The organism is Saccharopolyspora sp. NPDC002376 (genome assembly GCF_053593195.1).
The window spans coordinates 1-57032 of record NZ_JBSFBZ010000008.1 but is presented as its reverse complement, the minus strand read 5'-3'; the positions used below and the strand labels follow the sequence as shown (position 1 = coordinate 57032).

The 57032-nt window shown below is 68.4% G+C and carries 53 protein-coding genes, 1 pseudogene and 2 riboswitches (1 of these 56 running past the window's edge); of the genes and pseudogenes, 26 read left to right on the top strand and 28 right to left on the bottom strand.

Annotated elements, in window-relative coordinates; translation table 11 throughout:
- From ACWCO2_RS08470 to ACWCO2_RS08455, 4 genes are all read right to left on the bottom strand, one after another.
- Positions 1–1439: the 5' portion of a helicase-associated domain-containing protein gene (locus ACWCO2_RS08470; RefSeq protein ID WP_450127057.1), read on the bottom strand. It extends 832 nt beyond the left edge of the window; the window shows 1439 of its 2271 coding nt (coding positions 1–1439); it begins with the start codon at positions 1437–1439; its stop codon lies off the left edge, out of view.
- Between the two features lie 321 nt (positions 1440–1760).
- Positions 1761–2576: an SGNH/GDSL hydrolase family protein gene (locus ACWCO2_RS08465; protein WP_450127056.1), complete on the bottom strand. Its 816-nt coding sequence runs from the start codon at positions 2574–2576 to the stop codon at positions 1761–1763.
- Positions 2577–2744: 168 nt separating this feature from the next.
- Complete coding sequence (locus ACWCO2_RS08460; protein ID WP_450127055.1) at positions 2745–5027, bottom strand: HelD family protein; 2283 nt, start codon at positions 5025–5027, stop codon at positions 2745–2747.
- A gap of 127 nt (positions 5028–5154) precedes the next feature.
- A complete protein-coding gene (locus ACWCO2_RS08455; RefSeq protein WP_450127150.1) occupies positions 5155–5400 on the bottom strand; it encodes a GntT/GntP/DsdX family permease in 246 nt (81 codons plus the stop codon).
- Positions 5401–5411: 11 nt separating this feature from the next.
- Between ACWCO2_RS08455 and ACWCO2_RS08450 the strand changes: the two genes are divergently transcribed.
- A complete protein-coding gene (locus tag ACWCO2_RS08450; RefSeq protein ID WP_450127054.1) occupies positions 5412–6086 on the top strand; it encodes a FadR/GntR family transcriptional regulator in 675 nt (224 codons plus the stop codon).
- Between the two features lie 191 nt (positions 6087–6277).
- Here ACWCO2_RS08450 and ACWCO2_RS08445 read toward each other — a convergent pair whose 3' ends face one another.
- Both ACWCO2_RS08445 and ACWCO2_RS08440 read right to left on the bottom strand, forming a co-directional pair.
- Complete coding sequence (locus ACWCO2_RS08445) at positions 6278–7081, bottom strand: transglycosylase SLT domain-containing protein (protein WP_450127053.1); 804 nt, start codon at positions 7079–7081, stop codon at positions 6278–6280.
- 219 nt (positions 7082–7300) lie between these two features.
- Entirely contained in the window at positions 7301–9658 is a 2358-nt protein-coding gene (locus ACWCO2_RS08440; protein ID WP_450127052.1) for an ATP-binding protein, read from the bottom strand.
- A 133-nt stretch (positions 9659–9791) separates the two neighbouring features.
- Between ACWCO2_RS08440 and ACWCO2_RS08435 the strand changes: the two genes are divergently transcribed.
- Both ACWCO2_RS08435 and ACWCO2_RS08430 read left to right on the top strand, forming a co-directional pair.
- A complete protein-coding gene (locus tag ACWCO2_RS08435) occupies positions 9792–10274 on the top strand; it encodes a hypothetical protein (protein WP_450127051.1) in 483 nt (160 codons plus the stop codon).
- 44 nt (positions 10275–10318) lie between these two features.
- Positions 10319–10984, top strand: a complete 666-nt coding sequence (locus tag ACWCO2_RS08430; protein WP_450127050.1) for a DUF2461 domain-containing protein — start codon at positions 10319–10321, stop codon at positions 10982–10984.
- Here the strand turns inward: ACWCO2_RS08430 and ACWCO2_RS08425 are convergent.
- Positions 10962–11267, bottom strand: coding sequence for a VanZ family protein (locus tag ACWCO2_RS08425; protein WP_450127049.1), 306 nt, complete (start codon positions 11265–11267; stop codon positions 10962–10964). The genes ACWCO2_RS08430 and ACWCO2_RS08425 overlap by 23 nt on opposite strands.
- Positions 11268–11398: 131 nt before the next feature.
- On the opposite strand from ACWCO2_RS08425, the gene pyk reads away from it, so the two are divergent.
- Together pyk and tesB are read left to right on the top strand one after the other, a co-directional pair.
- A complete protein-coding gene (pyk, locus tag ACWCO2_RS08420; protein WP_450127149.1) occupies positions 11399–12820 on the top strand; it encodes a pyruvate kinase in 1422 nt (473 codons plus the stop codon).
- Between the two features lie 76 nt (positions 12821–12896).
- Positions 12897–13835 carry an acyl-CoA thioesterase II gene (tesB, locus tag ACWCO2_RS08415; RefSeq protein WP_450127048.1) on the top strand — a complete coding sequence of 313 codons (939 nt, stop codon included), beginning with the start codon at positions 12897–12899 and terminating at the stop codon, positions 13833–13835.
- Between the two features lie 87 nt (positions 13836–13922).
- Here tesB and ACWCO2_RS08410 read toward each other — a convergent pair whose 3' ends face one another.
- Positions 13923–14426, bottom strand: a complete 504-nt coding sequence (locus ACWCO2_RS08410) for an Lrp/AsnC family transcriptional regulator (RefSeq protein WP_450127047.1) — start codon at positions 14424–14426, stop codon at positions 13923–13925.
- Positions 14427–14517: 91 nt separating this feature from the next.
- Between ACWCO2_RS08410 and ACWCO2_RS08405 the strand changes: the two genes are divergently transcribed.
- The 3 genes from ACWCO2_RS08405 to ACWCO2_RS08395 all read left to right on the top strand — a co-directional run bounded on the left by ACWCO2_RS08405 (position 14518) and on the right by ACWCO2_RS08395 (position 17813).
- Positions 14518–15129: a LysE family translocator gene (locus ACWCO2_RS08405; protein WP_450127046.1), complete on the top strand. Its 612-nt coding sequence runs from the start codon at positions 14518–14520 to the stop codon at positions 15127–15129.
- Between the two features lie 173 nt (positions 15130–15302).
- Entirely contained in the window at positions 15303–16883 is a 1581-nt protein-coding gene (dacB, locus tag ACWCO2_RS08400; protein WP_450127045.1) for a D-alanyl-D-alanine carboxypeptidase/D-alanyl-D-alanine endopeptidase, read from the top strand.
- A 264-nt stretch (positions 16884–17147) separates the two neighbouring features.
- Positions 17148–17813: a DedA family protein gene (locus tag ACWCO2_RS08395; protein WP_450127044.1), complete on the top strand. Its 666-nt coding sequence runs from the start codon at positions 17148–17150 to the stop codon at positions 17811–17813.
- Between the two features lie 10 nt (positions 17814–17823).
- Here ACWCO2_RS08395 and ACWCO2_RS08390 read toward each other — a convergent pair whose 3' ends face one another.
- Together ACWCO2_RS08390 and ACWCO2_RS08385 are read right to left on the bottom strand one after the other, a co-directional pair.
- Entirely contained in the window at positions 17824–18945 is a 1122-nt protein-coding gene (locus tag ACWCO2_RS08390; RefSeq protein ID WP_450127043.1) for an NAD(P)/FAD-dependent oxidoreductase, read from the bottom strand.
- Positions 18942–19256: a bifunctional 3-phenylpropionate/cinnamic acid dioxygenase ferredoxin subunit gene (locus ACWCO2_RS08385; RefSeq protein ID WP_450127042.1), complete on the bottom strand. Its 315-nt coding sequence runs from the start codon at positions 19254–19256 to the stop codon at positions 18942–18944. The genes ACWCO2_RS08390 and ACWCO2_RS08385 overlap by 4 nt, the downstream gene beginning before the upstream one ends.
- 247 nt (positions 19257–19503) lie before the next feature.
- Between ACWCO2_RS08385 and ACWCO2_RS08380 the strand changes: the two genes are divergently transcribed.
- Positions 19504–21927 carry a GcvT family protein gene (locus ACWCO2_RS08380; RefSeq protein WP_450127041.1) on the top strand — a complete coding sequence of 808 codons (2424 nt, stop codon included), beginning with the start codon at positions 19504–19506 and terminating at the stop codon, positions 21925–21927.
- 202 nt (positions 21928–22129) lie between these two features.
- Positions 22130–23251 (top strand): aromatic ring-hydroxylating oxygenase subunit alpha, encoded by a 1122-nt coding sequence (locus ACWCO2_RS08375; RefSeq protein ID WP_450127040.1) that lies wholly within the window; start codon positions 22130–22132, stop codon positions 23249–23251.
- A 64-nt stretch (positions 23252–23315) separates the two neighbouring features.
- Here the strand turns inward: ACWCO2_RS08375 and ACWCO2_RS08370 are convergent, their stop codons facing one another.
- The gene (locus ACWCO2_RS08370) at positions 23316–23996 is read right to left on the bottom strand and encodes a DedA family protein (protein WP_450127039.1); all 681 of its coding nucleotides are present in this window, start codon (positions 23994–23996) and stop codon (positions 23316–23318) included.
- Here ACWCO2_RS08370 and ACWCO2_RS08365 point away from each other — a divergent pair.
- Positions 23970–24584 (top strand): LuxR C-terminal-related transcriptional regulator, encoded by a 615-nt coding sequence (locus ACWCO2_RS08365; protein WP_450127038.1) that lies wholly within the window; start codon positions 23970–23972, stop codon positions 24582–24584. The two genes, ACWCO2_RS08370 and ACWCO2_RS08365, sit on opposite strands and share 27 nt — an antisense overlap.
- A gap of 77 nt (positions 24585–24661) precedes the next feature.
- Positions 24662–25015, top strand: a complete 354-nt coding sequence (locus tag ACWCO2_RS08360) for a hypothetical protein (protein ID WP_450127155.1) — start codon at positions 24662–24664, stop codon at positions 25013–25015.
- Here ACWCO2_RS08360 and ACWCO2_RS08355 read toward each other — a convergent pair.
- The 5 genes and pseudogenes from ACWCO2_RS08355 to ACWCO2_RS08335 form a co-directional block, all read right to left on the bottom strand.
- Positions 24945–25142, bottom strand: a pseudogene (locus ACWCO2_RS08355) (hypothetical protein); the annotation flags it as partial. The gene ACWCO2_RS08360 and the pseudogene ACWCO2_RS08355 sit on opposite strands and share 71 nt — an antisense overlap.
- A 167-nt stretch (positions 25143–25309) precedes the next feature.
- Positions 25310–26692: an amino acid permease gene (locus ACWCO2_RS08350; protein WP_450127037.1), complete on the bottom strand. Its 1383-nt coding sequence runs from the start codon at positions 26690–26692 to the stop codon at positions 25310–25312.
- Between the two features lie 281 nt (positions 26693–26973).
- Positions 26974–28254 (bottom strand): serine hydroxymethyltransferase, encoded by a 1281-nt coding sequence (gene glyA / locus ACWCO2_RS08345; RefSeq protein WP_450127036.1) that lies wholly within the window; start codon positions 28252–28254, stop codon positions 26974–26976.
- 22 nt (positions 28255–28276) lie between these two features.
- Positions 28277–29380, bottom strand: coding sequence for a glycine cleavage system aminomethyltransferase GcvT (gene gcvT, locus ACWCO2_RS08340; protein ID WP_450127035.1), 1104 nt, complete (start codon positions 29378–29380; stop codon positions 28277–28279).
- A gap of 117 nt (positions 29381–29497) precedes the next feature.
- Positions 29498–29596: riboswitch (glycine riboswitch) on the bottom strand.
- Positions 29597–29696: riboswitch (glycine riboswitch) on the bottom strand.
- Positions 29697–30001: 305 nt separating this feature from the next.
- Complete coding sequence (locus tag ACWCO2_RS08335) at positions 30002–30628, bottom strand: TetR/AcrR family transcriptional regulator (protein ID WP_450127034.1); 627 nt, start codon at positions 30626–30628, stop codon at positions 30002–30004.
- Between the two features lie 101 nt (positions 30629–30729).
- Between ACWCO2_RS08335 and ACWCO2_RS08330 the strand changes: the two genes are divergently transcribed.
- The 3 genes from ACWCO2_RS08330 (at position 30730) to ACWCO2_RS08320 (ending at position 32882) form a co-directional block, all read left to right on the top strand.
- Complete coding sequence (locus ACWCO2_RS08330) at positions 30730–31908, top strand: acyl-CoA dehydrogenase family protein (protein WP_450127148.1); 1179 nt, start codon at positions 30730–30732, stop codon at positions 31906–31908.
- 60 nt (positions 31909–31968) lie between these two features.
- On the top strand, positions 31969–32124 hold the full coding sequence (locus tag ACWCO2_RS08325) for a hypothetical protein (RefSeq protein WP_450127033.1): 156 nt from the start codon (positions 31969–31971) through the stop codon (positions 32122–32124).
- A 320-nt stretch (positions 32125–32444) separates the two neighbouring features.
- Entirely contained in the window at positions 32445–32882 is a 438-nt protein-coding gene (locus ACWCO2_RS08320) for a hypothetical protein (RefSeq protein ID WP_450127032.1), read from the top strand.
- 111 nt (positions 32883–32993) lie between these two features.
- On the opposite strand, the gene ACWCO2_RS08315 is transcribed toward ACWCO2_RS08320, so the two are convergent.
- Both ACWCO2_RS08315 and ACWCO2_RS08310 read right to left on the bottom strand, forming a co-directional pair.
- Positions 32994–33446 carry a GtrA family protein gene (locus ACWCO2_RS08315; protein ID WP_450127031.1) on the bottom strand — a complete coding sequence of 151 codons (453 nt, stop codon included), beginning with the start codon at positions 33444–33446 and terminating at the stop codon, positions 32994–32996.
- Positions 33447–33898: 452 nt separating this feature from the next.
- Positions 33899–34807, bottom strand: a complete 909-nt coding sequence (locus ACWCO2_RS08310) for a sulfite exporter TauE/SafE family protein (protein WP_450127030.1) — start codon at positions 34805–34807, stop codon at positions 33899–33901.
- A gap of 735 nt (positions 34808–35542) precedes the next feature.
- Here ACWCO2_RS08310 and ACWCO2_RS08305 point away from each other — a divergent pair.
- Entirely contained in the window at positions 35543–36331 is a 789-nt protein-coding gene (locus tag ACWCO2_RS08305; RefSeq protein WP_450127029.1) for a M23 family metallopeptidase, read from the top strand.
- Positions 36332–36420: 89 nt separating this feature from the next.
- On the opposite strand, the gene ACWCO2_RS08300 is transcribed toward ACWCO2_RS08305, so the two are convergent.
- The 4 genes from ACWCO2_RS08300 to ACWCO2_RS08285 form a co-directional block, all read right to left on the bottom strand.
- Complete coding sequence (locus ACWCO2_RS08300) at positions 36421–37236, bottom strand: RNA polymerase sigma factor SigF (RefSeq protein ID WP_450127028.1); 816 nt, start codon at positions 37234–37236, stop codon at positions 36421–36423.
- Positions 37233–37676: an ATP-binding protein gene (locus tag ACWCO2_RS08295; RefSeq protein ID WP_450127027.1), complete on the bottom strand. Its 444-nt coding sequence runs from the start codon at positions 37674–37676 to the stop codon at positions 37233–37235. The genes ACWCO2_RS08300 and ACWCO2_RS08295 overlap by 4 nt, the downstream gene beginning before the upstream one ends.
- Before the next feature lie 94 nt (positions 37677–37770).
- The gene (locus ACWCO2_RS08290; RefSeq protein WP_450127026.1) at positions 37771–38400 is read right to left on the bottom strand and encodes a vitamin K epoxide reductase family protein; all 630 of its coding nucleotides are present in this window, start codon (positions 38398–38400) and stop codon (positions 37771–37773) included.
- Positions 38397–39152, bottom strand: coding sequence for a DsbA family protein (locus ACWCO2_RS08285; RefSeq protein ID WP_450127025.1), 756 nt, complete (start codon positions 39150–39152; stop codon positions 38397–38399). Before ACWCO2_RS08285 ends, ACWCO2_RS08290 begins: the two co-directional genes overlap by 4 nt.
- Before the next feature lie 161 nt (positions 39153–39313).
- Between ACWCO2_RS08285 and ligD the strand changes: the two genes are divergently transcribed.
- Positions 39314–40309 carry a non-homologous end-joining DNA ligase gene (gene ligD, locus ACWCO2_RS08280; protein WP_450127024.1) on the top strand — a complete coding sequence of 332 codons (996 nt, stop codon included), beginning with the start codon at positions 39314–39316 and terminating at the stop codon, positions 40307–40309.
- A 284-nt stretch (positions 40310–40593) separates the two neighbouring features.
- Here the strand turns inward: ligD and ACWCO2_RS08275 are convergent, their stop codons facing one another.
- Positions 40594–41313, bottom strand: a complete 720-nt coding sequence (locus tag ACWCO2_RS08275; protein ID WP_450127023.1) for a GntR family transcriptional regulator — start codon at positions 41311–41313, stop codon at positions 40594–40596.
- Between the two features lie 134 nt (positions 41314–41447).
- On the opposite strand from ACWCO2_RS08275, the gene ACWCO2_RS08270 reads away from it, so the two are divergent.
- The gene (locus ACWCO2_RS08270) at positions 41448–42344 is read left to right on the top strand and encodes an acyl-CoA thioesterase (protein WP_450127022.1); all 897 of its coding nucleotides are present in this window, start codon (positions 41448–41450) and stop codon (positions 42342–42344) included.
- A gap of 111 nt (positions 42345–42455) precedes the next feature.
- Positions 42456–43664 (top strand): PucR family transcriptional regulator, encoded by a 1209-nt coding sequence (locus ACWCO2_RS08265; RefSeq protein ID WP_450127021.1) that lies wholly within the window; start codon positions 42456–42458, stop codon positions 43662–43664.
- Positions 43665–43765: 101 nt separating this feature from the next.
- Here the strand turns inward: ACWCO2_RS08265 and ACWCO2_RS08260 are convergent, their stop codons facing one another.
- Positions 43766–44167, bottom strand: a complete 402-nt coding sequence (locus ACWCO2_RS08260) for a hypothetical protein (RefSeq protein ID WP_450127020.1) — start codon at positions 44165–44167, stop codon at positions 43766–43768.
- A 612-nt stretch (positions 44168–44779) separates the two neighbouring features.
- Between ACWCO2_RS08260 and lpdA the strand changes: the two genes are divergently transcribed.
- From lpdA to ACWCO2_RS08240, 4 genes are all read left to right on the top strand, one after another.
- Positions 44780–46240 carry a dihydrolipoyl dehydrogenase gene (lpdA, locus tag ACWCO2_RS08255; RefSeq protein WP_450127019.1) on the top strand — a complete coding sequence of 487 codons (1461 nt, stop codon included), beginning with the start codon at positions 44780–44782 and terminating at the stop codon, positions 46238–46240.
- 224 nt (positions 46241–46464) lie between these two features.
- Positions 46465–47571: a pyruvate dehydrogenase (acetyl-transferring) E1 component subunit alpha gene (gene pdhA / locus ACWCO2_RS08250; protein WP_450127018.1), complete on the top strand. Its 1107-nt coding sequence runs from the start codon at positions 46465–46467 to the stop codon at positions 47569–47571.
- 137 nt (positions 47572–47708) lie between these two features.
- Entirely contained in the window at positions 47709–48704 is a 996-nt protein-coding gene (locus ACWCO2_RS08245; RefSeq protein WP_450127017.1) for an alpha-ketoacid dehydrogenase subunit beta, read from the top strand.
- A 25-nt stretch (positions 48705–48729) separates the two neighbouring features.
- A complete protein-coding gene (locus ACWCO2_RS08240; protein ID WP_450127016.1) occupies positions 48730–49968 on the top strand; it encodes a dihydrolipoamide acetyltransferase family protein in 1239 nt (412 codons plus the stop codon).
- Between the two features lie 108 nt (positions 49969–50076).
- On the opposite strand, the gene ACWCO2_RS08235 is transcribed toward ACWCO2_RS08240, so the two are convergent.
- The 4 genes from ACWCO2_RS08235 to ACWCO2_RS08220 form a co-directional block, all read right to left on the bottom strand.
- Positions 50077–50916 (bottom strand): hypothetical protein, encoded by an 840-nt coding sequence (locus tag ACWCO2_RS08235; RefSeq protein WP_450127015.1) that lies wholly within the window; start codon positions 50914–50916, stop codon positions 50077–50079.
- A 316-nt stretch (positions 50917–51232) separates the two neighbouring features.
- Complete coding sequence (locus ACWCO2_RS08230) at positions 51233–52618, bottom strand: aspartate aminotransferase family protein (RefSeq protein ID WP_450127014.1); 1386 nt, start codon at positions 52616–52618, stop codon at positions 51233–51235.
- A 102-nt stretch (positions 52619–52720) separates the two neighbouring features.
- A complete protein-coding gene (locus ACWCO2_RS08225; RefSeq protein WP_450127013.1) occupies positions 52721–53209 on the bottom strand; it encodes an Lrp/AsnC family transcriptional regulator in 489 nt (162 codons plus the stop codon).
- An 88-nt stretch (positions 53210–53297) separates the two neighbouring features.
- Complete coding sequence (locus ACWCO2_RS08220; RefSeq protein ID WP_450127012.1) at positions 53298–54317, bottom strand: iron-siderophore ABC transporter substrate-binding protein; 1020 nt, start codon at positions 54315–54317, stop codon at positions 53298–53300.
- A 166-nt stretch (positions 54318–54483) separates the two neighbouring features.
- On the opposite strand from ACWCO2_RS08220, the gene ACWCO2_RS08215 reads away from it, so the two are divergent.
- The 3 genes from ACWCO2_RS08215 (at position 54484) to ACWCO2_RS08205 (ending at position 56946) form a co-directional block, all read left to right on the top strand.
- A complete protein-coding gene (locus tag ACWCO2_RS08215) occupies positions 54484–54693 on the top strand; it encodes a hypothetical protein (RefSeq protein ID WP_450127011.1) in 210 nt (69 codons plus the stop codon).
- A gap of 78 nt (positions 54694–54771) precedes the next feature.
- Positions 54772–55530: an EI24 domain-containing protein gene (locus ACWCO2_RS08210; protein WP_450127010.1), complete on the top strand. Its 759-nt coding sequence runs from the start codon at positions 54772–54774 to the stop codon at positions 55528–55530.
- A gap of 120 nt (positions 55531–55650) precedes the next feature.
- Positions 55651–56946, top strand: a complete 1296-nt coding sequence (locus ACWCO2_RS08205; RefSeq protein WP_450127147.1) for a M20 family metallopeptidase — start codon at positions 55651–55653, stop codon at positions 56944–56946.
- Positions 56947–57032 lie beyond the last annotated feature (86 nt).

Below are 57032 nucleotides of genomic sequence, written 5' to 3'. Positions count from 1 at the left end.
GACTCGGCCATCAGGTTCAGCGTTGATGCGAGGTCCCCACTCGGGGTGCCTGCCACGACCGCGCTCAGATCCGCTTGCAGCAGCACCGTTTCCTCTGCCTGGGGAAGCAACCGAACAGCTGCGTCCAGCAACGTCTGGTCGTCGCTCGCGCAACGGCCCAACGTCGACAGCGCGCCGCGGGCTATCACGCCGACTGCCTCGGCTTCAGCCCAGTTGACCTGCATCGGATCGACCAGGTCGGCGGCGCTGCGATAGCGCACCGGTCGCTTCCAGACCAGCTTCTCGCTCAAGAGGCCGGGTTCGTCCAGCGCCGCGCCGGGTTCCAGGGCGGCGAGCTCGGCCACCAGATCGATGCGGAACGTTCGGTCGAACGCGCTGTCACCGGGCAGCATCGCTGGACCGGGCTTGTCCACGACCTTGCTGAACATCGCAGCGGCGGGCTGCTCCCACCACGTGCGGACCAACCAGAGGTAGCGCTGCGCCGGCGTTAACCGCTGCCAGTCGTCGGCGAGGTTCGACGGGATGAGGTCGCCCGCATCGTCGAGGCTGAGCAGCTCGGCCGCGACGGCGGTCTCCAGCCAGAGCCGGATCTCGTGCTGGTCGGTCTTCAGGACCTTGGCGAGCTGCTTGAGGACCCGCAGACCGACTCCGCCGTTCTGGAGCATCGCCAGCGGATTGGTCGCGCAGTATTCGAGCAACCGGGCCACGCCGTCGACGAATCCGGTCGCGGCCAGCGCTGCCGCCTTGTCGACCTCGGCGGGGTCGAGCAGGTTCGTGGGCGGTTCCGGAGGCGGCGGCCGCAGCACCGCGCGGTCACCGGACTCGCGCAGCGCCAGTCCGATCTCGCGCGGCATCTCGAACGGTCCCCGGTCGGGCCGGTACTGGTCCGCGCCGACCAGGAAGCCCCGCCTGATCATCCAGCGCATCGCTGCAGGCTCCCCGGAGAAGGCGAAGGCTCCCGAGGTATCGCGGGCCAACTCCATCGCGACTTCTGCGGTCGAACCGGGAGCCATGGCTAGCGTTGCGGTCACCTGCGCGGGGTCCTGCACGAGCTCCTTGATGCGCAGGATCGTGTCAGCCTTCGTCCTGGCCCGTTCCAGCCCGAGTGCTTCGGCGATGTCGCGGACGGTGGTGCTGGCATGGACGTTCAGGAGCTTCGCGACCGGGCGGCCGAGCCCTGCGGTGCGGAGGGCGCGCAGGGGCGCGGCGAGCTGGATCGAACCGTGCTCGTCCAGCCGGATGAGGAAGCGTTCCGCCAGCTCCCGGAGGGCGCGGTCGAGTTCGGCGCCACCGCCGAGAACCTGCTCGACCTGCTCGCGGGTGCAGCCGTCGCCGAGCGTGCACAGCGCGCGGAGCACCTCGTGGCAGCCGGCGTCGAGCCGTTCCAGCGCGGATTCCACCGCGCCGGGGGAGTCGAGCACGGCCGCAAGCCGCTGCAAGGAAGGGGCTCCTGCGAGCACGCTTTCCGGACGGTTCTTCAGCAGCGTCAGAAGACCGTCGTGACCGAGTGCCCGGAGACGCTGAGCGAGTTCGGAAATCACCCGGCCAACTGTTCCAGTCGCGCAGGCGGTGCCGGACAACGGGTCCGATTTCCGCGCAGGATCACCTGGTCAATGCCCGTGAGTGGTGTGGGGCGCTATGGCACCCCACACCACTCACGGTTCCTGACCAGGCCACACCGGCTGCCCGCACGTGAAGTCCCAGGCATTGCAAGATCGGGAATCACTTGTGCGCGAGGAAGTTCGCGCTTGCGGGATTCGCTACGCCTTGGGAGTTGTGGACAGCCAGTTCGCAGCGAGTTCGGTGATCACCGCCGCGCCGCGGTCGCTGAGGTGGATGTGGTCGACGAGCAGTTCACGGCCGCCGCTGGCGGCGATGTCGTCCCAGCTGCGACCGAGTGCGTAGTGCTGGGTCGCAGCCGACAGCGCCAGCAGGAAGCTGAAGTCGTAGGACGTCCGGATCGCCCGCTGGGCCACGATTTCCGCCATCCGCTCGTGCACCGGGAGGTAGTCCGCTCCGGCGCTCGCCGCCGTCTCCTTGATCGCGCGGTTGTACTCGGACAGCCTGCGGTTGATCTCCGCGTTCAGGTCCTCGCCCATCGGCGGTAAGGACATCAGGGCGATCCGGGCGTCGGTCCGGTCCTGGATCCGGGCGATGATCGCGGCGAGGTTGTCCCGGTACTGCTCCAGCGGCACGCCGTCGCGGACGTCGTTGGTGCCGACGAGGATCGTCACCGCGACCGGGCGGCACGCCACGACGTCGGTGTCGATCCGGGTGAGCAGATCGGCGCTGGTGTTGCCGTTGACCCCGGCATTGATGAACTCGTACCGCGCCTGCTCGGGCCTGCTGCGCAGCGAGCCGATCCAGTCACCGCCGAGCGTGCCCCGGGCAATGCTGGCACCAGCGGCGACCACTGCGGGGCGCGGGTTCGGGCTGCCGCAGGCCTCGGCCGGCGTGTTGTGCGGTGAGTGGAGGAACGCGAAGTATCCGCCGACACCTGTCACGCCCAGTGCTGCGGTGAGCACCACGCACACCGATGCGATGACCTGTTTCTTGGACACGATGCGCTTTCGCACGACGGTTGTTCCTTCCCATGACCGACCCGGCTGCGAGTCGGTGAGTGAGCACTTACCCACTATAGTTAGTGAGTACTCACTAACTAGTCAAGAGGAGGATCTTCGATCACGGGGCCGAAGAGCATTCGAGGGGCACCTCCCGCTGGGAGATGCCCCTCGTGCCGGACGTCAGATTCCGCGCAGTACTTCGGGTAGATCGTCGGTGTGCAGGACGCCGAGGCGTTGGGTTGCTCGGGTCAAGGCCACGTAGAGGTCGTTGAGGCCTCGCTCGGACTCCTCGGCGATCGCCGCCGGTTCCACCAGTAGCACGGCGTCGAACTCCAGGCCCTTCGCCTGCTCCACGGTCAGCAGGGCCACCGGGGCGTCGAGGTCGTCTGCCCGGGTGCCGATCGTCGCTTCGGGGAGCGAATCCGCCAGCTGCGGGCCGATTTCGGCCAGCACCTGCGGCGGCATCAGCACCGCGAGACGGCCGTCGGCAACCTCGCGCAGCTCCGCCGACACGGCTTCCGGCAGCGCCGCCGCCAGGTCGTCGACGCGGTGGGCCCACGGCTGGTGGCCGCTGGTGCGCACCGAGGTCGGCGCCTCCAGGTCGGTGTCCATTTCGGACAGAACGTCGGCGGCGATGTCCATGATCTCGGCCGGGGTCCGGTAGTTGACGGTCAGCTCGACCATCTTCCAGCGGTCCTGGACGTACGGGTGCAGGACGTCGTGCCAGGCGTCCGCGCCGGCCAGCGCCCCGGTCTGGGCGACGTCGCCGACCAGCGTCATCGACCGGCTCGGGCAGCGGCGCATCAGCACCCGCCAGGCCATCGGCGACAGCTCCTGCGCCTCGTCCACGATCACGTGCCCGAACGTCCAGGTGCGGTCGTCGGCGGCGCGTTCGGCCGCGGTCAGGTCGCTGCGGGAGCGGAACCGCTCCGCGAGCAGCTCGGCGTCGAGCACGTCGGACACCCGCAGCCGCTCCTCGTCGGCGATCTCCTCGTCCTGCTCCATGATGTGCAGAACGCCTTGCGCGTAGGCGAGTTCCTCGCGCTCCTGGCGTTCGCGCTCGGCGCGGGCCTGCGCGTCGTCCTCGCCGAGCAGTTCGGCGAGCTCGTCCAGCAGCGACACGTCGGCCGGGGTCCACGGCGTGCCCGCGGCCCGCAGCAGTTCCTCGCGCTCCTCGTCCTCGAGGTGCTTGCGGGTGGCGGTGGCCAGGCGTTCCGGCGAGCTGAGCAGTTCGTCGAGCAGCTGCTGCGGGGTGATCTCCGGCCAGAGCTCGTCGAGCGCCCGGTCGACCGCCGGGTCTGCGCGCAGCTCGACGTTGATCTCGTCCAGGTCGCGCCGGTCGAGCAGGTCGCGGCCGAGCCGGTCGGCGACCTGGAGGGTCAGCGCGGAGAACATCTCGTTGCGGAAGATTCGGCGCGCCAGGTTGTGCGGCTTGCGGGAGCGCCGGGCGCGGGTGCGGGCCTGCGTCGCGGTCTTCCGGTCGATGCGCAGCGGTTCGCGGTCGAAGGTGACTTCGACGTGGTCGGCGGGCACCTGCTGGCGGTCGCGGACCGCCGCGACGAGCACGTCGACCATGGGTTCGCGGCCCTTGATCTCCGCCGCCCGCGCGGATTCCACGCCGGTAGCGGTGATCCCGGGATACAGACCACCCACAGTGGACAGCAGCACGCCGGTCTCGCCGAGGGACGGCAGCACCTGCCCGATGTAGCGCAGGAACGTCTCGTTCGGGCCGACGACCAGCACACCGCGCTTGGACAGCTGCTCGCGGAACGTGTAGAGCAGGTAGGCCGCGCGGTGCAGCGCCACGGCGGTCTTGCCGGTGCCCGGTCCGCCCTGCACGACCAGCACGCCGTTCATGCCCGCGCGGATGATCTGGTCCTGCTCGCCCTGGATGGTGGCGACGATGTCCTGCATCTGCCCGGTGCGGCGGGCGTCGAGCCGGGCCAGCAGCGTGGCCTCACCGGCCAATCCGAGGTCGTTGCCCTGCTCGGCGGCGTCGAGGTCGAGCACCTCGTCCTCGTAGTCGAGGACCTTGCGCCAGCTGGTGCGCAGGTGCCGCCGGCGGCGCACGCCGTCCCGCGCGGCGGCGGTGGCCAGGTAGAACGGACGGGAGGCCGGGGCCCGCCAGTCCAGCAGCAGTGGCTCGTACTCGTTGTCCTCGTCGAACAACCCGAGCCGGCCGACGCGGAAGGTCTCACCGGTGTCCAGGTCCAGCCGTCCGAAGCACATCCCGTGCTCCACCGCGCTGAGCTGGGTGAGCTTGTCGGTGTACATCCGGGTCGAGATGTCGCGCTCGGTGCGCGCCTGCGGCGGACCACCGCTGTCGCGCAGCGTGTCCTTCAACCGCTGCGTGGTCTCCTGGCGCAGGGCGTCCAGCTTGTCGTACAGCACGGTGAGGTACTGCTGCTCGACTGCGATCTCCTGCGCGCGAACGGCATCCCGATCGGATCGGGCGTTGGACAACTGCGCCACCTCAGTACTTGGGGGGATGGGGAAAGCCCGACTCCGGTCGGCCCGACCCACCAATATACCGCGCGACGAAGAAGGGGCCGTGAGCGCGAATACCGGTCTTCGCGCTCACGACCCGAGGTCACACGACGGTCGACAGACCCAGGATCACGACGAAGGAGACCACCGAGAGCAGGGTTTCCATCGCCGACCAGGTCTTCAAGGTCTGCCCGACGGTCATCCCGAAGTACTCCTTGACCAGCCAGAACCCCGCGTCGTTGACGTGCGAGAGGAACAGCGAGCCGGAGCCGATGGCCAGCGCGACCAGCGCGCCCTGCGCGGGCGGCAGGCCCGTCACCATCGGCGCGACCATCCCGGCCGCGGAGATGGTGGCCAGAGATGGAGCAGCGCTTCGGGATCTCCCGCAGCGTCGCCCGCGAGGTGGTGCGCAGTCTGGCCTCGATCCGGCTGGTGATCGGCCGTCAGCGGGTCGGCATCGTGGTCCGCCCCCGAGAGGACTGGAACGCCTTCGACCCGCAGCTCATCCGCTGGCTGCTGGCCGCGGACCGCACCGCGCAGCTGAAAACCCTTGCGGAATTGCGGACCGCGGTCGAACCGATGGCCGCGGCCGCAGCCGCCCAGCGCGCCACCGACGAGGACGCGGCCCGGCTGGTCGCGCTGTCCGAGCGGATGGTCGCCGCCGCGCGCGCCGGCGACCTGGACACCTTCATGGCGGCCGACGTCGAGTTCCACCGCCAGGTGCTGACGGCATCGGGCAATGAGATGTTCGCCCAGCTGCACGAGGTCGTCGAGGAACTCCTGCGCTGGCGGACCGGGACCGGCCTGATGCCCGAGCGCCCGCGTCCGGTCGCCCTCCGCCTGCACTGCGAGATCGCCGAATGCATCCGCAGCGGCGACCGAACCCGAGCAGAGGAGGCCATGCGCGAGCTGGTCGCCGAAGCCCTGGAGGGAACCCTGGCTCTCCTCGACGACACCCGAACCGCCGGCCACCGGTATGTCCCGACTCCCGGTCCCGTCCCGTGGACTGGACCACAGTTTCAATTGAAACTGTAAATCCCGCCCACGGCGGATCACAGTTTCAATTGAAACTGTGGTTCCTCGAGGGCCGAGCACGGACCGACCGGCGCCGTCCCGGGAGAGGGGACCGGGACGGCGCCGGTGTGTCGGGGTCCGGTGTGTCGGGGGACGCGAGTTCAATGGAAATCAGACGTCTGATTTCCATTGAACTCGCGGAGGGTCGGGGGTCAGTAGCCCATGTAGTCGCCGCCGGAACGCACGTTGCTGACGCCGGGGACGTCGGCGACCGAACCGTAGGTCGAGATCGCGTAGCGGGTGGCCGCGATGATGTTGTCGACCGGGTTGTAGATGTCGTGGTGGCCGGGCAGCGCGTAGCTCTGGAAGGTCGGCTCGATGGTCTGCATCAGACCGATCGACGGGGTGCCGGCGCTGGCGTTGGAGTCCCAGTTGTTCGTCGCGCTCGGGTCGCCGTTGGACTCGTGCATGATGATCATGCGGATTGCTTCGGCGTCGATCTGCTCGCGCGGGATGCCGTTCTGCTCCAGGACGTGCACGGCGTCGTTGATCCAGGCGCCGATCTGGTCGACCGGCTTCCTCTCGACCGGCTGCTCCGGAGCGGGGGCGGCCTCCGGAACGGGGGCGGCCTCGAGGGCGGGCTGCGCGGCGGGGGCCGGTTCGGCCGCCGGACGGGGGGCGGCGGCCGGTTGCGGAGCGGGGTTCGCGTGGAGCGGGGCGGCTTCGGTGATCGGGCGGACCATCGCCGCGTTCTCGACGTGGGGCTGCTCGGTCTTGAGGCCGCCGACGCCGGCGAACGCGCCCAGCACGCCGAAAGCCGCTGTGGCGGCACCGATCTGCAGCGCGCGCATCTTCGGGGGGACGCGGTGCTGGCGGTCGGGGTTCTCGCCGAGGAATGCCGCGCGCAGCCAGCTCGCCGTGTTCGGCACCGCCCTCTCCCAGCGGTGCCGCGCGGTCGGCTGCGGATCTCGGTGGTCGAGGATTTCGTTCTCGGGGGGCTTCGGTTCGGGGGTCACGGGGATCCAGGTTCCGCGACGGAGAGTGAAACCGCACCGAGGTTTGCACGTGCTCAGGTACCTAGATTACGTCGAACGGCGGACTTTGTGTGGGGATTCGACTACAGAAAGTGAAAATTTCCGGGCTGGAAAGTGATCCACCGAACGTCGGCCCGCCACGCGCGCTGACCAGGACAGCCCGCTGCTCGGGGGTCAAGAGGATGCGGAATGCGACGTGCTTCACCGTGAGACGGCGTCGCTCGCTTCGCTCGCAGTGCGCTGCGTGGCCACCCATCCGGCGATCTGCGCGCGCGAGGAGAAGTCCAGCTTGGTCAGGATGTTCTGGACGTGGCCTTCCACGGTGCGCTGGGCGATCACCAGGTTCTCGGCGATCTCCTTGTTGGTGTTGCCCTGCGCGACCAGCTCGGCGATCTGCCGCTCCCGCCTGGTCAGCGGCATCGGGTGCACGTTCTCATCGGTGCGCGTCCGAGCGTGCCGCTTGGCCTCCAGCGCGTAGTCGATGATGTGCGGCACGGACAGCTGGCGGCCCTGGTCGAAGGCCTCCTGGAACGCTTCCTCGCCCAACGCCGTGCGGGTCTGCGCCTGGTGCTCGTCGTGGTCGGTGGCGAACCGGGCCCAGAAACCGGGAGCCGCGCACACGGCGTCCCAGACCGACGAAGCCGCGCCGAACAACCGGGCAGCGCGGTCGTACTTGCCCTGCTGCTGGGCGATCCAGGAGAGGCTGTCGATGCTGAACGCGATGCCCAACCGGTTGTCCAGCTGCCGCTGCAACCTGATCGCCTTCTTCGCCGCAGCCTCGGCCCGCTCCAGATCGCCGCGCAGCGCCTCGGTCTGCGCCGATGCCCACAGCGCGTAGGAGCGCCAGTACAGCTCACCATGCTCGGTGGACAGCCGGACGCACTCGGCCAGCAGCTCGAGGCCGGCCTCGGCGGCCCCGTTGAGACCCTTGATCATGCCGAGGCCGAACAGGGCGAACAGCTCGCCGGCCACCGATTCGTGCTTGCGGAACTGGCCCAGCGCGTCTTCCACCAGATTGATGGCCCGTGACGGATCGTTGTCGGCGAACGCCGCGAGCCCGCGCACCAGCGCCAGGTACGGCTTCTCGGAGTCCTCGCTGCGCTGCGTGGCCAGCACCGTCGCCTGCTCCAAGGTCGACTGCACGGTGTCCAGATCGCCGTGCAGCAGCGCGAACCAGGCGCTGACGCGCAGTGCGCGCACCCGCTCGGGCACTTCGCGCGGCGTGTTGGCCAGCACCTGGTCCAGCCAGTGCCGGGCTTCGCTGTTGAGCCCGCGGATGACCCAGTACTGCCAGAGGTCGGTGGCCATGCCCAGCGCCGTGCCCGCGGTCTCCGGGTTCGCGCCGGCGGTCTGCAACGCGGTCCGCAGGTTGCCCTGTTCGTTGCGCAGCCGCTGCACCCAGGTGACCTGGTCGGGGCCGATCCAGTCGGTGGAGAAGCGGCCGGCGAGGTCGCTGAACCACGCGAGGTGTCGCTGTCGCATGGCATCCAGCTCGCCGAACTCCACGAGCTTGTCCTGGCCGTACTCGCGCAGCGCGTGCGGCAGCCGGAAGCGCGCCTCGCCGCCGTCCTCCTCGCGCAGCAGCACGGACTTGTCCACCAGCGAGTGGACCGCGCTCAGCACGTCGGAGTCGGACAGGCCGTCGCTCGCGACGTGCTCGGCGGCGGCCAGGTCGAAGCTGCCGGAGAACACCGACATCCGAGCCCACGCCAGCCGGTCCTGATCGGAGGCCAGCTCGTAGCTCCAGTCGATCAGCGCGCGAAGCGTCTGCTGCCGGGCCGGGGCGCCGCGGCGGCCCTCGGTGAGCAGGTCGTACCGCTCGGCGAGGCGTTCCTCCAGCTGCTGCAGGGACAGCGAGCGCAACCGGACCGCGGCCAGTTCGATCGCCAGCGGGTTGCCGTCGAGGTGGTAGCACAGGCGCATCAGCGCGTCGGCGTTGTCACTGGTCACCTCGAACTCGGGCACGGCGGCCCGGGCGCGGTCGACGAACAGCCGGACCGAGGAGAACTGCTCGTAGGCCTCTGGCGGCGGCAGGTGGTCGATGTCGGGCACCTGCAGGGGAGGCACGACCATGGTGGCCTCGCCGGCGACGCCGAGGGACTGGCGGCTGGTGGTCAGCACCCGCACGCCCGGGCACCACCGCACCACCGCGTCCACCAGGTGCGCGACGTCCTCGATCACGTGCTCGCAGTTGTCCAGCACGAGCAGCATCTCGCGGTTCTTGAGCTGCTCGATGACGGTGTCCAGGTCCTCGTCGGCGGTCGGCCCGCCGATGCCCAGCTGCTCGATGACGGCGTCGACCACCAGCGAGCCGTCCCGCACGTCCTCCAGCCCGACGCACCAGGCCTTGTCCCGGAATGAGCGGCGCATGTTGTTCGCGACCCGCATGGCCAGCCGCGTTTTGCCGACACCGCCGGGGCCGGTCAGGGTGACGACCCGGGATTCGGCGAGCAGTCGCTTGGTCAGGGTGATCTCACGACGACGGCCGACGAAGCTCGTGACGTCGGCCGGGAGGTTGCCCGCTGGCTCCCGCAAACGGGCTCGCGCAGTAGAGACCACGCCACGAGCTTAACCGCGGAAATGCCCTCTGACCTGCGATCTTGTCCCCGCTTACGCCCCGTCACCCAGAAGTGTGGCCAAGGGAACAGATTCCCGCGGTCAATCACGCAGAAGAGCGGATCACGTCCCCCGGGTGCGTGAAGATCGCGTGGTCGAGGAACCGGGATTCCACCGCGCCGTGCGCGGGCACATCTGCCGGTCCGGAGAGCTCGTCGCCGTCACCTCGGAGGTCGTCGGCGGGGTGCTGTTCGCCGACGAGCCCCCGGCTCACCACATCCACTGGCTCGTCGTCTCCGACCAGGAGCGCCACCTGAACCCGGTGGTGCCGTCCGTCCCGGGGTCGGACAATGTCCCCGTCCGTTCGCGGGGAGGGCGAGATGCACGGGTCGGCGTCGTCATGACCGCCCAGCACTACCTGGGCGTATCGGGTCTCGCGCGGCAGCTCGGCGTGACCCGGCAAGACGTGTCGAAGTGGCTCAGCCGGTACCCCGCGGCCTCCGAGCACCCGTTCCCGGAACCCGATGTCGAGGTCGACGGCGCCCCGGGTTGGACGCTGGAGCGAGTACCCGAAGTCGAGCTGTGGCGGAGCAGCATCCCCGGGCAGTACGGCGGCTGACTCGTGCGTCTCGGTGCTGATCGCGCCCTGGATAGGGTGGGGGTGTGCGGTTCGAGGGTTTTGGGGATGGGGCTGTCGAGTTCTTCGACGGGCTCGAGGCGGACAACTCGAAGGCTTTCTGGAGCGACAACCTGGCCCTCTACAAGGAGCACGTGCGGGGGCCGATGGAGGCGCTGATCGCCGAGTTGGAGCCCGAGTTCGGGCCCGGATTCGGTTCGGGGAAGGTCTTCCGGCCGCACCGGGACGTGCGGTTCAGCCGGGACAAGTCGCCGTACAAGACGCACTGCGGGGCCGTGATCGAGCAGGGGCGCGGCGGCGGGGCTTACTACGTCGAGGTCGGCGCTGCCGGGATGATGGTCGCCGGCGGGTGCTTCCACGCCGAGTCCGACCAGCTCGCGCGCTTCCGGACCGCGGTGGACACCGAGATCCACGGCGAACACCTGCGGCGGCTGCTCGACGAACTGGAGGCCGCTGGCTGGGAGATCGCCGGGGAGGCGCTCAAGAGCCGTCCCCGCGGGTTCGACGCCGACCACCCACGACTCGATCTGCTCAAGCGCCGGACGCTTTACGTCTTCCAGCGCTGGGAACCTGACGACGCGCTCCACGAGCGCAGCTGCCTGGACCGGGTTTGGCAGGCGTGGACGCAGGTCCGCGAGCTCAACCAGTGGTGCGCCGATCACGTCGGGGTCACCGGGAAGAAGCGCCGCTGACCTTCCGCACCAGCGCCACGACCGCACAGCCGACGATCGCACCCGCGGTGTCCACCAAGCCGTCGGCCAGCTCGCAGCTGCGGCCGAGCGGCAGCAAGCCCTGCAGCACCTCCGACGCCGCCGCGTAGCCCACCAGCGCGGGAAGCAGCTTGACCAGCGGGAATCCGGCGATCCGGCCGGTGGTGGCAAGGGCAGCGAACAGCACGAAGTGCACGACTTTGTCCGTGCCGGGCGGCGCGCTCGGCACGCCTGACGCGGGCATGAACAGGATGAGCAGACTCACCAGCGCGACGATGCCGAACGGTAGCCGGGTGAGCTGCTTTCTGTAATGATCCAGCAACGATCTCCCCGATGGGCCTTCTGCGGGCATGGCGCGTGCTGCGCACGCCGGTCAACAGACTAGGCTGGCATGATGTGAGTCGACGAGCCAAGATCGTTTGTACCATGGGCCCTGCCACTGCCACACCGGAGAAGATGGCAGAGCTCGTCAGCAGCGGAATGGACGTCGCCCGGCTGAACTTCAGCCACGGCAGCCACGCCGATCACCAGCAGGTCTACGACATGGTCCGGGCGGCGGCCAAGGAATCCGGCCGCGCCGTGGGCATTCTCGGCGACCTGCAGGGACCGAAGATCCGACTCGGCAAGTTCGCCGCCGGGCCGGTCGAGTGGCGTACCGGCGACATCGTGCGCATCACGGTCGACGACGTCCAGGGCACCCACGACCGGGTGTCCACCACCTACAAGGGCCTCGCCAACGACGCCAAGGTCGGCGACCGACTTCTGGTCGACGACGGCAAGGTGGGGCTGACCGTCACCGGCGTCGAGGACAACGACGTCGTGTGCGAGGTGACCGAAGGTGGTCCGGTTTCGGACCACAAGGGAATCTCGTTGCCGGGCATGGATGTTTCGGTGCCCGCGCTGTCCGAGAAGGACATCCAGGACCTGGAGTTCGCGCTGGTGCTCGGCGTGGACTTCATCGCACTGTCCTTCGTTCGCAGCCCGGCCGACATCGACCTGGTGCACCAGGTCATGGATCGGGTCGGCCGCCGCGTCCCGGTGATCGCCAAGCTGGAGAAGCCGGAAGCGGTGGACAACCTGGAGGCCATCGTCCTGGCCTTCGACGGCGTCATGGTCGCCCGCGGTGACCTCGGCGTCGAACTCCCGTTGGAGCACGTGCCGCTGGTGCAGAAGAAGGCGATCCGGATCGCGCGTGAGAACGCCAAGCCGGTCATCGTCGCCACCCAGATGCTCGACTCCATGATCAACAATTCGCGTCCGACGCGCGCGGAGACCTCCGACGTCGCCAACGCGGTGCTCGACGGCACCGACGCCGTGATGCTCTCCGGGGAGACCAGCGTCGGCCGCTACCCGGTGGAGACCGTGCAGACGATGGCGCGCATCGTCGAAGCGGTCGAGGCCGGGTCGACGGAGCCGCCGCCGCTGAGCCACGTCCCGCGCACCAAGCGCGGCGTGATCTCCTACGCGGCGCGCGACATCGGCGAACGCCTCAACGCCAAGGCCCTGGTGGCCTTCTCGCAGTCCGGCGACACCGTGCGCCGGTTGGCCAGGTTGCACACCCGGCTGCCGCTGCTGGCGTTCACCCCCGAGGAGTCGGTGCGGAGTCAGCTCGCTCTCACTTGGGGGACTGAGACGTTCCTGGTGCCTAAGGTCGACACCACGGACCAAATGGTGCGGCAGGTGGACCAGGCGATGCTGTCCCTGGGGCGCTCGCAGCGCGGTGACATGGTAGTCGTCGTGGCGGGTTCGCCGCCCGGAACGGTCGGTTCGACCAACCTCATCCGCGTGCACCGGTTGGGTGAGGAAGACCACGTCTGATCCGCTGATTCGGACGGGAGCCACCCGGCGCTCCCGTCCGTTCTGACCTGGTGCAAGACCTGATGAGGAGCGCGCAGTGACCGAAGCGGCCCGAGCCGCCGCCGCAGACCCAGCGGGAAACCGCTTGCCGGGCGACGTCCCGCTGGACGTCAACGGCATGCCGCACGGCCAGCCGGTGCTGGACAGCCTGGTGGCCCTGCTGGACCTCGAGCGCATCGAGGAGAACATCTTCCGCGGGGTCAGCCCCGCGTCCTCCCCGGTGCGCGTGTTCGGCGGTCAGGTCGCCGGTCAAGCGCTCGTCGCAGCTGGTCGCACGGTGCCGCCGGAGCGGCGGGTGCACTCGCTGCACGCCTACTTCATCCGGCCTGGCGATCCGAGCATCCCGATCGTCTACGAGGTCGACCGCACCCGCGACGGCCGTTCGTTCACCACCCGCCGAGTCGTGGCGGTGCAGCGCGGCAAGGCGATCTTCTCGCTGTCGGCGTCGTTCCAGGTCGACGAGGGCGGCATCGACCACGCCGAGCCGATGCCCGACGTGCCGGACCCGGAGACGCTGCCGACCTACGGCGAGCAGGTCGGGTCGCTGTTCGAGAAGCTCGGGAAGGTGCAGCCGCGCCCGATCGACGTGCGCTACGTGACCGACCCGCCGTGGGTGAGTCGCGAGAGCGGGAAGCGCGAGGCGCGCAGCCAGGTGTGGATGCGGGCGGACGGCGTGCTGCCCGACGACGACCTGCTGCACGTGTGCACCGCGGCGTTCGCCTCCGACATGACGCTGCTGGACGCGGTGCTCGCCCGGCACGGCGTGTACTGGGGTCTGGACGACGTCAACGGCGCGAGCCTGGACCACGCGATGTGGTTCCACCGCCGCTTCCGCGCCGACGACTGGCTGCTCTACGACTGCGCTTCGCCCAGCGCTTCCGGCGGCCGCGGCCTGGCGACCGGCCGCTTCTTCTCCCGCGACGGCCAGCTCGTCGCCACCGTCGTCCAGGAAGGCCTCCTCCGGGTCAACGACTGACCCGGCCCCGGACCTGCTGATCCGCAATTCCCATTGAAATCGGATGTCCGATTTTTGCGTATCTGGGTACCGACGCGTCGGCGTGTGTCAGTTGCGGCGGCGGCGTTTCGGGCGCAGGTGGCGGGGCGGGGTCAGGGCCTTGGTGCGCAGCTGTTCCAGGACGATCGAGCTGGTGAAGTGGCGGACCTCGGTGCGGGAGGCCAGCTTGTCGACCAGGAACTCCTGCATGTGCTTGGTGTCGGCCACCGCGATGTGCAGCAGGAAGTCGGCCTGACCGCTGACGTGCAGCAGCGAGCGGGTCTCCGGCTGCTTCATCACGAACTCGCGGAACTGGTCGACGACCTGCCGGGTGTGCGGCCGGACGTTGATCGCCACCACCGCCTCCAGCGCCAGTCCGGTCGCGGCCGGGTTGACGTCGATGTGCGATCCGGTGATCACGCCCTGTTCGCGCAGGCGGCGAACTCGTTGCAGGCAACTGGAAGCCGCCAGGCCGACCCGTTCGGCGAGCGCGCGGTTCGGCAGCGTCGCATCGTTCTGCAACAGCTCCAAGATGCGCCAGTCAACCGAATCAAGTTCTACGAAGTCCTGCATATCCGAAGATGCTACGGCGCAGGTGGTGAAGCGGCGAACAGACACCCGAAAATATCAGCACTTCCCAACCACTTCTTTCGAAGGAGGAGTCGTGCACATCGCCTGGGGGCCGTACCTGCTGGCGCTGCTGGTGATCGTCGTAGTACCGGGTCCCGACTTCGTGCTGGTCACCCGCAATGCGGCGACCGGTGCGCGGTGGGGCTGGTTGGCTGCGGCCGGTTCGACCTGCGGCCTGCTGGTGCATGCGACGGCAGCCACCCTGGGGCTTTCCGCGCTGGTGGTCGCCGTTCCGGCGGCGCTGTTCGTGGTGAAGGCGATCGGCGTGGTCTACCTGGCCTGGATGGGCTTCCAGATCCTGCGCAAGGCCGGCGCCGCTACCAACCAGGAGCCCGCGCTGGTGGTGCCGACCTCGGGGCGCTCGGTGTTCCTGCGCGGACTGCTGACCGATGTGCTCAATCCCAAGGTCATGCTGACCTTCCTGACGTTGCTGCCGCAGGCGATGGACCCGACCGCCGACCCGATGACCCAGGCCGCTCTGCTCAGCGCGGTCGCGGTGAGCGGATTCGCGGTGTGGTGGCTGATCGTGGTGCCCTCGGTGCGCTGGTTGTCGGCGCTGCTGGCCGACCCGCGGCGGCGCAAGGTCTTCGAGCGGTGCTGCGGCGGCGCGCTGCTGGCGATGGCCACTTCGATCGCTGTTGCTTGAGTTCCTGTCTCCGGTGGTCCTTTTGCTTAGCGGTGCGGGTGTCTTGTGCTGGTCGTGAGCGGCCGTGGTTGTTAGAACGGCCATCGCCGCTCGCGGCGCGAAAATCCTTTGACGCTCCGTGTCGGTCTGTTTACTCTGCATGATCGGAGTGGGTGAGCCGAGGGAGTTGCGCGATGCGTCGACGTTGGGGCTTGGCGTTCGGATTGGTTGCTGCGATGGGGATTCCGTTCGCCCTCGTGGCTCCAACTGGTGCTGCCCCGACGGGGCCGGACGCGCTGCGCTCGGACCTCGACGAGATCCTCGCCGACCCACGGCTGGACGGTTCGCACGCGGGAGTGGTGGTCCGCGATCCAGCGACCGACGAAGTTCTTTACAGCAGGCAGGCCGCAGCTCGGGCCACTCCGGCATCCAACGCGAAGCTGCTGACCTCGGCCGCCTCGCTGGAGGCGCTCGGTCCGGACTACAAGTTCCGCACCGAGGTCGTCACCGATGCGCGCCAGGCGGGTCCGGTCCTGCTCGGCGATCTGCATCTGCGAGGCACCGGTGATCCGACGATGCTCGCCGCTGAATACGACCGGCTGGCGGAGCAGGTCGCTGCGTCCGGGATCCGCGTCGTGCAGGGCGGTTTGCGCACCGACGACACCTGGTTCGACGACGTGCCGCTGGGCACCGGGTGGGCCTGGGACGACGAGCCGTACTACTACTCCGCGCGGATCTCGGCGTTGACCGTGGCGCCCGACACCGACTTCGACGCCGGAACCGCGATGGTGCGGGTCAGCCCGACAGCCGAGGGACAGTCGGCCCAGGTTCAGCTGGATCCGCCGACCGACGTCGTGCAGATCGACAACCAAACCACCACTTCCGCCGCCGACGGTGAGCCGGACGTCGTGGTCGAACGCGATCACGGCGGATCGCGGGTGGTGGTGAGCGGGTCGGTTCCAGCCGGAGCGGAGCCGGTCGTGGACTTCACCACGGTGCCGGACCCATCCGCCTACGCCGCCGATGTGTTCGCCAAAGCCCTCGGCGCGCACGGCGTGCAGGTGCGCAACGCGGGGGCGAAGGCGGCACCGGACGGTGCGCGGGTGCTAGCCGATCGGCAGTCGATGCCGTTGCGCGAGCTGCTCGTGCCGTTCATGAAGCTGAGCAACAATGGGCACGCCGAAGTGCTGATCAAGGCGATGGGCCGGGAGGTCCGCGGCGAGGGCAGCTGGGCAGCCGGCCTGGAGGTGCTCGACGAGAAGCTGCGCGGGATGGGGCTGTCGCCGGAGGTGCTGCGCATGGTCGACGGCTCCGGTCTGTCCAGGATGGACAGCGTGACGCCGGAACAGCTGACCGTGCTGCTCGACAACGCTCGCGAGCGCCCCTGGTTCCAGTCCTGGTACGACTCGCTGCCGGTGGCCGGCGTCGCGGACCGAATGGTCGGTGGCACGCTGCGCAACCGGATGGGCGGGACGGCGGCGGAGAACAACGTGCACGCCAAGACCGGTTCGCTGACCGGCGTGACCTCGTTGTCCGGCTACGTGACCGCGGCGAACGGTCGGGATCTGGTGTTCTCGGTCCTTTTCAACGACTTCGTCTCCGATGCCCCGCAGGATCTGGAGGACGCGATCGCCATCCGCCTCGCCGAATACCGGGGCGCCGACGATCAGCCGCACGGCCGGCCACAGGTGCCGCAACAGCGAGTCCAACGCGACCAGCCGAACACCGAGGTCGATGAGGGCGACCTGGAGTGCTCCTGGGTCAAGGCCTGCTGAGCACCGGCTTCCGTCGCGGAAATTTCCAATTTTAGGGAAATTTGGAATCCTCCGAATCTCGGGCTGGGCGCTCCTGCGTTGATCAGCCGGAGGGCTACCGCGCGTGGTGGAGCGGATGCGTTTTCACGGGTAGCGGCGCTACAGTACGACGAAGGTGTGACTTCAGTCTCAGGGTTGGGTAAGGGGCATTGCGGACACCTGGCGCTCATTGCGCCGGTAGCGTGACAGGGATAGTCGAAGCCCCCCGCCCGAGGAGCCCGTTCCGTGACCTTCATCAGCGACGTTCTGGCAGCTGTCGGAAGCCTGCCGAAGCCGCTACTGGTACTCGTGACCGGAGCCCTCGTCCTCGGCGAATGCACCATCGGCCTGGGTTTCCTGGTGCCGGGTGAGAGCGGGCTGCTGATCGCGTCGGCCGCGGTCACCGACCCGGGCTTCTTCTTCGTACTTGCCGGAGTCGTCGCGCTGTGCGCGGCCGTCGGGGACAACATCGGGTTCTGGCTGGGCCGCCGATACCGGCTGAAGATGCGCGAGACCAAGGTGGTCCGCAAGCTCGGGCAGCAGCACTGGGACCGAACCGGGCAGCTGCTGTGCAAGTGGGGGATCGGCGCGGTGCTGCTGGGCCGTTTCCTTCCGGTGGTGCGCACGCTGATGCCGGCGGCGGCCGGGGCCAGCGGGATGTCCTACCCGCGGTTCGTGGTGACCTCGCTGATCGGTGCGGTCGCCTGGTCCGCGACGCACGTGAGCATCGGCTGGCTGGCCGGAGCCTCGGCGAAGTACATCGAGGACGCGCTGGGCCGGGCGAGCTGGATCCTGGCGGCAGTGGTCGTCGTGGTGGGCGTGGTGATCTGGCTCCGGCGCCGCAAGCGCGGCTCGAAGCAGCCCGAGGCGGTGCCGGAGGAGACTGCGAAGGACGTCGAATCCGCGGCCTGAGCAGCCGGGCTCAAGCGCACAGCGCGGCGAGTTGTTTGCGGTGTCTGGTGAACAGTTTCGGGTTGTTCATGGCCAGGACGCCGGTCGGTTCGCCGTCGTGGTGGAAGGTCGCCACGAACCGGCGGTCGTCCGGTGCGCCGTCGACGATCTTCACCTGGTCGTCCGGACGTGCCTGCCCGGCGAACTGGATCCGCACCCCGTACTGCTCGGACCAGAAGTACGGAACCGCGTTGAAGTCGGCCGCGGTGTACCCGGCGAGCAGGTTCCGCACTGCGGTGGCCGGTTGTTCCAGCGCTGTGGTCCAGTGCTCGAAGCGCTGCCCGCGATAGCGGGCCACATCGCCCACTGCCACCACGTTGCTCAGGCTGGTGACGCCGCCGGCATCGCACTCGACGCCGTTGGACACCGCGAGTCCTGAGCCGCGCAACCAGTCGGTGTTCGGCCGGGCGCCGATCCCGGCCACCACGACGTCCGCGGGCAGCACTGTGCCGTCGGTGAGTTCCACCGCTGACTCGCGCAGCTGCGAGACTCCGATTCCGCAGCGCAGCCCGACGCCGTGATCGGTGTGCAGCGCCGCGCACACCGCACCCAGCTCTTCGCCGATGATGTGCGCCAACGGCACTTCGAGCGCTTCCACCACCGTGACGTCGATGCCGAGCGCGTGGCAGGTCGAGGCGACCTCGGCACCCACGAACCCGGCGCCGACGATCACCACCCGCGTGCCCGGTTGCAGCGCTCCGCGCAGCGCGATCGCGTCGTCGAGGGTGCGCAGGGTGTGCACGCCCGGGAACAGCGTCTTCGGTGCCGCGCCGGTCGCGATCACGACGCCGTCCGCTCGGCAGCGGGTGCCGTCGTCGAGCTCGACCGCCGCCTCGTCGGGGACCAGGGCGACGGCTCGGCGACCCAGGCGCCACGTCGCGTCCGCCGCGGCCAGTTCGGCGTCGTCGGCCAGCGCGAGATCCTCCGCGATCAGCTCGCCGGTCAGGAACGCCTTCGACAGCGGTGGTCTGTCGTACGGCTGGTGCGGTTCCTCGCCGATCAGCTCGATCCGGCCGTCGAAGCCCTGGGCGCGCAATTCCTGCGCCGCCTGCCACCCTGCCAGGCCGGTGCCGACGACCGCGACCGTCCTCATGCGACCTCCGCCGTTTCGGTCTCGACGTAGACCATCCCGTTGGCGATCTGCACCGGGTAGGTCCGCACTGGCTTCTTGGCCGGCAGGCCGCACGGCAGCCCGGTGCGCAGGTCGAACGCCGCCGCGTGCAGCGGGCACTCGACCCGGCAGTCCTCCACCCAGCCCTCCGCCAGCGAGGCGTCCTGGTGGGTGCAGGTGTCGTCGATCGCGAACAGCTTGCCGTCGACGTTGAACACCGCGATAGGCACGTGCGCGTCGATGCGAACGGACTCGCCGGGGGGCAGCTCGGACATGGAGCAGGCTTCGAACATCTGGACCTCCGTTGCGCTATCCAGAACACGGAGTGCAATGCGCAACAATGTGCGGCTCCGATCAGGGGTACGTCAAGAGGGTTCTGCCGTTTCTTCGTCCGTGACGTCCATCCGTGTTACGCGGCGGGAAAACTCGGCTTCCGCTCTTGACGGCGACGGGGGTCGCCGGTGACCGTGTTGCTCATATCGGAACTTGGCGCGCATAGCGCAACAACCCCCCCACTGCTTGACGAGCCCTGGAGGCACCATGGGCAATCAGCCCCGCGTGGTCGTCATCGGAGCCGGAATCGTCGGTTGTGCCATCGCCGACGAGCTCACCGAACGCGGCTGGACCGATATCACCGTCCTCGAGAAGGGCCAGCTGTTCGCCACCGGTGGCTCGACCTCGCACGCGCCGGGGCTGGTGTTCCAAGCCAACGCGTGCCGGACCATGACCCGCTTCGCCGCCTACACCGCGCAGAAGTACCGCGACCTCGAGGGCGAGTGGTGCTTCCAGCCGCTCGGTGGCCTCGAGGTGGCGGCCTCGCCGGAGCGGTGGGACGAGGCCAAGCGGCGGCACGGCTGGCTGACCTCGTGGGGCGTGGAAAGCTACCTGCGCGACCCCGGCGAATGCGCCGAAATGCACCCGCTGGTCGATCCCACGCGCATCCAAGGCGGGTTGCACATCCCCACCGACGGCCTGGCCAAACCGGTCCGCGCTGCTGAGGCTCAGGCCCGTCGAGCGATGGCTCGCGGCGCGCGGTTCCTGTCGGGGCAGCAGGTCGTTTCCGTGGAGCGCAGCGCAGGTCGGGTCACCGCCGTGGTGACCGATCAGGACCGCTTCGCCGCGGACGTGGTGATCTCCTGCGCAGGAATGTGGGGTCCGCTGATCGGTGCGCTGGTCGACCTGGACGTCCCGCTGGTGCCGATGGCGCACCAGTACGCCAAGACCGGGCCGCTGGCATCGCTGACCGGCCGCAACGACGAGCGCACCGAGGCCGGGCTGCCGATCCTGCGGCACCAGGACGGCGATCTGTACTTCCGGGAGCACGTCGACCGGATCGGCATCGGCTACTACGGCCACCGGCCGATGCCCCTGGATCCCGCAGCGATCCGCGAGTCGGGTTCGACGGTGATGCCCTCGATCGAGCCGTTCACCGCGGAGGACTTCCAGCCGGCCTGGGACGACGCACGGGCGCTGCTGCCGGAGCTGGCCGACACCGAGGTCGTCGAGGGCATCAACGGCCTGTTCTCCTTCACCCCGGACGGCATGCCGCTGCTCGGCGAGCACCCCGACCTGCACGGGTTCTGGGTCGCTGAGGCCGTGTGGATCACGCACTCGGCGGGCGTGGCGCGGGCGATGGCGCAGTGGCTGGTCGACGGGCAACCGGCCGAATCGCTGCACTCCTGCGACCTCAACCGGTTCGAGAACGCCCAGCGCAGTCCGGAATACGTGATGGAGCGCAGCTGCCGAAGCTTCGTGGAGGTCTACGACATCCTGCACCCGCTGGAACCCGGCCAGGAGCCGCGCCCGCTGCGGACCAGCCCGTTCCACGAGCGGCAGCAGGAACTCGGCGCGGTGTTCCTCGAAGCGTCGGGCTGGGAACGACCACACTGGTACGAGGCGAACGCCAACCTGCCCGAGGTGGCTGAAGTCCCGCCGCGCGGCGAGTGGGAATCCAGGTTTTGGTCGCCGATCGCCGGTGCGGAAGCCCTGGTCACGCGCAAGCGAGTGGCGATGTTCGACATGACGCCGCTCAAGCGCCTGGAGGTCGCCGGGCCGGGTGCGCTCGACTTCCTGCAGTGGCTGACCACCAACAACCTGGCCAAGAAGCCAGGCTCGGTGACCTACACGCTGTCGCTGGACGAGGCCGGGGGAGTGCGCAGCGACCTGACGGTGGCGCGGCTGTCCGAGCAGCGCTTCCAGGTCGGCGCCAACGGCAACCTCGACCTGGAGTGGATGCGCCGGCACGCGCCGTCCGACGTGCAGGTCCGCGACATCACGCCCGGAACGTGCTGCATCGGCGTGTGGGGGCCGCTCGCGCGCGAGCTGGTGCAGCCGTTGACCGACGCCGATTTCTCCCACGAGGGCTTCGGTTTCTTCAAGAACAAGGCGGCCTTCATCGGTGGTGTTCCGGTGACCGCGATGCGACTGTCCTATGTGGGCGAACTCGGCTGGGAGCTCTACACCACGGCGGATCAGGGGCGGAAGCTGTGGGACGTGCTGTGGGAAGCGGGGCAGCGGCTCGGCGTGATCGCGGCTGGGCGCAGCGCTTTCAACAGCCTGCGGCTGGAGAAGGGCTACCGGTCGTGGGGTGCGGACATGACCACCGAGCACGACCCGTTCGAAGCCGGCCTGGATTTCGCCGTCCGGATGAACAAGGACTTCCTGGGCAAGGCAGCGCTCGCCGAGCGAGCGGGCGACCGTCGGCTCTGCCCGCTGCTGCTCGAAGACCCCGAATCGGTCGTGATGGGCTCCGAACCGGTCTACACCGACGGCCAACCGGTTGGATACGTCACGAGCGCGGCCTACGGATACACCATCGGCGCGAGCATCGCCTACGCCTGGCTACCGAGTTCCCTGGCCGTGCCCGGAACCCGCACGGACATCGAGTACTTCGGCGAACGCCTCCCAGCGGTGGTCGCCGAAGAGCCCCTGTTCGACCCCGAGATGAAGCGCCTGCGCAGCTGAGCCGTCCTCGGGAAAACCACAGTTTCAATTGAAACTGTAAATCCCAGGCACGACGGATCACAGTTTCAATTGAAACTGTGATCCCGGTGCCCCAGCCGTGGGGACCTGTCCGTCGAGACCGGGTGGGTTGGAGGCGGGTTTTTGACATCGCAGTGTGCGCGCGGCGGGCGCGCCGCGTCGTAGACCAGGTTTTGGAGGATGCATGACGACGACGGACCGGCAGGCCAGTCTCATCTCCACGTTGCCCGGCCACTTCTACACCGACCCGGACCTGTTCGCGCTGGAGCAGGACCGGATCTTCTACACCACGTGGTTCTGCGCCGTGCGCACCGCGGACCTGGCCGAGCCGGGTCGGTTCCAGACCGTCCAAGTAGGACGCGAGAGCGTGCTCGTCGCGCGGGGCAGGGATGGTGCGTTGCGGGCGTTCCTCAACATCTGCCGGCACCGCGGCGCGCAGCTGTGCACGGCGGAATCCGGGCAGGTCAAGCGCAGCTTCCAGTGCCTGTACCACGCCTGGACCTACGGCACCGACGGCAAGTTGGTCGCCGCCCCGAACCTCACCTCGATGCCGGACGTCGACCGGACCGAGTACGGCCTGATCCCGGTAGCGCTGCGGGAGTGGCTCGGTTACGCCTGGGTGTGCCTGGCCGACGAACCGCCGTCGTTCGAGGAGCAGGTCATCGGCGCGGTGGCGGAGCGGCTCGGCAGCACCGAGGTGATCGACGGCTACGGCGTGGACGGCTTGTCGCTGGGCCGCCGCATCAGCTACGACGTGCGCGCCAACTGGAAGCTGATCATCGAGAACTTCATGGAGTGCTACCACTGCGCCACCATCCACCCCGAGCTCACCGAGGTGCTGCCCGAGTTCGCTGACGGCTACGCGGCCCAGTACTACGTTGGCCACGGCGCGGAGTTCGGGGAGGAGGTGGAAGGGTTCACAGTGGACGGAACCGGTGGTTTCGGCCGCCTGTCCGGAGTCGGCGACGAGCACGACCGCCGCTACTACGCGATCACCGTCCGCCCCCAGGTGTTCGTGAACCTGGTGCCGGACCACGTCATCGTGCACCGCATGTTCCCCCTGGCGGTGGACCGAACCCTGGTCGAGTGCGACTGGCTCTACGCGCCAGAAGTCCTCGACGCAGGCCACGACATCTCCCGCTCGGTGGAACTGTTCCACCGAGTCAACGAGCAGGACTTCGAAGCCTGCGAACGCTGCCAACCAGCTATGAGCTCCCGCGCCTACGCGGCCGGAGGAGTCCTGGTCCCCTCCGAACACCACATCGGAGAGTTCCACGACTGGCTCCGCACCGAGCTGAACCTCTAACGGTGAAGGGCCTCCTTGCGGGGCGGCGGTCGGGCGAACGGGCGGGCTTGCCCGAAGGTGCCCTTCACCGCTCACTTGACCGGGTGGCCCGACGGGCGCGGAGGAGTCGGGTCGTGACGAACCAGGCGACCGCGACGAGCACTGCGACGACGACCACCTGCTGGAAGATCCCGACGTAGGACTCGACCAGCCACCAGCTCCGGCCGAGGAGGTACCCGGCGAGGACCAGGGCGGTGTTCCAGATCAGGCTGCCGAGCGCGGTCAGGAGCAGGAAGGGCGCCACCGGCATCCGCTCCACCCCGGCGGGCAGCGAGATGAAGCTGCGGAAGATCGGCACCATCCGGCCCAGGAACACCGCCTTGGTTCCGTGGCGGGCGAACCACGCCTCGGTGCGGTCTACGTCGGCGACCTTGACCAGCGGCAACCTGGTCGCGATCGCGCGGGTGCGGTCGCGACCGAGCCAGGCACCGAGGTAGTACAGCACCACCGCCCCGACGATCGAACCGAGCGTGGTCCACAAGATGGCCCCGAGCAGGCTCATCGAGCCCTGAGCTGCGGCGAACCCGGCCAGCGGCAAGATCACTTCGCTGGGGATCGGCGGGAACAGGTTCTCCAACGCCACGGCCAGCCCGGCACCGGGGCTGCCGATGGCCTCCATCAACCCGGTGACCCACCCGACCAGTCCGTCGATGACGCCACGCTGCTCCGGGAAGGCTTGGTGCGCTTGCTGGCCGAAGAGGGCCACGAGGTCCTGGCGGCGGTCGGCGACGCGCCGAGCTTGCTCGTCGAGGTGGACCGCTACCGCCCCGACGTCGCGGTGGTCGACGTGCGGATGCCGCCCACCCACACCGATGACGGCCTGCGCGCTGCGCTGGAGATCCGGCGCCGGTTCCCGGAAGTCGGCGTGCTGGTCCTCTCGCAGTACGTCGAGAAGCGCTACGCGGTCGAGCTGCTGACCGGTGATTCGGCGCGCGTCGGTTACCTGCTCAAGGACCGGGTGGTGCAGATCGACGAGTTCCTCGACGCCCTGCAGCGGCTGGCCGAGGGCGGTGTTGCCTTCGACCCGGAGGTGGTCCGTCGTCTGCTGTCCACCAGCGCCCGCGACCCGCTGGCGGCACTGACGCCCCGCGAACGAGACGTCCTGGACGAGATGGCCCAGGGACGGACCAACGCGGGGATCGCGGCGAACCTGCACATCTCTCAGAGCGCGGTGGAGAAGCACGCGAACGCGATCTTCGACAAGCTCGACCTGCCCCGGACCACCGGCTACAGCCGCCGAGTTCTCGCGGTCCTGCACTACTTGAAGTCCGGACCGGCTACTTCTCACGATTAATATCCACGAGTAATCGCCGGACATCGCAACGCGTGGAGCGGTGGAAATCACGTGGAGGTCTTGCTTAGCTTGGTGATGTGTCAAGCAGTCTGAGCATTTCGGTGATCCTGCCCGAGGAGTCCGCCTGGAACCTCGTGGAGACCAAGCTCCTGGTCGACGATCAGGACCTGATCGGACCGGAGTTCGGCGAGGGGCCGAGGCTTGATCCCGAGATTCTGCTGGGGCCGGACAGCCCGCTACTGCCCGAAGACGAGCCGCGCGAGGTGATGCTCGCCGAAGCCGAGTGCACGTGGGGCTGCTGCGGTGCGGTCTTCGTCCGCGTCAGCCGCGACGGTGACGAGATCGTCTGGAGCGAGTGGCCAGGATGTTCGAAGTGGACCCCAGGCGCTGCGAGCAGTAGTTGCAGTCCTCCGGGCACATCCCGCTCTTGACGTTGATGATCGTGTTGAGCTTCACCCGGCGACCGAAGAAGTGCCGCCTGACCCGTCCGGCAGCGGCGACCGTTGGCGCACCGCGGTCGAGCGACTTGGCGACCAGCACGTCCAGCGAGATCGCCATGCCACCGAGCCTGGCGGAGCCGGAACGGCCCCAACAACGTTGTACTGCTACAAGATCGACCGCGCCCCGTTGCCGAAATCCGTCCCGACGCGCGAGCTGTTTCGAATGAATTTCGGGTGGGCGCAATTTCGCGAGAAATTGCGCCCACCCGAGGTGGCAGTGCTCGGTTACTTCTGCACCTGAGCGGGTTCCGAGCTGCGCTTGCGCACCGCGACGTAACCCACGCCGATGGCGATGGCCAGGATCGGCGTGATGTACAGGGCGATGCGGGTCTCCTCGTCGAAGGCCAGCAGCACCACGACGAACGCCAGGAACGCCAGGACCACGTAGTTCGACCACGGGGCGAACGGCATCCGGAACGGCCCGGACGGGAGCTCACCACGGGCCACCTTGCGGCGGTAGCCCAGGTGGGCGATCACGATCATCCCCCAGGTGAAGATCGCACCGGCGGTGCTGGCGCTGGTGATGTAGGTGAACGCCTGCTCCGGAACGAAGTAGTTGAGCACCACACCGATCAGCATCGCGCAGAACGTCACGGCGATCGCCCGCGCGGGCACCGCCCGGCCGCTGAGCTGGCCGACGGCGCGTGGGGCCTGGCCGTCCTCGGACAGCGTGCGCAGCATCCGGCCGGTGGAGTAGATGCCGCTGTTGCACGACGACAGGGCCGCCGTGGTGACCACGAAGTTGACCACGCCCGCGGCGGCGGGGATGCCGATCAGGGTGAAGGCGTGCACGAACGGGCTGATGTCGGTGGGGAACTGGAACCACGGCACCAGCGCGGTGAGCGCGATCAGCGCGCCGACGTAGAAGATCAGGATCCGCCACATCACCGAGTTGATGGCCCGAGGCAGCACCTTCTGCGGATCCTTGCTCTCGCTGGCGGTCTGGCCGACCATCTCCACGCCGACGAAGGCGAACATGACGATCTGGAACGCCAGCAGCGAGGACGCCAGGCCGTTGGGGAACAGCCCGCCGCTGTTCCAGATGTTGCTCAGCGAGGCGGTCGGGCCCAGGTCGCTGAAGCCGAACACCAGGATCGCCGCGGCCAGCACGATGAGGCCCAGGATGGCCAGCACCTTGATCAGCGCGAACCAGAACTCGAACTCGCCGAACAGCTTCACCGCGATCAGGTTCACCGCGCTGAGCACGATCAGCGCGCCCAGCGCCGGGATCCACTGCGGCACGTCCGGGAACCAGAACAGGAAGTACTTGCCGACCGCGGTGATCTCGGCCATGCCGGTGACGATCCAGACCAGCCAGTAGCCCCAGCCGACCGCGAACCGCGCCCACGGCCCGACGAACTCACCCGCGTACTCGGCGAAGGAACCGCTCACCGGGCGGTACATCAGCAGCTCGCCGAGCGCCCGCATGACGAAGAAGATCATCACGCCGGCGATCGCGTAGATCAGGATCAGGCCGGGGCCGACCTGGTGCAGCGCCTTTCCGGAACCGAGGAACAACCCGACGCCGATCGCTCCGCCGATGGCGATCATGTTGATGTGCCGGTTGCTCAGATCCTTCCGATACTCCTCGGTGGCTGGTTGGCTCATCGAAGTGGACTCCTCCAAGAAGCGGTGCGGGTTTTCGGTGCGGCGGAACCACGTGGGCCGCCTCCCGCAACACGGTGCCCGTCAGCGTGTTTCGCTGGAACTGCGCAGATAATCCGGCATCCGATCGGTGCCCGCAAGGGATTCGGAGCAGTTGAGACCGGCCCTCTTCGGGGGGGAGAGATCGATTGGATACCGGAGCTCGAGGAAGAGAAAATTCAGAAAAAAACGGCCGGCGCGCGCAAATCGGATTTGCGTGCGCCGGCCGTTGAGTGCCGGAACCGTCAGAGGTTCGGGTACAGCGGGTGCTTCGCGGCCAGCGCCTCGACGCGGGCCCGCAGCTTCGTGCTGGTGGACTCGTCGAAGCCCGGCCTGAGCGCCTCGGCGATCACGTCGGCGACCTCGGTGAACTCCTCCTTGCCGAAGCCGCGGGTGGCCAGCGCCGGGGTGCCGATGCGCAGACCCGAGGTCACCATCGGCGGGCGCGGGTCGTTGGGCACCGCGTTGCGGTTGACGGTGATGCCGATCTCGTGCAGCCGGTCCTCGGCCTGCTGACCGTCCAGCTCGGAGTTGCGCAGGTCGACCAGCACCAGGTGCACGTCGGTGCCGCCGGAGACCAGCTGCACCCCGGCCGCCTTGGCGTCGTCGGCCAGCAGCCGTTCGGCCAGGATCTGCGCGCCCTCGATCGTGCGGCGCTGCCGGTCCTTGAACTCCTCACCAGCGGCGACCTTGAACGCGACCGCCTTGCCCGCGATCACGTGCTCCAGCGGCCCGCCCTGCTGACCGGGGAACACCGCGGAGTTGAACTTCTTGGTGAACTCCTCGTCGGAGGACAGGATCACGCCACCGCGCGGACCGCCCAGGGTCTTGTGCGTGGTGGTGGTGACGACGTGGGCGTGCGGCACCGGGTTCGGGTGCAGGCCCGCGGCGACCAGACCGGCGAAGTGCGCCATGTCCACCATCAGGTAGGCACCGACCTCGTCGGCGATCTCCCGGAACCGCTTGAAGTCCAGCTGCCGCGGGTAGGCCGACCAACCGGCGACGATCAGCTGCGGCTTGTTCTCCCGCGCCAACCGGGCGACCTCGTCCATGTCGACGCGGTGGTCGTCCTCGCGCACGTGGTAGGGCACCACGTTGTAGAGCTTGCCGGAGAAGTTGATCCGCATCCCGTGGGTCAGGTGGCCGCCGTGCGCCAGGTCCAGACCCATGATGGTGTCGCCCGGCTTGAGCAGCGCGAACATCGCCGCCGCGTTGGCCTGTGCGCCGGAGTGCGGCTGCACGTTGGCGTAAGAAGCGCCGAAGAGCTCCTTGATCCGCTCGATGGCCAGCCGCTCGATGACGTCGACGTGCTCGCAGCCGCCGTAGTAGCGGCGGCCAGGGTAGCCCTCCGCGTACTTGTTGGTCAGCACCGAGCCCTGCGCTTCGAGCACGGCCTGGGGCGCGAAGTTCTCCGAGGCGATCATCTCGAGCGTGGTCTGCTGGCGGTTGAGCTCGGCGCCGACCGCCGCCGCAACCTCGGGGTCCACCGCGGCCAGCTGGTCGTTGAACAGGTCCGGTGTCGACATGGTGTTGCCTCCTGTGTTTCTCTCAGGCGTTGCGGCGGTAGAACGGCAGCTCGACGACCTGCACCGCGACTGCTTTGCCGCGGATGTCTACCTGCAGCTGGGTGCCGGGTTCGCTGTGCTCGCGGTCCACGTAGGCCATCCCGATCGGGTGGCCCAAGGTCGGGGACGGGGCGCCGCTGGTGACCACGCCGATCTCGGCGCCGTCGGCGTCCAGCACGCGGTAGCCGTGCCGGGGCGCGCGGCGCTGGTCGGTGCTGAGCCCGACCAGGGTGCGCTCGGTGGGCTTCTCCGCGACGGCGGCCAGCGCTTCCTTGCCGACGAAGTCGACGGTCTTGTCGAGCTTGACCACCCGGCCGAGGTTGGCGTGGAACGGCGTGAGCTCGGCGGACAGCTCGTTGCCGTACAGCGGCATGCCGGCTTCCAGGCGCAGCGTGTCGCGGCAGGACAGCCCGGCGGGCTGCAGCCCGTGCTCCGCGCCCGACTCGGTCAGCGCCTGCCACACGGCCTCGGCGTCGCCGGGCGCGGTGAACAGCTCGAAGCCGTCCTCGCCGGTGTAGCCGGTGCGCGCCAGCAGCACGTCCTTGCCCGCGACCTGGGCCGGGTAGCCCGCGTAGTACTTGACGCCGGAGAGGTCGGTCTCGGTCAGCGGCGCGAGGATCGCGACGGCGTTCGGGCCCTGGATCGCGATCAGCGCGTAGTCATCGGAGACGTCCTCGTGCTGGGCGTCGAACCCGCTGATCCGCTCGGTCAGCTCGGCGGAGACCACGGCGGCGTTCGCGGCGTTGGCCACCACCAGGAACTCCTGCTCGGCGAGGCGGTAGACGATCAGGTCGTCCAGCACACCGCCCTGCGCGTTGCAGATCATGGTGTAGCGCGCGCGGCCGGGCGTGATGCTGGAGGCGTTGGCGACCAGCGCGTGGTCCAGCGCGGCCGCGGCTTCCGGGCCGCTGATCCGGATCTCGCCCATGTGGCTCAGGTCGAACAGGCCGGCCGCGGTGCGCACCGCGTTGTGCTCGGCGATGTCACCGGAGTAGCGCAGCGGCATCTGCCAGCCGGCGAACTCGGTGAGGTTGGCGCCGAGTTCCTCGTGCACGTGGTGCAAGGGCGTCTGTCGTGGCGACGACATGGTGGTGGGACTCCTCCTGGTGGGCGCCGGTCGGCAGTCGAGGGCCGGTCAGCTCACTGCGCCCAACCTTATCGGGGACACCTCGACCCCGACCTGCGCGGGCTGCGCTGGTCGGGCGGTCTCCCCGGAGTCATTGGCCTGAGAGTTTCGCCACCTCGGGAGGTGGCTTGCACCGTGGGCGAGAAGTGCATGCTTCTGCTTTTCTCCGTGATCGCCTGGTGTCGTGCGGTGCCGGTGCCTGAGAGTTTGCTGGGGAGTGTTGCTCCTTCGGCGCCCCGGTCCCGAGAAGGGCCGGAGTCTCTCCCGCACGACGTCGTAGGCGCGCTATTCGGTTCTGCGTCAAGGACGCTACGAACCACCAGTGACCCACGTCAACCGGAAGGATGAGTGATCTCGTGCCGACTTGCTGTGGAGTTCTGAAAGAGCGTGAGGTCCAGTGGAGTGAAGCAGCGGGATCCCAAGAGCGTCGCGGAGTTAGTCGATCAAGGTGACGTCACGAGTGGAAGGCAACGGCGCTCATCTATACCGACCCGGAACTGGTCAAGCGCTTGAGTGGTCCGATCGAAGGGGACTTTGGCCCGGTGCCTCCGCCGGAAGGAGTCGATGAGTGACTCCCAAGCGTTAGCCGGTGAGTTCTCGGTACTGCTTCTGCAGGCCGTCGATGAGGGCTTCGAGGGCTAGTTCGAAGCTGGCTGCGTCGATTTCCGCTGCGTGTTCGCGGAGCAGGTGTGCCTTGTTCAGGTGGGGGAAGCGGTCGCCGTAGAGGTCCGCGTCGTCCGGGAAGCCGCCGCTGAACGAGCCCATCGCCGAGCCCACCACCAGGTACTTCGTCGAGGCGCCGATCATCGTGGCGTAGCGCTGCGGCCAGCCCGCGCTGGTCAGGCCGCCGTGCACCGCATCGGCTCGGCGCAGGGCGTTCTCGCGGCGGGCCGGGCCGTAGGCCAGGAACGGCACCAGGTTGGGGTGGGCCGCCAGCGCCGCGCGGTAGGAGCGGGCCCAGCTGCGCAGGCCGGTCGTCCAGTCCTGCTCGAAGTCCGAGACGTCCACCGAGCCCATCACGTCTTCGGCGATCTCGTGCAGCAGTTCTTCCTTGGTCGCGACGTGGTTGTACAGCGAGGCCGCGCGCACTCCGAGGCGTTCGGCGAGGCGGCGCATGGACAGCGCTTCCAGGCCATCGGCGTCGATGATCTCCAGTCCGACGCGGCGGATGCGTTCCGGCGACAGCCGGGGAGTGGTCGGTCTGGGCACGTCTTCTCCTAGTCGGATCTCTTGCGGCGCTCGCCGGGGCCGTCTTAGGCTGCCATAAAACTAACAACGTTAGTTAGATGGCCGCAGGAAAGGATCCGGCAATGGTCGACTTCTCGCTCTCCGACACCGAACGCGACATCAGGGACTGGGTGCGCAACTTCGTCCAGCGCGAGCTGGCGCCGCTGGAGCCGGAGGTGCTGCGCCGCGAGCGGGCCGGCGAGCGCGGCCTGACCAAGGACGAGCAGCACGAGCTGCAGCAGAAGGCGAAGGAAGCCGGGTTCTGGGGCGTGCAGACGCCCGAGGAGTACGGCGGAATGGGCCTGTCAGCGGTGATGTCCGCGCTGATCGAGATCGAACTCGGCCGCACCTACGTGCCGTTCCGGTTCGGCGGCTACGCCGACAACATCCTCTACTACGCCAACGAGGAGCAGAAGCAGCGCTACCTGCTGCCGACCATCGAGGGCACCCGCAAGTCCTGCTTCGCGATCACCGAGCCCGGCGCCGGGTCGGACGCCAAGGACCTGCGGACCACGGCGGTCAAGGACGGCGCCGAGTGGGTGATCAACGGTGAGAAGACGTTCATCACCGGCGGCATCGACGCCGACTTCGTGATGGTCTTCGCCGTCACCGACAAGGAGAAGGGCGCCAACGGCGGCGTCACCTGCTTCCTGGTCGACCGCGACATGGGTTGGAAGTCCGAGCCGATCGACATCATGGGCCCGTGGGAGCGCCAGCCGGCCGCGCTGGTCTTCGACAACGTGCGAGTTCCTGAGGGCAACGTCCTCGGCGAGGTCGGGCACGGCTTCAAGCTCGCCATGCAGTGGATCGGCCACGGCCGCTACATGCTGCCCGCGCGAGCGCTGGGCTCCTGCGAGCGGCTGGTCGAGATGGGCATGGACTACGCCAAGCAGCGCGAGACCTTCGGCAAGCCGATCGCCGAGCGCCAGGCGATCCAGTGGATGGTGGCGGACTCGGCGGTGGAGATCGAGGCACTGCGCTGGCTGGTGCTGCAGGCGGCCTGGCAGATCGACCAGGGCATGGACTCGCGCCACGCGCAGTCGATCGCCAAGCTCTACGGCGCCACCCGCGCCAACGAGATCGTCGACCGGGTGCTGCAGATGCACGGCGGCATGGGCTACACCAAGGAGCTGCCGATCGAGCGCTGGTACCGCGACCTGCGCCTGCTGCGGATCTTCGAGGGCACCGACGAGATCCAGCGCCGCACGCTGGCCCGCAACCTGCTCAAGGGCCACGCATCGGTGCGCGGCGTTCTGGGCTGATCCTCCCACCGCGTCGGTATTCTGCTGATCAACAGTGAGTCCGAGATGCGGGGAGTAACGATGTCGCTGTTCGACAAGGTCACCGAGTTCGCCAAGAGCAAGCAGGGCAAGCAGGTCATCGACCAGGCGAAGAAGTACGCCACCGACCCGAAGAACAAGGAGAAGCTCGACCAGGTCAAGGACAAGTTCCTCGGCAAGGGCGACAAGAAGAGCTGACTCCCAAGACCAACGGCCCCGACTCCTTGGGTTCCAGAGTCGGGGATCGTTGTCCCCTTCTCCCCGAGAAGGCCGCCGTGTGGCCGGATTTTCGGCCTTCCCCGGCCCATTGATCGGTTAGGATTCGCGCTCGTTGCTGGCGTTGGGGAGGGGCGGTCATGTCGCAGCCACCTAGGCCTGGGGATTCTCAGGGAGCTGGTGGGGGCGTGCCGCCTCGCCGGCAGGGGCCGCCGCAGCCGTCCGGGCCGATTCCGACTCCTCCGCCACAGCAACAGGTTTCGAACCCGACGCCTCAGCAAGCTCCGAATCGGCCTGGGGCTGTGCTTGGTGCTGCTGCGCTCGGGGGAATTGTTGCGCTGGTCGTGCTCGGGGTTGCCGTTTACACGTTGGTCGCCGGGCTTGCTGGGGCCAGTGGGGGCGGGGAGATCGCCGTCGTGCTGCTGACGTTCATCGTCGGCGCCGTTGGCGTCATGCACGTGCTCGGAGTTGTCCGGCTGCTGAATCCGCGGTTTCCCAACACCGGGACGATGGCGATGGCCGGGTGGATCACGGTGGCCGTCACCGGGTTCGGCGTGCTCCGTTCTTTCCTCGGGCGCGGTGATAGGCCGGACCTCACCACGATGTTGGTATGGGTCGTTCTGGCTGCCGCTGTGATCACGTTGATGGTGCTGATCACGCGTCCGTCCGTCACGCAGTGGGTGCAGGCGACCCACGCGCACTCCCGCCAGCTCGGCCGCTCCCCCGAACAACGCCGCTGACCGCGGAGGGCGTCCAAATTTCCTTAAAATTGGGAAGGTCTGGGACAGCGCCGGGGTGGGAAATTCCAAATTTGGGGAAATTTGGGAGGGTTCCGCCGGGGCGCGGGTGGGTCAGCGGTTCTGCTCGGGGAAGACCAGGCGGTCCACGAGGAAGAACTTGATCACGAACATCACCACGTAGGTGCCCAGGAACGCTCCCCAGACGACCGCCACCTGCGCGCTGCGGGCATCTGGGAACAGGGACCGGGCGAGGCTTTCGGCGTTGTGGGTGGCGAGGGCGGCCAGCAGGGCCGTGGTCACCGAAATGATCGCGTAGCGCAGGATTTCGCCGCGCAGGTTCGCTCGGTCGGTGCTGCCCCAGGTGCGTCGGTTGAGGGTGAAGTTCGGGATCGCGCCCGCCAGCCACGCCATGATCGTCGCCGCTACCGGTGCGGCGCCGAGGGAGTAGGCGAGCAGGAAGACGACCTGGCTGATCGCGGTGGCCACCACCGATGCCGCGGCGAACCGGCTGATCAGTCGCCAGTACCGCTTGGCACCAGTCGTCTCGGTGGCCTGCGGTGCCATCTCGCCTCCGTGGGATCCGCGTTCGGCCGAACGATACCCAGCGGCGCTTCGCGCGGGCGTGAGTGCTGGAGACATGAAACGTCGTGACCGAGGCGGATTGCACGGTTGCGCTGTGCTGATGTGGGTGCGGAGGATTGGGCCGCGTGGCGGCTGGAATATACCAACGAGCCGGTGCACACTTGACCGCGAAACGTTTGCGGCCGCGTTCAAAGGCCGCGGTACGGGGAGCGGTGCCCCGGGCGGGGAGTGCTGAACTCCTCACCCGGGGCACCTACCGTGTGTCGGGGGGCTTCCACACGGTCTACCGAACAGTAACTCGTTCGGTTGATCTCGGCGATACGGCACGTGGGTAAATCTTCGCTCAGAGTCAGCATTGCGTGGTCGCCGCTGAAGGTTGTGCTGAATTTTCGAAGGGGTGGCGGCTCTGGTGGAACCGTCACCCCGGTGCGAGGTCAGCTGCGCACTGCCTCCGCAGTCTCCGCCACCTCGTCGGTGTCCCCTGCGCGGCGCTCTGCGAGGTGAACTCGGACGGTGTAGGCGATGGCGGCCACCCAGGCCACGACGATCACCGAGTAGATGATCGCGTGGGACGGCCCGGGAAGGTCGAAGTCCTTGATCAGGGTCCGCGCGTTGGTGAACACGATCAGCCCGCCGGCTCCGACGCCGATCAGCCGCATCGGCACGATGCGCACCAGGTAGGCCGCCAGCGGCGCGGCGACCACGCCGCCCAGCAGCAGCGCACCCACGGTCGTCCAGGACAGGTTCTGGTGCGACAGGGCGAACAGGAAGCCCAGGCTCGCCGCGGCCGCGATCAGGAACTCGCTGGTGTCCACGGAGCCGATGACCTTGCGCGGTTCGACCCGACCGGTGCTCAGCAGCGTCGGGGTCGCCACCGGGCCCCAGCCGCCACCGCCGGTGGCGTCCACGAACCCGGCGACCAGGCCGAGCGGGGCGAGCAGCTTCGAGCTGACACCGGTGAGCTGTCGGCGGCGCAGCGGGCGGAAGGCGAATCGCGTGAGCACGTAGGCGCCGAGCACGAGCAGGATCGTCGACATCCACGGCTCGGCGGCCTCGGTGGAGAGGTTGCTGAGGACGGTGGCGCCGAGGAACGCGCCGATGGCGCCCGGCACGCCGAGCGTGATGACGACGCGCCAGTCCACGTTGCCGAACTTCCAGTGCGAGAGACCGGAGGCCAAGGAAGTGCCCAGCTCGGCGAGGTGCACCGAGGCTGAGGCCAGGGCCGGGCTCATCCCGGCGGCGAGCAAGATCGTTGTCGAAGTGACGCCGTAAGCCATGCCCAGGGATCCGTCGACCAGTTGCGCGACGAAACCGCCGAGCGCGAATATCAGGAACGCTTGCACGATGTTCTCCGAGGGTGCGAGGGGTGCCGAAACCGGCGCACGGGGGAACGCGCGCTGCGATGCGAAGCCGGAAACGGGGGAGTGGACGGTGCGAGCGGGGCTACCGCGCGCGCCGACACCCTGCGGAGGTGACGCGGCGGAGGTCGACGTGGAGGCGCTGCACGAGCAGCCGCCACTGATCACCAGGCGTCATGCGCGCCAGTGAAGCAGATCCTGCGGTTGAACGGCACCGGCTCTCAAAGTGCGGGAGGCCTGGAATCGCCGGTTCTTGTGCGCAAGGCCACTTCCAGCGCCGGATGATCTTCCGGGTGGAAGCTGCTCGCACTGTTCGCCGGGCTTGTGGCCGCAGTGTCCTCTGTGGACTGACGGGGCGACGGCGCCTTCTGGCGGGGTGGCGAGCCTTGATCCGCGATCGGGATGCGGACCTGCGAAAACCGGCCTCTCTCTGATCGTCTTCGCGGCGGATTGGATGGAAATGCCTCGCCGCGGCTTCTAAAGATGACGGCCGTTATCAGATGGTCATCTTTGTTGAACACTGAGAGTGATGATCTGCGTAGCCTCTGCGTCTTGATCTTCAGGTGAAAGGGCTATCGGTTGCGTCTGTTGATAACCCTCAGCTACTTTCACCGCTCGTACGTCACGGTTCGATCACGACGATGTCTCGCTCCCCCGAGAGGCATCACCCGCAATCCCCCGAGCGGGAAGTGGCCGGACCTCCCCGGACGGAAGGTGAGGATGGGCAAGCACAGCAAGGAGGGCGGCCATACCCCGAAGGCCGCCCTCCCGCTCCGGAACAAGGTCGTGGCCACACTGGTCGCCGGTGGCGCCTTCGCCGCCGTGGGGCAGCCGCTGGCCGCGGCCGACGGGCAGCCCAGCGGCCCCGAACGCAGCGCGGCCGTGAACCCGCTCTCCGCGAGCAAGAAGCTGAGCCTTGCGGTCAACGGAACGTCGACCAGCCCGGCCTCGGTCAAGCTGCTCGCCGCCGAGACCTCGACCGACTCGGTGGAGGAGTCCCGCCAGGTCGACAAGGCCGAGGCCATCGAGAAGGAGCACGAGGAGGCCGAGCAGGCCCGCCAGGAGGCCGAGCGCGCCGCTGCCGAGGCCAAGCGCGCCGAGGAAGAAGCGGCCCGCAAGGCCGCGAACGGCTTCGTCAAGCCCGCGGAAGGCACCTTCACCTCCGGCTTCGGTGCCCGCTGGGGCACCAGCCACAAAGGGATCGACATCGCCAACAGCATCGGCACCCCGATCCTGTCGGTGGCCGCCGGCGCCGTGATCGACGCCGGCCCGGCCAGCGGCTTCGGCCAGTGGATCCGGGTGAAGCACAACGACGGCACGGTCACCGTCTACGGCCACATCAACACCATCGACGTCAGCGTCGGCCAGGAGGTCGGTGCCGGCGAGCAGATCGCCACGATGGGCAACCGCGGCCAGTCCACCGGTCCGCACCTGCACTTCGAGGTAATCGTGGGTGGCGCCAAGATCAACCCGGTGTCGTGGCTGAACGAGCGCGGCATCGAGGTCTGACCACCTCCCCCCGAGCTGCCGCCCGGGACCCGACTCCCCCGACGGGTCCCGGGCGGTTCCCCATCCCAGGCCCGTTCTCACGAGGATGATCAGTCTGCTGCTGTTTTGGCTGGTTTTTCTTCTTCGAGGCGTTGGCGGAGCCAGATGAGGGTTCTGGAGAGCAAGCGCGAGACGTGCATCTGGGAGATGCCGATCTGCTCGGCTATCTGGGTCTGGGTCATGCCGCGGAAGAAGCGCATCACCAGGATCCGGCGTTCCCGGTCCGGCAGGCCCTGCAGCAGCGGGCGCACCATCTCGCGGTTCTCCACCTCGGCGAGTTCGGCGTCGTCGGAGCCGATCGCATCGCCCAGCGGGATCTCGTCGGTGTCGGTGAGCAGCTCGTCCAGGGAAGCGCTGCGGTAGGCGTTGCCCGCCTCCAGTCCCCGGTACACGTCGTCGGTGCTGATGTTGAGGTGCTTGGCCAGCTCGCTCGGAGTCGGGGCGCGGCCCAGCTCCTGCGACAGGCGGGCGATCGCCGCCGACACCGACAGGTGCAGTTCCTGCAGGCGGCGCGGCATCCGCACCGCCCAGCCGGTGTCGCGGAAGTGCCTGCGAACCTCGCCCATGATCGTCGGCACCGCGTAGGACAGGAAGTCCACACCGCGGGTCGGGTCGAAGCGGTCCACCGCGTTGATCAGCCCCAGGGTGGCCACCTGGGTCAGGTCCTCCTGCGATTCGCCGCGGTGGCTGAAGCGGCGGGCGATGTGCTCGGCCACCGGCAGGTGCTCGGTGACCAGCTTGTCCCGGAGCGCGGAGTGGCGAGGGTCCTGCTTGCTCAGCTTCGCGAGCTCGCCGAAGAGCGGCGCCAGCCGGTCGTAGCGCTCGTTGCGCGAATGCCCCGTCGGCTTGGATTCCGCTCGTCTCACACGTGTGCCGTCCGTCCCTTGGTCAATTCGATCCGCACCAGGTGGCTGCCGTTGGCGGCAGCGGGATCCGACTCGACCGAGGTTGACACAACGTCCGCAAGAGCGCTTAGCACGCGCCAGCTGAAAGTATCTTTGCGCGGGCCGAAGGCGTCGTCGCTGAGCACTTCGGCGGTGACCGACAGGACGTCGCCCGCGGTGTGGAACCGGCACACCAAGGTGGCTTCCGGTGCGGCCAGCCGGACCAGCGAGGAGCAGGCCTCGTCCACCGCCAGCCGCAGGTCGGCGATCGAGTCGACGTCGTAGTCGGCGCGCATCGCGAGGTCGCCGACCACCGCGCGCATCACCGCCAGCTGGGCGGGTTCGGCCGAGATGCGGACCTCGACCACGTTCGCCGCGGATGTCATCGGCTCGCCCCTCGCGACCTCGCGTTCCACGCTCATCCCGGGCCACCTCGTCTCGGTCGGTGCGGCGCGACCAATCACTCGCAGTCACCTGCGTACCCGAGCCCCGCACCGAACAAACGGGCGCTCCCGGCTACAGGAGGCTGCTCCAGTAGTCCCAGAAGCGCAGCAGCACCAGGACCACGATCACCAGATACCACAGGACCAGCACGACGCTGTGGACCCTGGCCAGCGCCACGCCGACGGACTGGCCGCCACCGAAGTTGCCCGCGGTGAGGTTGTGCAGCGTGGTGTACCAGAACAGGGGGATTGACACGGCCCACACGATCATGCAGTACGGGCACAGCGCGCCGATCTCGTAGAGGCTCTGCACCACCAACCAGTGGATGAAGGCCACCGCGAGCGTGGTGCCGAGCTGCATGCCCAGCCAGAACCAGCGCGGCGGGCGGAAACCCGCCAGCACCGCGACCCCGGTCGTGACCACGACCGGGAACGCGGCGACCCCGATCAGCGGGTTCGGGAAGCCCAGCACCGCGGCCTGGGCGCTGTCCATCACCGAACCGCAGGAGATGATCGGGTTGATGCTGCAGGTCGGCACGTAGCCGGGGTTGGTCAGCTTCGCCAGCTTCTCGACGATCAGCGCGAACGAGCCGGCCAACCCGATGAGTCCGCCCACGACGTAGAGCCAGCCCAGGCCTCGGGGCCGCGGGGCAGTGCTGGGTGCACCGGTCTCGGTGCCTTCAACGGCGTGGGCGGCGCTCACTTGCCCAGCTCCGAGTCCAGCTTGCTGCGGAAGGCCTGGTCGAGCTGGTCGTAGGTCTTCACATCATCGCCCGGCTTGAACTGCCGGCCGTTGATGAAGAGCGTCGGCGTGCTGGTGACCCCGGCCTTCTGGCCGTCCGCCACGTCGGCGTCGATCTTGGCGTTGACCTGCGGGGAGTTCACGTCCGCGCGGAACTTGTCCATGTCCAGGCCGATCTGCTGGGCGTACTGCTCGAACAGCCCGCGGGCCTTGGCCTCGTCGTTGCTGACCTGGCCGTCCGGAGTGATCGCCCACGCCTCGTAGTTGTCGTAGATGGCGTGGTACATCTCCTTGAACTTGCCCTGCAGCGCGGCGGCTTCGGTGGCCTGCGCGGCCGGTCGGGCCAGCGGGTGCATGTTGTCCAGGGGGAAGTTGCGCGCGACGAAGGTGATCTTGCCGGCGTAGTCGGCTTCGATCTTGTGGGTTAACTGCGTGTAGTAGCTCCAGCAGGCCGGGCACTGGAAGTCGAAGAACTCGACCACGGTGACCTTGCTGTCGGGCGTGTCGACGAGCACGTTGCTGTCCGGCTTGCGCAGCAGCTCGGCGGCCACCGGAGGACCGGAGTCCTCGTTGGTGCCGCTGCCGCCACCGCGGTTGAACCACAGCACGCCGCCGATCACCAGCACGGCGACGACCAGCACGGCGGCGGTGAGGATGACGTTGGTGGACAGTCCGCTTCCCTTCTTGGACAGCGGATTCTTTTGCTTCGACATCGGGTGCTTTCACCTTCGGACAGGGCCAGGGGAGTAATTCCAGTTTCTCGCATTCACTCGTTCGTGAAGCTGTGCGGGGGTGGAACTCACAGACCGTTCACAGCAAGTTCTCAGCTTCCGGGTGGTTTGCGGTTCGCCGGAGGTCGGGTACGCATGATTCGATGAGCGATCCGCTGCGCTTGGTCGACCGCGCTGAACAGGGCAGACTCCGGTCCTGGGGCGGTGGCACCTGGCACGAGCCGGCGCTGGCCACCCTGACCCACCACCGGTTCTCCGACTCCGGCTGGATCTTTGAGCGCAAGCTCGACGGGGTCCGGGTGATCGCGGGCTGCGACGGCGGCCGCCCTGTGCTGTGGTCGCGCAGCCGCAAGCGCGTCGACGCGGCCTACCCGGAGGTCGTCGACGCGCTAGCCGAGCAGGGCGCGGACCAGTTCGTGATCGACGGCGAGGTGGTCGCCTTCGAGGGCGACCGGACCAGCTTCGCCCGGCTGCAGAAGCGGATCCACCTCACCGACCCGAAGGCGGCCAGGCGCACCGGGGTGACGATCTACTACTACGCGTTCGACCTGATCGCCTTCGGCGGCGTGGACCTGACCGGGCTGTCGCTGCGCACCCGCAAACGGCTGTTGCGGGAGTGCTTCGAGTTCACCGATCCGCTGCGGTTCAGCGCGCACCGGGTCGGCACCGGCGAGGAGTTCTTCCGCGAGGCGTGCCGACGCGGGTGGGAAGGGTTGATCGCCAAGCGCGCGGACCGGCCCTACCGCGGCGGCCGCGGCCGGGACTGGCTGAAGCTCAAGTGCGTCGCCGATCAGGAGTTCGTCATCGGCGGGTTCACCGACCCGAAAGGCTCCCGGTTCGGCTTCGGAGCCCTGCTGGTCGGCTACTACCAAGGCGATCGACTGCGCTACGCGGGCAAGGTCGGCACCGGATACGACGAGCGGACGCTGCGGAACCTCCGGACCGAGCTCGACGCCCGGTCCCGGAACACCTCACCGTTCGCCGACGAGGTCACCGAACCAGCGGTGCACTGGGTGTCGCCGGACCTGGTGGCGCAGATCGGTTTCACCGAGTGGACCGACGACGGCAAGCTCCGCCATCCCCGATTTTCCGGACTGCGCAACGACAAACTCCCCGAAGACGTCGTCCGCGAAGCCTGACGCCGGGCACCGAGAAATTGCGCCCTTGCGTCAGCGGGCGATCTCGATGGAGGTGTCGCTGGCTGCCGGTTGTACCGGTAGTCGAGTTTCCCCAGGATTGGGGCTCCACGTCGCGAGCAGGACGGTCGACACGACCATCATCAACGTTCCGACAACCGACACGATCGTGCGGCTGTTGCTCTGCATGGCGTGGGCCCCAACTTTCTTGCGCAGGGATGAGGTGGGTTGTGAGGACGCCTAGAACGGGTGTCTCACCCCGGATGTCGCCGCAAGGGGGGACAGCGTTAGCCATCCGCGTCGTTGTTCCTGGTGTGATGCGGAACTCCCTGGCGTGGGGTGCTTTCCGTGCCTGACGACCACAGCCCCAGTTGCTGCAGGTGGTGGATCAGCAACTCCCCGGTGTGGGCCACGTGCTTGTGCATCGCGGCGCGCGCGCCGATCGGGTTGTGCTGCTGCAGCGCGATCAGCAGCGCCTGATGGTCGGTGACCGCCATCTCGCGCCAGCCGGGCACCGACGCGGCGACGTGCTGCGGCGCGTAGCGCACCGCGATTCCCAGGAACCACGACAGTTTCGGCGATTCCGCGATCCGCCACAGCTGCGCATGGAACCGGGCCACCAGGCCGCCGACGTCGGCCAGCACGAACTGCGCCGTCAGTCGCATCTCCTCCATCAGCTCGGCGAGTTCGGCGAGCTGCTCGGCCTCGATCCGCTGCGCGGCGCGGGCGGCCAGCTCCCCGGCGAGGCTGGCCTGCAGGCAGTGGGCGTCGGCGAAGTCGTGGCGGCTCAGCGGCGCCACGGTGAACCCGCGCCGCGGTTCCAGGTCCACGAATCCCTCGCCGCGCAACGCCAATAGCGCTTCACGCACCGGCGTGACGCTGACGCCGAGGTTGTCGGCGAGCCGTTCCAGATGCAGGTGATCGCCCGCCCGGAGCCGGCCGGTCATGATCCACTCGCGCAGTCGACCGGCCAGCTCGTCGGGCAGCCGCGGAGACTGGGCGTGCATCGCCGCGTTGATCACCGCTCGGATGCCTCCCGCGCAGCGCCGGTCGGAGACGTCGCAGCGGTCCGCGCGTCAGAGGTTGTGTCGCCTGTCACGGGCAACTTGATACCACCTGTCGGGAGTAGTTGGTTCTGGCCATGGACGTTCCTCGCCTGCTGAACCTGCTCGACCTCGCCGAGCTGGGCACCGACAGGTTCCTGGGCAGCACCCAGCCGCTGCCCGAACACCGCACCTTCGGCGGCTTGCTGCTGGCCCAGTCGATCGCCGCGGCGGGTCGCACGGTGCTCGCGGACCGGCCGGTGCACTCGATGCACGCGCTGTTCGTGCGAGCCGCCGACCCGACCCGTCCGATCGAGTACGCAGTGGACCGGATCCGGGACGGCGGGGCGACCTCGTCCCGCCGGGTGGTCGCCGGTCAGGACGGGGTGGAGGTGTTCACCGCGCTGGTGTCCTTCCAGCGCGACCGCGACGGATTGCGGCACCAGGCGGACTTCCCGCCCGCGACCGCGCCCGAGGAGCTGCTGCCGCTGCACGAGCGGTTCGCCGACTCCGACGTGCCGATCCCGGACTGGTGGCGCCTGCCGAGGGCGATCGAACTGCGCCACGTCGACAAGACGCCGTACCCGCCGCCGGTCGAGCCCAGCCACTCGCGCCACCTCGTGTGGATGCGGGTGCCGGAGAAGCTGCCGGACGATCCTGCCGCCCGTCGCCCGACCACCACCCCCCAAGGAGGCGCTCCGCACCGCGGACTTTTTGACGCCTGCGCGCTGGCCTACGCCTCGGACATGACGTTGCTGGAGCCGGTGTTCCTGCTGCACGGCGTCGACCGGCATGCGACGGGGGTTCAGCTGGTCAGCCTGGATCACGCGATGTGGTTCCACGAGGACCTCCGAGCCGATGAGTGGCTGCTCTACGACCAGGACTGCCCGGTGGCGGCGGGCGGCCGAGTCCTTGGACGCGGCAACGTCTTCGACCGTTCCGGCCGTCACGTCGCAACAGTCGTCCAGGAGGGCCTCCTGCGCATCCAGCGCTGAACCGGAGGTCTGCAGTTTCAATTGAAACTGTGATCCGCCGTGGGTGGGATTTACAGTTTCAATTGAAACTGTGGTCTCGAGACGCCGGTTCCGGGCGGTATCGTTCCAGGTGTGGTAGTTGATCCTGCCGAGAACGCCGCTGATGTCACGCACGCGCTGGCCGGAGCCCGGCTCCAGGACTTGCCGACGCTGACCGAGCGGCTGATGGGTGCCATCTTCACCGACAACCCCGAGTGGACCGACTACAGCCCGGTCCCGAAGGAAGATCTGTGGGAGGGCTGTCGCAAGTACCTGGAACGCATCCTGCACATCCTCAGCGGTGCGGTCGCCGGTCCGGACGGTGACGACGTGGCCGCCGCGATCGGCCGTCGCCGCGCCGAGCAGGGTGTGCCGCTGGAGGTGATGCTGCGGACCTTCCGGCTCGGCGGCCGGATCGTCTGGGAGTCGCTGGTCGACCAGGCCCACCAGGACGGTGCGGATCCGGACGCGATGCTGGGGGTGGCGACCTCGATATGGACGGTGATCGACGGCCTGTCCTCGACGCTGTCGACGTCCTACCGCAACACCGAGCTGGAGCGGGTGCGCCGAGACGACCAGCGTCGGCACGCCCTGGTGGAGGACCTGCTGGCCGGTCGCGCGCGCGACATCGCCTTCGCGCAGCGCACCGCCAAGGAGCTGGACCTGCCCACCAGCGGCGCCTACCTGGTGATCGTCGCGGAGATGACCGACGACAGCGGGTTCGCCCTGCGCGGGCAGCAGGACGTGCTGAGCGCGCTGCACATCCGATCGGTGTGGCAGGTGCGGGCCGACTCGCTGGTCGGCCTGGTCGCCCTGGAACAGCGGCACAAGGAACTCGTGCTGGACACACTGCGCCCGATGGCGCGCGGCCGAGTGGCGGTGTCGCCGACGGTGCGGGGGCTGGCCGAGGTCGGCCTGGCCCACCAGCTCGCGCTGACCACGCTGGGGACGTCCTCCTACGGCACCTCGGAGCTGGTGACCCTGGAGGAACGGTTCCCTGAGGCGCTGCTGGTGCAGTCGCCGGACCTGGCGCAGCGCCTGCTGGAGTCGCAGCTGGGCCCGGTGCTGGAGCTGCCGGTGCGGGAGCGGGACATGCTGCTGGAGACCCTGGCGGCGTGGCTGGAGGAGAACTGCTCGACGGCCAACGCGGCGGTCCGCCTGCACTGCCACCGCAACACGGTCCTGAACCGCCTGCACCGCATCACGTCGCTGATCGGCATGTCACTGTACGGCCGTACGGCCTACGTCTCGCTGTCCCTGGCCCTGTCGGCCCTCCGCCTCCGCGATGGCCTGCGCGACTGAACGCCAGGCTTTCGGCGGTAGCCGGGTGTCGATCGGGATGGAGCCCGCGGCGTAGCCGCATTGGTCGAGGAGCTGGCCCATCAGCTTCACCAGGCGCAGGGTCACCGCCCGGCCCACCAGCTGGCGGTATCCGTGATCGGGTCACGGTTCGACGCGACCAGCGGGCCACCATCTCTGCTCGGCCGTTCCACCAACTCCGGCGCGTTCATCGCTTGCAAAACCAAGCGACTAGGCGTGCCGGCCTTGACGGTGGATGCGGCCTGCACATCGCAGTGGTGTCCTCGCTGGTGTTGTTCGGCGGCGCTTTTCCGCTTCTCGCAGAAGGACTTTCGGCGCTGGGAAGTCTGACCGCCGTGCCGTGGATCGCCGCTGGAACCGCTGTCATCACCCTGCTGGGCAAGCGCCGCTGAACGGAGGACTCGACGATGATCGCTTTGTCGACGCTGCTGGGCGACGCTCGTGCGCTGCACCCGGATCTGGTGCGGATCCGCCGCGATCTGCACCGGAATCCGGAGCTGGGGCTGGAATTGCCGCGCACTCAGGAGCGCGTTCTGTCCGAATTGGACGGTCTGGAGCCTCGGACGACCACTCGCTGCAAGCGGTCTTCGACGACCAGGTCCTGGCCGACGGAGCAGCGGCCTACGCGGCCCTAGCGGTGCAACGCCAGAAGCAACCGGCCTGAGAATCTGTTTCCAACCTCGTTTTGCGTGGCGGTGCGGGTGGTGGAACCTCGGAGCTTGTCTTTGATCCTGGTTTTTGATCTTTTGCTAGTGCTGCGAGGAGGACGTTTCGCTGTGCAACGGCGGCAGTCGGGCGAATGCGACTTTTCGGCACGCTGGGTGTCGGGTCGGTGCGGGACTGACTCGACTCCTGGGGTTTTACGCCCGGGGGCCCGCGTGGCGCGTGACGGCAATCTCAGCCACGGACGGTAATGTCCGCGTTACATGTTGTGTGCGTCACGCTGCGAAATGTGCGGTGTGCACAGTGGCGCCAGAAGAAGTCTGGGCGAGCGGGCATAGCGCGGAAGTGGTCGTTCTCACGACACTCTGAGTAAGAATGCCCGCTCGATCCGGGCTTTCCATAACCGGCGCGTGCGTTCAAAGGAGCACAGCGAAGTGCAGGAGTTCGACCTTCTCGTGGTGGGTGGCGGCCCCGGTGGGTACGTCGCCGCGATCCGGGCCGCGCAGCGCGGCCTCTCGGTCGGCGTGGTGGAAAAGGAGCGGCCCGGCGGGGTCTGCTTGAACTGGGGCTGCATCCCGACCAAGGCGATGCTGCGTTCGGCCGAGGTTTACGAGACCGTGCTGCACGCTGCCGACTTCGGGATCAACGTCGAGAACGTGAGCGTCGACTATGACGCCGTCCGACGTCGCAAGAGCAGCGTCGTCAAGGGCCTCACTGACGGCGTCGCCGGCCTGCTCAAGGCCAACGGTGTCACCGTCATCAACGGCCACGCCCGGTTCACCGGCCCGACCACCGTGGACGTCTACGCCACCGGTGAGTCGCCGCTGGGCGCCGAGGGCCCGCGCTACGCCGCCGAGCCGGCCGGTGCCAAGCCGATCGAGCAGGTCAAGGCCCGCGACATCATCATCGCCACCGGCTCGGTCCCCGTGCAGCTGCCGCTGCCCGGTGCGGACCTGCCCGGTGTGATCACCTCCGACGGCGCCTTCGGCCTGACCGAGGTGCCCAAGCGCATCGCCATCATCGGGGGCAGCGCAGTCGGCGCCGAGTGGGCGACGCTGTTCGCCACCCTCGGCAGCGAGGTCAGCATCATCGAGATGCAGAAGACCCTGGTGCCCGCCGAGGACGTCGAGGTCGGCAAGGCCCTGGGCCGCTCGTTCACCAAGCGCGGCATCAAGGTCCTCACCGAGGCCACCGTCTCCCGCGTCGACCAGGCCGCCGACGGCCTGAAGGTCACCGTGGACGGCGCCAAGCCGCAGCAGATCGACGCCGACGTGGTGCTGGTCGGGGTCGGCCGCAAGCCCAACACCGCCAGCCTGGACCTGGAAAAGACCGGGGTCGCCACCAGCGAGCGCGGTTTCATCAGCGTCGACGAGAAGCTGCGCACCAGCGTCGAGCACGTCTACGCGATCGGTGACGTCACCGGCAAGGCGCTGCTCGCGCACGTCGCGTCCCACCAGGGCATCGTGGCGGCCGAGACGATCGCCGGGCACCACGGCGCGATCGACTACAACGTCATCCCGGCGGCGACCTTCACCCACCCGGAGATCGCCAGCGTCGGCCTCACCGAGGCGCAGGCCAAGGAAGCCGGGCACGACGTCGTCGCCGCGAAGTTCCCGTTCGCCGCGCTGGGCCGCGCCCAGAGCTACGGCGACACCGAGGGCTTCATGAAGATCGTCGCCGGCAAGAAGTACGGCGAGGTCCTGGGCGTGCACATCATCGGGCACTCGGCCAGCGACCTGATCACCGAAGGCGCGCTGGCGATGTCTCTGGAGGCCACCCTCGACGAGCTCGCCGAGACCATCCACGCGCACCCGACTCTGGGCGAGGTCGGCATGGAGGCCGCGATGGCGGCCCTCGGCCTGCCGGTCCACGTCGCACCGCCGAAGAAGCGCTGAGCACGGAATCGAACTCCAGAAGCGGCCTGCGTAGCGGTGCCAGTAGCGGAACCTCAGACGCCGTCTCACTCCGGGAGCCCCGACATCATGAATGCAAATTCACCACGTCGGAGCTGTCCTCGCGAGACGACGTCTGAGAACCCGCGGCGGTGCCGGGTGAGCAGCCCCGCACCGCAAGCGGCTACCGCCGCTTCTGAATACAGTCGATCGAAAAGGGGACTGTGATGGCAACGACAGCCACGCGCAGCAAGCCGGCCACCCGCAGCACCGCCAAGTCGCGGCGCAGCAGCAGTGCGGTACGCGGCTCCGGCGGCGGACGCTTCGCCGGGGAGTCGCCGGAGCTGCTCCAGGACTACTTCCACGAGATGACCCTGATCCGCCGCTTCGAGGAGCGCGCGGCCCAGGGCTACACCCAGGCCAAGATCGGCGGGTACTGCCACCTCAACCTCGGTGAGGAAGCAACCGTCGTCGGCCTGATGCGCGCCCTGCGCAAGTCCGACCTGCTGTTCACCAACTACCGCGAGCACGGCTACGCACTGGCCAAGGGCATCGAGCCCGGCCGCGTGATGGCCGAGCTGTACGGCCGCACCACCGGCACCTCCAAGGGCTGGGGCGGCTCGATGCACATGTTCGACGTGGAGGCCGGGCTGCTCGGCGGCTACGGCATCGTGGGCGGCCAGATCCCGCTGGCCACCGGTGCCGCGCTGGCCATCGACTACCGCGACGGCGACCAGGTCGTGATGTGCCAGATGGGCGACGGCACCACCAATATCGGTGCGTTCCACGAGGCGCTGAACATCGCCGCGCTGTGGAACCTGCCGGTCGTCTTCGTGGTGATCAACAACCAGCTCGGCATGGGCACCACGGTCGACAAGTCCTCCGCGGAGCCGGAGCTGTTCAAGCGCGCCTCGGCCTACAAGATGCCCGGCGAGCGGGTGGACGGCAACGACGTGCTGGCGGTCCGCGAGGCGGCCACCCGCCTGGTCGAGCAGGCCCGCAACGGCGGCGGCCCGGCCCTGCTGGAGTGCGTCAGCGAGCGGCTGAAGGGCCACTCGGTGGTCGACCCGGCCAAGTACCGCAGCGAGGAGTCGGTCGAGAAGGCCAAGGAAGCCGACCCGGTCGCCGCTTTCCGCGCCCAGCTGATCGAGGCTGGTGTCCTGGACGAGGCCGCCGCCGTGGAAATCGAGCGCAAGGCGCAGGCCGAGGCCGACGCGGCGGTCGCGTTCGCCGACGACAGCCCGCACCCGGATCCGTCGACGCTGTTCGACTACACCTACGCCACCCCGGTGGCCAACGATTCGCGACGGCTTCCCGCCGACCCGGTCTTCTGACGCCACTCCGGGTTTTCCGCGAAAGTTCTCGTCGCGGTATTTGCGACACCCCGCCACTTGATCCGTGAGTGTTTTGGGCCGCTACAGCGGCCCAAAACACTCAAGGTCTCCATTGCTCTTTTCCAGGAGAAACACCCTTGGCCGTCATCACGTACCGCCAAGCGTTGCACGACACGCTTCGCGAGGAAATGCTGCGCGATGAGGACGTCTTCCTCATCGGCGAGGAAATCGGGGTCTTCGAGGGCTCCTACAAGATCACCGCTGGTCTGCTCAAGGAGTTCGGCGAGAAGCGGGTGCGCGACACCCCGATCGCCGAGGAGGGCTTCGTCGGTGCCGCGGTCGGTGCGGCCATGCTGGGCCTGCGTCCGGTCGTCGAACTGATGACGATCAACTTCTCGCTGGTCGCGCTGGACCAGATCGTCAACCACGCGGCCAAGATCTACGGCATGTTCGGCGGCCAGACCTCCGTGCCGATGGTCCTGCGCACGCCGGGCGGCGGTGGCCAGCAGCTGGGCGCCACCCACTCGCAGAACATCGAGCTGTACTACGCCTTCGTGCCGGGCCTGAAGGTCGTCGCGCCGAGCACGCCCGCCGACGCCAAGGCGCTGCTGCTGGCTTCGATGCGGGACAACGACCCGGTGCTGTTCCTGGAGAACCTGGCGCTCTACAACACCAAGGGCGAGGTTCCCGACGTCGTCGAGCCGGCCGAGATCGGCAAGGCGAAGGTGACCCGCGAGGGCACCGACATCACCATCATCGGCTACTCCCGGATGGCGCTGGTGGCCCAGCAGGTCGCCGACAAGCTGCACGCCGAGGAGGGCATCAACGCCGAGGTCGTGGACCTGCGCAGCTTGCGGCCGCTGGACCGGCAGACCATTGTGGACTCCGTGCGCAAGACCGGCTGCGCCGTCGTCGCGGAGGACGACTGGCTGACCTACGGCATCGGCGCGGAGATCGCCGCGTCCATCTCGGACGGTGCGTTCGACTACCTCGACGCCCCGGTCCGCCGCGTCGCGGCGGCGGAGGTGCCGCTGCCCTACGCCAAGCCGCTGGAGCGCGCCGCGCTCCCGTCCGCTGAGTCCCTGACGACTGCCATCCACCAGACCCTGGACGCGGTCGGTCGACGCCGCTGAGGCCTGTGCTCACCCGAGGAAGACGATGACTGAGATTCAGATGCCGAGGCTCTCCGACACCATGGAGGAGGGCGTGATCTCGACCTGGCGCAAGAAGGTCGGCGACCAGGTCAGCCGCGGCGAGGTGGTCGCGGAGATCGAGACCGACAAGGCCCTCATGGAGCTGGAGGCCTACGACGACGGGGTGCTGGAGAAGATCCTCGTCGACGAGGGCGCGACGGTGCCGATCGGCACCCCGATCGCGGTCCTCGGCGACGGCTCCGGCGCTGCGGCGGAAGCCGCTTCCGCTCCGGCCCCCGCTGCTGAGGCCCCGGCCCCAGCCGCCGAGCCCGCTGCGGCTGCTCCGGCTGCCGCCCCGGCTGCGCCCGCTGAGCCGGGTTCCAAGCCGAAGGCGTCGCCGCTGGCCAAGGCGGTCGCCAAGGAGAAGGGCGTCGACCTCGCCGCGGTGCAGGGCACCGGCCCCGGTGGCCGGATCATCCGCGCCGACATCGAGGCCGCCGCTGCTGCCGCCCCGAGCGCTCCGGCCGCCGCCCCCGCTGCTGCTCCGGCCGCCCCGGTTGCCGCGGTGAGCGAGGACGTCGAGGAGATCCCGCTCAACAAGATCCAGAAGGTGAGCGCCAAGCGCCTGACGGAGAGCAAGCAGCAGGCTCCGCACTTCTACCTGACCAGCGCCATCGACGTCACCGAGCTGATGTCGTTCCGCGGCAACCTCAACGAGCGGCTGCAGGCCGCGGGCGGCCCGAAGGTCAGCGTCAACGACCTGGTCGTCAAGGCCGTGGCCACCGCGCTGCGTGCGAACCCGTCGGTGAACGTCTCGTTCGCCGGGGACAAGCTGCTGCAGCACAAGCGGATCAACCTCGGCGTCGCAGTGGCGATCGAGGGCGGTCTGGTGGTGCCGGTGGTCAAGGACGCCGACCGCAAGAGCGTCTCGGAGATCGCCACCGAGAGCCGCGAGCTGGCCGGGCGCGCCCGCGAGGGCAAGCTGAAGCTGGACGAGATGTCCGGCGGCACCTTCTCGATCTCCAACCTGGGCATGTTCGGCATCGAGCAGTTCAGCGCGGTGATCAACCCGCCGGAGGCGGCGATCCTGGCGGTCGGCGCGGCCCGCGACGAGGTGCAGGTCCGCGACGGCGAGTTCGTGGCCCGCAAGATCCTGCGCGTGACCCTGTCGGCGGACCACCGCGCGGTGGACGGCGCAGTCGGCGCGGCGTTCCTGCAGCAGCTGACCGGGCTGCTCGAGGACCCGATCCGCATCATCGCCTGATCATCGATTGACCAAGGCCCCTTCCGCGAAGACCCCGACTCTCGCGGAAGGGGCCTTTTTCACGCCCCGACTCCCGGTCCGCGCTCGGCACGTCGAACCAGCCAGCCGTCAGTGCGCGGGGACCTGAGCGGTGTCCTCTTGGTACGCGCGGGTGAGTTCCGGGGCGTAGGCCAGGAAGAGCTGGAGGATGCTGATCGGGGCTCCGACCGGACTCGGCAGGGCCAGGTCGTGGGCCACGTGGGCGCCTCGGTGGGTGGGAACCGGCGTGGTCACGTCGGTGAACCAGCGCAGGAAGTCGACCGGCGTCAGCGGGATTCCCGTGGCCTGGCCCAGGTTTTCGTTGAGCATCAGCAGTGCGGCCTGGGGGTTGCGGAGCATCCAGCGGTAGAACTCGCTGAACTGGTAGATCTGCCAGTCGACCCGGGTCGGGCGGGCGCCGTTCGCCTCGGCCAGGCGCAAACCGTGTTCGGTCGAGGCCTGTTCGGCGTTGCCCCACGCCGGGTCGTGCGTCCAGCGATCGGTCAGCTCACCGCGCTGCATGCGGCGGAGGTAGTCGGCCCACAGGTGCGATCCCGGGTTGCCGCCGTCGTCATCGGAGACGCCGAGGGCCATCGCGGTGCCGCGCTCGATGCCTTCCAGGATCCCGGCGTCGACGTGCGAAACCCAGGAACCCCGCTCTCCGAAGCCCTTCTCGATGAAGAAGCTGATGATCCCCTCGATGTTGCGCCAGTGCCGGAAACCTGGGATGTACTCCGCCGAAACCCGGTCCTGCACGGCGCGGACGAACGCGAGCCGCTCGGTCAGCGGCATCCCCTCCAGCTCGGCCGCAGTGCAGTCCAAAGTGGACGCACACGGTCGGCCGGTGCTCCCCTGCGCGCTCGCCGGAATCGGCAGTGCGGCAAGGGCGAGTGCGAGCAGCAGGGGCACTAGGCGGGCGCCAACGGCCACGGAGATCCTCCTCGATCTGGACATCGAGGAGGAAGTGAACCACCAAGACGATCATCCGACGCCCAAGCTGCCATATCACCCACAAGTTTTCACCGGATCGGGCCAGTCTCGCGCGTGGGGGAACCACAGTTTCAATTGAAACTGTGATCCGTCGTGCCTGGGATTTACAGTTTCAATTGAAACTGTGGTCCACTGGCGTGTCGGGACCCGACATGCCAGTGGGTGTGGACAACTGGCCGGGGCTGGGGAGAAAATCCGCGATTTCAATGGAAATCAGACGTCTGATTTCCATTGAAATCGCGGGACTTCGGGGTCGTCAGAGCTTGGTCCAGGCTTCGGTGAGGACGGAGCGGAGGATCTGCTCGACCTCGTCGAAGTGGTCCTGGGTGCAGATCAGCGGCGGGGCCAGCTGGATCACCGGTTCCGCGCGGTCGTCGGCGCGGCAGTACAGGCCCGCTTCGAACAGGGCGGGGGAGACGAAGCCCTGCAGCACGCGCTCGGCGTCGGCAGCGGTGAACGTCTCCTTGGTCGTCTTGTCCTTGACCAGCTCGATGCCGTAGAAGTACCCGGCGCCGCGGATGTCGCCGACGATCGGCAGGTCCAGGAGCTTGTCCAAGGTGGCGCGGAAGTTCGCCTCGTTGGCGCGGACCTGGCCGTAGAGGTCCTCGGACTCCATCAAATCCAGGTTGGCCGTGGCGACCGCGCAGGCCACCGGGTGTCCGCCGTAGGTCGAGCCGTGCGTGAAACTGCTGTCGCCGGACAGGAACGGCGTCATCAGCCGCTCGTCGGCGATCATCGCGCCGAGCGGGGCGTAGCCGGACGTCAGACCCTTGGCCACCGTGATGATGTCCGGCTGGTAGCCGTAGCGGTTCGCACCGAAGTCGTGGCCCAGCCGGCCGTACGCGCAGATCACCTCGTCGGAGACCAGCAGCACGTCGTGCTCGGTGCAGATCTCCCGGACGCGCTGCCAGTAGCCGGGCGGCGGCGGGAAGCAGCCGCCGGTGTTCTGCAGCGGTTCCAGGAACACCGCGGCCACCGTGTCCGCGCCTTCCCGCTCGATCGCGCGGGCGATCTCCTCGGCCGCCCAAATGCCGAAAGCCTCGTAGTCGTCGGCGAAAACCGGCGCCCGGTAGAAGTTGGTGTTGGGCACCTTGATGGTGCTGGGCACCAGCGGCTCGAAATCCTGCTTGGCGCCGGGAATTCCGGTGATGGACAGCGCGCCCTGGGACGTGCCGTGGTAGGCCAGCGACCGGCTGATCACCTTGTGCTTGCCGGGTTTTCCGGTCTTGCGGAAGTACTGCTTGGCCAGCTTCCAGGCGGTTTCGACGGCCTCGCCGCCACCGCTGGTGAAGAACACCCGGTTCAGGTCTCCGGGCGCCTGGGTGGCGATCCGCTCGGCGAGTTCGACCGCGCTGGGGTGCGCGTGCGACCACAGCGGGAAGTAGGCGAGCTGCTTGGTCTGCCGCGCCGCTGCCTCGGCGAGCTCTTCGCGGCCGTGCCCGACCTGGACGGCGAACAGCCCGGCCAGGCCGTCGAAGTAGCGCTTACCGCGCTCGTCGTAGATGTAGGGGCCCTCGCCGCGCGTGATCACCGGGATCTCGCTGTCGGCGTAGCCGCCGTGCTGGGCGAAGTGCAGCCACAGGTGGTCCCGGGCCCGGTCGCCGAGCGTGCGGTTCGCGGCGGGGTGCTCTGTCGCGGTCATAATCAACCTCGCATCAATCATCGTCTGCGGAATCCACAGTATCTGAGACTGATGACAACGAAAACCGAAGCTTTGGATGCTTGATGCAAGTGATCTAGTTGTTCAGTGGGTTCCCCAGGTGTAGGTCTGCTTGCGCAGCTTGAGGTAGACGAAGGTTTCGGTGCTGGTCACCGCGTCCAGGCTGCGGATCCGCTGGTTGATCACTTCCAGCAGCTGTTCGTCGTCCCGGCAGACCACCTCGACGAGCAGGTCGAACGACCCGGCGGTGATCACCACGTACTCGATCTCCGGGATCTCCGCTAGCGCGTCGGCGACCAGCTGCGCGTCGCCGGAGACGTTCACGCCGATCATGGCCTGGCGCAGGAAGCCCAGCTGAAGCGGATCGGTGACGCCGACGATCTGCACCAATCCGGTGTCCAGCAGTCGCTGAACCCGCTGGCGCACCGCGGCCTCGGACAGGCCGACGGCCTTGCCGATCGCGGCGTAAGAGCGACGCCCGTCCTGTTGCAGCTGCTCGATGATCTGCTTGGACACATCGTCCACCGGCGCGGGCGTTTTCGCGTCGGAGCTGTCCTGATCCCTGCGTGTCACAGCGACGTATCGTTGTCGCTGGCCGCGCCGGGTGCAAACTCCCGAGTCACAGGGGGTCCCGGGGTGTGAGACCGGGACCCCCTGCGCGTCAGCTGAGCGCCTCGACGAGCTTCGGTGTGAGGTGGTCCAGGACGAACGGGATGCTCGAGACCGTGGCCGAGCCGAGGGCCATGGTCAGGTCGTAGTCGTCGAGCAGGACCAGGCCGCCGCGCTTGGCCGCCGGGAGGTTATTCAGCAGCGGGTCCTTGCGGACCGCGTCCACGTCGGCGGCCTTCGCCGTGGTGACGATGACGACGTCGGCGTCCAGCAGCGAGACCTGCTCCTTGCTGATCTTGACGTTGAACTTGCCGCCGCTGTCCAGACCTTCGATGGCCGGGGACAACCGCAGGCCCAGCTGCTCCAGCAGCGCGGTCCGGGCGTCTTGCTTGGTGTAGGCCGCGTAGGTGCCCGCCGAGTCGGTGCGGACCGTGACGTGCGTCTTGCCCTGGAACAGCTCGTTCGCGTCGCGGGTCTGGTCGATGCGCGCCTGGGTGTCGGCGACGAGCTTGGCGACCTCGTCCTGCTTGCCCAGCGCCTGGCCGATCGTCTCGGCCTGCACCCGCCAGTTCACCCCGTAGTCGATCGCGTTCGGCGGCTGCGCCACCACCGGGTTGAAGCTGGTCAGGCGGTTGTACTGCTCCTGGGTCAGCGCGCTCTGCAGCGCGATCATGACGTCGGGGGTCAGCGCGATGACGCCCTCCGCGTCGACCTCGCTGCCGAAGATCTTCGGCTTCTCGCCGCGCAACATCGGCTCCACCCACGGGCCGACGCCGCTGTCCCACGGGCCCCACTGGGTCAGCCCGGCCGGGATGACGCCCAGCGGCAGCAGCACGTCGTGGTCGGTGATGCCGAGGCTGACGATGCGCTGCGGGGCGGCCTTGATCTCCGCGGTCCCGTACCGGTTCGGGATGCTGGTCGGGAAGCCCGGTCCGCCCTGCGGGGCGTCGCCCTCACTCGGGGCGCCGCTGGTGCCGCAGGCCGCCAGCCCGGCGGCGAGCACGCCGGTCGCGCCGATCAGGAAGCCCCGGCGGCCGAACCTGCTGCTGGCAAGAGCTGGGGGAGGAGTCATCTCCGCGTCCTTCGTAGTCCGGCATTTCGTCGGAAGGAAGGCTAACCTAACTTCGCCTGCGGGTGATCCGTTGGTGAACTGGATCACCTGGGTGCGGCGGAGGCGTATCGTTGTCGGGGAGCGATCGCACGTTTACTGTGCGCAATCAATTGGCGTTGGAGTCGCGATGAGTGACGATGACGTTTTCGACCGCCGCTGGGTGCTCACGGAGGACGAGCTGCTGCGGATGCTCTGGCGCAGCCACGCCGGGGAGAACCCCGACGTCCTGCTGGTGGAGCTGCACGCCAACCGCCAGCCCGACCGGCGAAATCCGGGGCCGTTCGGCGCGCGCACGCCCAAGTCCACGCGGCACAAGCGCCATCGCGTGGTGCACTGATCGCCCGATCCGCTCCGGGGCACCTTCCGTTGCCGGTACGGTGGGCATTGATCAACGCCGTACTGGAGACATGCCCTGATGAGTTCGTTCACCGCCGGATCCCGTGCCCTGGGCACCGGATTCGGCATCATCGCGCGCCGACCGAAACTGCTGGTCCTCGGTGCGCTGCCCGCGCTGATCAGCGCCGCGCTGCTGCTCGGTTTCCTCGGCGCGCTCATCTACTACAGCGGTGACCTGGTCAGCTGGATGACACCGTTCGCCGACGGCTGGGGCGATGTCGGACGTCGAGCGCTGCGGATCCTGGTGGGGATCGCGCTGGTCGGTTCGGCCGCGCTGCTGGCCTCGGTGTCGTTCATCGCGATCACGCTGCTCATCGGTGGACCGTTCTACGAGCACATCGCCGAGAAGGCGGAGGAGGAGCTCGGGCTCGACACCTCCGACGACGGCGCGGGCGTGCTGCGGCAGGTCGGGCGCGGGGTGCGGGACTCGGTGAAGCTGGTGCTGATCGCGCTGGTCGGGGCGATCCTGCTGTTCGCGATCGGGTTCATCCCGGTGGCCGGGCAGATCGCGGTGCTGGTGCTCGGCGCGCTGTTCGGGGCGTGGCTGGTCACGGTGGAGATGGTCGGTCTGGTCTTCGCGCGACGCGGCCTGAAGCTCGCCGACCGCCGCCGGGAACTGCGCCGGCACCGGGCCGCGGTGTTCGGCTTCGGCCTGCCGACGTACCTGCTCTGCCTGATCCCGGTGCTGCAACTGGTGGTGATCCCGTCGGCGGTGGTCGGCGGAACCCTTCTGGCCCACCAGGTCCTCGACCCCGCCCGAACCGGGGCTCGGCGCTGAGCTGGGCGTCCAAATTTCCCTAAAGTTGGGAACCTCCCGTCGCCGGGCGCTAGGTGGTGCGTCAGTTCGATGCGGGGTGGGGGCGAAAACAGGCTTTAGAGTCGGGGTGTGACGAAGCCCGTGCAGCCGGATGACTCCTACCTCCGCGCCGTTTCCGCCGCTACCGAGCGGGCCGTGGCCGCCGCTGAGCCGATCCGCTCCGAGCACGCCGGGGCCGACGCGGAGCTGTGCGCCGAGGTCGAGGTCTGGGTGGATGGTCATGCGGACGAACTCGTCGGGTTGAGCCGGGATCTGCACGCGCATCCCGAAGAGGCCTTCGCCGAGCACCGGTCCGCAGCGCAGGCCGCTGAGCTGCTGCGTCGTCATGGGCACGACGTCGAGGTGGGCGTCGGCGGGCTGGACACCGCTTTGCGTGCCGTGGTGGGTACCGGTGGGCCGCACGTCGCGGTGCTGGCGGAGTACGACGCGCTGCCGGGTATCGGGCACGGGTGCGGGCACAACATCATCTGCTCGGCTGCGGTGGGCGGGTTCCTCGCCGCCGCGTCGGCGATGCCCGGGGGACGGGTGAGCCTGTTCGGCACTCCGGCTGAAGAAGGCGGTGGCGGCAAGGAGCACCTGGCCCGGTCGGGGCTGTTCGACGACGTCGACGCCGTGGTGATGCTGCACCCGTTCTCGCACGACATCGCCACCCACCCGTTCCTCGGGCGACGCCAGCTCGAGGTGGTGTTCCACGGCGTGGCCGCGCACGCCGCCGCGCAACCGTTCATGGGGCGAAACGCCCTCGACGCGGTGGTGGCGACCTACCAGGGCGTCGCGGCGATGCGTCAGCACATGCCTTCGACGGACCGCGTGCACGGGATCATCACCGACGGCGGCAAGCGCCCCAACGTGGTGCCGGACCGCGCGGCGGCGCTGTTCTACGTGCGGTCCGCCGAGCCCGGATCGCTGCGAGACCTGGCGTCCCGGATCGAGGCCATCGCGCACGGCGCGGCGTCGATGACGGGCTGCGGCGTGGAGCTGAACTGGGACAACAACCCGGCCTACCTGCCAATCCGGCACAACGACACGCTGGCCGCGCGCTGGGCCGAACACCAAGCCCGCCGCGGCCGGACGTCGCTGCCGCGCGGCGTGGTCCCGGAGTACCTGACGGGCTCGACGGACCTCGGAAACCTCAGCTACCGAGTCCCGGCGATCCACCCGATGATCGGCCTCGGGGACCCGAACCTGGCCCTCCACACGGAAGAATTCGCCGCCGCAGCGGCCTCAGACGCCGGAGACCGAGCAGTCATCGACGGAGCAATCGGCCTAGCCCTGACCACAGTGGACTACCTAACCGACGACTCCCTCCGAACCGCAGTCCAAGCCGAGTTCCAGTCCGCAGGCGGCCCCCTGGACATCCCCCATTACTTCGCCTGACCAGGCTTCGTCACCCTCGGGGGGTGGTCAATTTCGCGAGAAATTGACGTTCACCCGGGTGACGGTCAATTTCTCGCGAAATTGAC

Bases quoted from the DNA above. Each gene is read 5' to 3' on its own strand.
- ACWCO2_RS08315 (WP_450127031.1), bottom strand. From the start codon at position 33,446: ATGGCACCGCAGGCCACCGAGACGACTGGTGCCAAGCGGTACTGGCGA.
- ACWCO2_RS08230 (WP_450127014.1), bottom strand. From the start codon at position 52,618: ATGACCGCGACAGAGCACCCCGCCGCGAACCGCACGCTCGGCGACCGG.
- ACWCO2_RS08275 (WP_450127023.1), bottom strand. From the start codon at position 41,313: ATGCACGCCCAGTCTCCGCGGCTGCCCGACGAGCTGGCCGGTCGACTG.
- ACWCO2_RS08285 (WP_450127025.1), bottom strand. From the start codon at position 39,152: ATGTCGAAGCAAAAGAATCCGCTGTCCAAGAAGGGAAGCGGACTGTCC.
- ACWCO2_RS08220 (WP_450127012.1), bottom strand. From the start codon at position 54,317: ATGACTCCTCCCCCAGCTCTTGCCAGCAGCAGGTTCGGCCGCCGGGGC.
- ACWCO2_RS08390 (WP_450127043.1), bottom strand. From the start codon at position 18,945: ATGAGGACGGTCGCGGTCGTCGGCACCGGCCTGGCAGGGTGGCAGGCG.
- ACWCO2_RS08330 (WP_450127148.1), top strand. From the start codon at position 30,730: ATGGTCGACTTCTCGCTCTCCGACACCGAACGCGACATCAGGGACTGG.
- ACWCO2_RS08210 (WP_450127010.1), top strand. From the start codon at position 54,772: ATGAGTTCGTTCACCGCCGGATCCCGTGCCCTGGGCACCGGATTCGGC.
- ACWCO2_RS08270 (WP_450127022.1), top strand. From the start codon at position 41,448: ATGGACGTTCCTCGCCTGCTGAACCTGCTCGACCTCGCCGAGCTGGGC.
- ligD (WP_450127024.1), top strand. From the start codon at position 39,314: ATGAGCGATCCGCTGCGCTTGGTCGACCGCGCTGAACAGGGCAGACTC.
- ACWCO2_RS08215 (WP_450127011.1), top strand. From the start codon at position 54,484: ATGAGTGACGATGACGTTTTCGACCGCCGCTGGGTGCTCACGGAGGAC.
- gcvT (WP_450127035.1), bottom strand. From the start codon at position 29,380: ATGTCGTCGCCACGACAGACGCCCTTGCACCACGTGCACGAGGAACTC.
- ACWCO2_RS08410 (WP_450127047.1), bottom strand. From the start codon at position 14,426: ATGCAGGACTTCGTAGAACTTGATTCGGTTGACTGGCGCATCTTGGAG.
- ACWCO2_RS08325 (WP_450127033.1), top strand. From the start codon at position 31,969: ATGTCGCTGTTCGACAAGGTCACCGAGTTCGCCAAGAGCAAGCAGGGC.
- ACWCO2_RS08380 (WP_450127041.1), top strand. From the start codon at position 19,504: ATGGGCAATCAGCCCCGCGTGGTCGTCATCGGAGCCGGAATCGTCGGT.
- ACWCO2_RS08375 (WP_450127040.1), top strand. From the start codon at position 22,130: ATGACGACGACGGACCGGCAGGCCAGTCTCATCTCCACGTTGCCCGGC.
- ACWCO2_RS08305 (WP_450127029.1), top strand. From the start codon at position 35,543: ATGGGCAAGCACAGCAAGGAGGGCGGCCATACCCCGAAGGCCGCCCTC.
- ACWCO2_RS08295 (WP_450127027.1), bottom strand. From the start codon at position 37,676: ATGAGCGTGGAACGCGAGGTCGCGAGGGGCGAGCCGATGACATCCGCG.
- ACWCO2_RS08385 (WP_450127042.1), bottom strand. From the start codon at position 19,256: ATGTTCGAAGCCTGCTCCATGTCCGAGCTGCCCCCCGGCGAGTCCGTT.
- ACWCO2_RS08350 (WP_450127037.1), bottom strand. From the start codon at position 26,692: ATGAGCCAACCAGCCACCGAGGAGTATCGGAAGGATCTGAGCAACCGG.
- ACWCO2_RS08240 (WP_450127016.1), top strand. From the start codon at position 48,730: ATGACTGAGATTCAGATGCCGAGGCTCTCCGACACCATGGAGGAGGGC.
- pdhA (WP_450127018.1), top strand. From the start codon at position 46,465: ATGGCAACGACAGCCACGCGCAGCAAGCCGGCCACCCGCAGCACCGCC.
- ACWCO2_RS08450 (WP_450127054.1), top strand. From the start codon at position 5,412: ATGGAGCAGCGCTTCGGGATCTCCCGCAGCGTCGCCCGCGAGGTGGTG.
- dacB (WP_450127045.1), top strand. From the start codon at position 15,303: ATGCGTCGACGTTGGGGCTTGGCGTTCGGATTGGTTGCTGCGATGGGG.
- glyA (WP_450127036.1), bottom strand. From the start codon at position 28,254: ATGTCGACACCGGACCTGTTCAACGACCAGCTGGCCGCGGTGGACCCC.